The 57,671-nt window shown below is 51.7% G+C and carries 42 protein-coding genes, 2 tRNA genes and 1 pseudogene (1 of these 45 only partly in view); 21 read left to right on the top strand and 24 right to left on the bottom strand.

Annotated features, from left to right (window positions below):
* Nucleotides 1-651: 651 nt before the first annotated feature.
* Both AEAE_RS05805 and AEAE_RS05800 read left to right on the top strand, forming a co-directional pair.
* Complete coding sequence (locus tag AEAE_RS05805) at nucleotides 652-1,791, top strand: ABC transporter ATP-binding protein (protein WP_094690205.1); 1,140 nt, start codon at nucleotides 652-654, stop codon at nucleotides 1,789-1,791.
* Nucleotides 1,792-2,056: 265 nt separating this feature from the next.
* Complete coding sequence (locus tag AEAE_RS05800; RefSeq protein WP_094690204.1) at nucleotides 2,057-3,484, top strand: DUF4032 domain-containing protein; 1,428 nt, start codon at nucleotides 2,057-2,059, stop codon at nucleotides 3,482-3,484.
* 244 nt (nucleotides 3,485-3,728) lie between these two features.
* On the opposite strand, the gene rlmB is transcribed toward AEAE_RS05800, so the two are convergent.
* The 11 genes from rlmB to AEAE_RS05745 all read right to left on the bottom strand — a co-directional run bounded on the left by rlmB (nucleotide 3,729) and on the right by AEAE_RS05745 (nucleotide 13,364).
* On the bottom strand, nucleotides 3,729-4,718 hold the full coding sequence (rlmB, locus tag AEAE_RS05795) for a 23S rRNA (guanosine(2251)-2'-O)-methyltransferase RlmB (RefSeq protein WP_094690224.1): 990 nt from the start codon (nucleotides 4,716-4,718) through the stop codon (nucleotides 3,729-3,731).
* A 54-nt stretch (nucleotides 4,719-4,772) separates the two neighbouring features.
* The gene (locus tag AEAE_RS05790) at nucleotides 4,773-5,498 is read right to left on the bottom strand and encodes a 3'-5' exonuclease (protein ID WP_094690203.1); all 726 of its coding nucleotides are present in this window, start codon (nucleotides 5,496-5,498) and stop codon (nucleotides 4,773-4,775) included.
* A gap of 543 nt (nucleotides 5,499-6,041) precedes the next feature.
* The gene (locus AEAE_RS05785; RefSeq protein ID WP_094690202.1) at nucleotides 6,042-6,995 is read right to left on the bottom strand and encodes a GMP reductase; all 954 of its coding nucleotides are present in this window, start codon (nucleotides 6,993-6,995) and stop codon (nucleotides 6,042-6,044) included.
* 187 nt (nucleotides 6,996-7,182) lie between these two features.
* Nucleotides 7,183-7,728, bottom strand: coding sequence for a D-aminoacyl-tRNA deacylase (gene dtd, locus AEAE_RS05780; RefSeq protein WP_094690201.1), 546 nt, complete (start codon nucleotides 7,726-7,728; stop codon nucleotides 7,183-7,185).
* Between the two features lie 353 nt (nucleotides 7,729-8,081).
* Nucleotides 8,082-8,561, bottom strand: coding sequence for a Dps family protein (locus AEAE_RS05775; RefSeq protein ID WP_094690200.1), 480 nt, complete (start codon nucleotides 8,559-8,561; stop codon nucleotides 8,082-8,084).
* 134 nt (nucleotides 8,562-8,695) lie between these two features.
* On the bottom strand, nucleotides 8,696-9,136 hold the full coding sequence (locus AEAE_RS05770) for an Rrf2 family transcriptional regulator (RefSeq protein ID WP_094690199.1): 441 nt from the start codon (nucleotides 9,134-9,136) through the stop codon (nucleotides 8,696-8,698).
* A gap of 224 nt (nucleotides 9,137-9,360) precedes the next feature.
* Nucleotides 9,361-10,047, bottom strand: a complete 687-nt coding sequence (locus AEAE_RS05765; RefSeq protein WP_094690198.1) for an ABC transporter ATP-binding protein — start codon at nucleotides 10,045-10,047, stop codon at nucleotides 9,361-9,363.
* Between the two features lie 124 nt (nucleotides 10,048-10,171).
* Nucleotides 10,172-11,236: an ABC transporter permease gene (locus AEAE_RS05760; RefSeq protein ID WP_094690197.1), complete on the bottom strand. Its 1,065-nt coding sequence runs from the start codon at nucleotides 11,234-11,236 to the stop codon at nucleotides 10,172-10,174.
* Between the two features lie 120 nt (nucleotides 11,237-11,356).
* Nucleotides 11,357-11,956 (bottom strand): TetR/AcrR family transcriptional regulator, encoded by a 600-nt coding sequence (locus AEAE_RS05755; RefSeq protein ID WP_094690196.1) that lies wholly within the window; start codon nucleotides 11,954-11,956, stop codon nucleotides 11,357-11,359.
* 1,243 nt (nucleotides 11,957-13,199) lie between these two features.
* Nucleotides 13,200-13,272, bottom strand: a tRNA-Ala gene (locus AEAE_RS05750).
* Nucleotides 13,273-13,290: 18 nt separating this feature from the next.
* Nucleotides 13,291-13,364, bottom strand: a tRNA-Ile gene (locus AEAE_RS05745).
* A 191-nt stretch (nucleotides 13,365-13,555) separates the two neighbouring features.
* Between AEAE_RS05745 and AEAE_RS05740 the strand changes: the two genes are divergently transcribed.
* Nucleotides 13,556-14,248, top strand: coding sequence for a M48 family metallopeptidase (locus AEAE_RS05740; protein WP_158520543.1), 693 nt, complete (start codon nucleotides 13,556-13,558; stop codon nucleotides 14,246-14,248).
* A gap of 74 nt (nucleotides 14,249-14,322) precedes the next feature.
* On the opposite strand, the gene AEAE_RS05735 is transcribed toward AEAE_RS05740, so the two are convergent.
* Entirely contained in the window at nucleotides 14,323-15,684 is a 1,362-nt protein-coding gene (locus AEAE_RS05735) for a hemolysin family protein (RefSeq protein WP_094690194.1), read from the bottom strand.
* A gap of 201 nt (nucleotides 15,685-15,885) precedes the next feature.
* Here AEAE_RS05735 and AEAE_RS05730 point away from each other — a divergent pair, with 201 nt between their 5' ends.
* The 3 genes from AEAE_RS05730 to AEAE_RS05720 all read left to right on the top strand — a co-directional run bounded on the left by AEAE_RS05730 (nucleotide 15,886) and on the right by AEAE_RS05720 (nucleotide 19,304).
* Entirely contained in the window at nucleotides 15,886-17,481 is a 1,596-nt protein-coding gene (locus tag AEAE_RS05730) for a threonine/serine exporter family protein (RefSeq protein ID WP_420809206.1), read from the top strand.
* Nucleotides 17,482-17,715: 234 nt separating this feature from the next.
* A complete protein-coding gene (locus AEAE_RS05725; protein WP_094690193.1) occupies nucleotides 17,716-17,907 on the top strand; it encodes a hypothetical protein in 192 nt (63 codons plus the stop codon).
* Nucleotides 17,904-19,304: an RNA-binding domain-containing protein gene (locus AEAE_RS05720; protein WP_094690192.1), complete on the top strand. Its 1,401-nt coding sequence runs from the start codon at nucleotides 17,904-17,906 to the stop codon at nucleotides 19,302-19,304. The genes AEAE_RS05725 and AEAE_RS05720 overlap by 4 nt, the downstream gene beginning before the upstream one ends.
* 51 nt (nucleotides 19,305-19,355) lie before the next feature.
* On the opposite strand, the gene trpS is transcribed toward AEAE_RS05720, so the two are convergent.
* Nucleotides 19,356-20,408: a tryptophan--tRNA ligase gene (gene trpS, locus AEAE_RS05715; RefSeq protein WP_244569660.1), complete on the bottom strand. Its 1,053-nt coding sequence runs from the start codon at nucleotides 20,406-20,408 to the stop codon at nucleotides 19,356-19,358.
* A gap of 455 nt (nucleotides 20,409-20,863) precedes the next feature.
* On the opposite strand from trpS, the gene AEAE_RS05710 reads away from it, so the two are divergent.
* From AEAE_RS05710 to AEAE_RS06965, 4 genes are all read left to right on the top strand, one after another.
* Entirely contained in the window at nucleotides 20,864-21,247 is a 384-nt protein-coding gene (locus AEAE_RS05710) for a DUF3073 domain-containing protein (protein ID WP_094690190.1), read from the top strand.
* Between the two features lie 204 nt (nucleotides 21,248-21,451).
* Nucleotides 21,452-22,975 (top strand): DNA methyltransferase, encoded by a 1,524-nt coding sequence (locus AEAE_RS05705; RefSeq protein WP_148139981.1) that lies wholly within the window; start codon nucleotides 21,452-21,454, stop codon nucleotides 22,973-22,975.
* Between the two features lie 678 nt (nucleotides 22,976-23,653).
* On the top strand, nucleotides 23,654-25,573 hold the full coding sequence (gene tet(W), locus AEAE_RS05695) for a tetracycline resistance ribosomal protection protein Tet(W) (RefSeq protein WP_000691721.1): 1,920 nt from the start codon (nucleotides 23,654-23,656) through the stop codon (nucleotides 25,571-25,573).
* A gap of 4 nt (nucleotides 25,574-25,577) precedes the next feature.
* Complete coding sequence (locus AEAE_RS06965) at nucleotides 25,578-26,870, top strand: type IIL restriction-modification enzyme MmeI (RefSeq protein ID WP_338064395.1); 1,293 nt, start codon at nucleotides 25,578-25,580, stop codon at nucleotides 26,868-26,870.
* A gap of 551 nt (nucleotides 26,871-27,421) precedes the next feature.
* Here AEAE_RS06965 and AEAE_RS05685 read toward each other — a convergent pair.
* The 6 genes from AEAE_RS05685 to AEAE_RS05660 all read right to left on the bottom strand — a co-directional run bounded on the left by AEAE_RS05685 (nucleotide 27,422) and on the right by AEAE_RS05660 (nucleotide 34,300).
* Complete coding sequence (locus AEAE_RS05685) at nucleotides 27,422-28,342, bottom strand: aldo/keto reductase (RefSeq protein WP_094690187.1); 921 nt, start codon at nucleotides 28,340-28,342, stop codon at nucleotides 27,422-27,424.
* Nucleotides 28,343-28,549: 207 nt separating this feature from the next.
* On the bottom strand, nucleotides 28,550-29,035 hold the full coding sequence (locus tag AEAE_RS05680; protein WP_094690186.1) for a cupin domain-containing protein: 486 nt from the start codon (nucleotides 29,033-29,035) through the stop codon (nucleotides 28,550-28,552).
* Nucleotides 29,036-29,097: 62 nt separating this feature from the next.
* A complete protein-coding gene (locus tag AEAE_RS05675; protein WP_094690185.1) occupies nucleotides 29,098-30,624 on the bottom strand; it encodes an amidohydrolase family protein in 1,527 nt (508 codons plus the stop codon).
* Entirely contained in the window at nucleotides 30,624-32,132 is a 1,509-nt protein-coding gene (locus tag AEAE_RS05670; RefSeq protein ID WP_094690222.1) for an adenosylhomocysteinase, read from the bottom strand. The genes AEAE_RS05675 and AEAE_RS05670 overlap by 1 nt, the downstream gene beginning before the upstream one ends.
* Nucleotides 32,133-32,355: 223 nt before the next feature.
* A complete protein-coding gene (locus AEAE_RS05665) occupies nucleotides 32,356-33,216 on the bottom strand; it encodes an ABC transporter substrate-binding protein (protein WP_094690184.1) in 861 nt (286 codons plus the stop codon).
* A 232-nt stretch (nucleotides 33,217-33,448) separates the two neighbouring features.
* Entirely contained in the window at nucleotides 33,449-34,300 is an 852-nt protein-coding gene (locus AEAE_RS05660; RefSeq protein ID WP_094690183.1) for an ABC transporter substrate-binding protein, read from the bottom strand.
* 577 nt (nucleotides 34,301-34,877) lie between these two features.
* Here AEAE_RS05660 and AEAE_RS05655 point away from each other — a divergent pair.
* Complete coding sequence (locus tag AEAE_RS05655; RefSeq protein WP_094690182.1) at nucleotides 34,878-35,792, top strand: 5'-methylthioadenosine/S-adenosylhomocysteine nucleosidase family protein; 915 nt, start codon at nucleotides 34,878-34,880, stop codon at nucleotides 35,790-35,792.
* Nucleotides 35,793-35,975: 183 nt separating this feature from the next.
* On the opposite strand, the gene AEAE_RS05650 is transcribed toward AEAE_RS05655, so the two are convergent.
* From AEAE_RS05650 to tgt, 3 genes are all read right to left on the bottom strand, one after another.
* Nucleotides 35,976-36,791, bottom strand: coding sequence for an amino acid ABC transporter ATP-binding protein (locus AEAE_RS05650; protein ID WP_094690181.1), 816 nt, complete (start codon nucleotides 36,789-36,791; stop codon nucleotides 35,976-35,978).
* A 57-nt stretch (nucleotides 36,792-36,848) separates the two neighbouring features.
* Entirely contained in the window at nucleotides 36,849-37,760 is a 912-nt protein-coding gene (locus AEAE_RS05645) for an amino acid ABC transporter permease (protein ID WP_094690221.1), read from the bottom strand.
* A 670-nt stretch (nucleotides 37,761-38,430) separates the two neighbouring features.
* Entirely contained in the window at nucleotides 38,431-40,041 is a 1,611-nt protein-coding gene (gene tgt, locus AEAE_RS05640) for a tRNA guanosine(34) transglycosylase Tgt (protein ID WP_244569656.1), read from the bottom strand.
* 209 nt (nucleotides 40,042-40,250) lie between these two features.
* On the opposite strand from tgt, the gene AEAE_RS05635 reads away from it, so the two are divergent.
* The 3 genes from AEAE_RS05635 (at nucleotide 40,251) to AEAE_RS05625 (ending at nucleotide 45,932) form a co-directional block, all read left to right on the top strand.
* On the top strand, nucleotides 40,251-41,786 hold the full coding sequence (locus AEAE_RS05635; protein ID WP_094690180.1) for a glycoside hydrolase family 1 protein: 1,536 nt from the start codon (nucleotides 40,251-40,253) through the stop codon (nucleotides 41,784-41,786).
* Nucleotides 41,787-42,049: 263 nt separating this feature from the next.
* The gene (locus AEAE_RS05630; protein ID WP_094690179.1) at nucleotides 42,050-44,728 is read left to right on the top strand and encodes a glycoside hydrolase family 2 protein; all 2,679 of its coding nucleotides are present in this window, start codon (nucleotides 42,050-42,052) and stop codon (nucleotides 44,726-44,728) included.
* Nucleotides 44,729-44,903: 175 nt separating this feature from the next.
* Nucleotides 44,904-45,932: a LacI family DNA-binding transcriptional regulator gene (locus AEAE_RS05625; RefSeq protein WP_158520541.1), complete on the top strand. Its 1,029-nt coding sequence runs from the start codon at nucleotides 44,904-44,906 to the stop codon at nucleotides 45,930-45,932.
* 138 nt (nucleotides 45,933-46,070) lie between these two features.
* Here the strand turns inward: AEAE_RS05625 and AEAE_RS05620 are convergent, their stop codons facing one another.
* On the bottom strand, nucleotides 46,071-47,807 hold the full coding sequence (locus AEAE_RS05620) for a type 2 periplasmic-binding domain-containing protein (RefSeq protein WP_148139980.1): 1,737 nt from the start codon (nucleotides 47,805-47,807) through the stop codon (nucleotides 46,071-46,073).
* Nucleotides 47,808-48,025: 218 nt separating this feature from the next.
* Between AEAE_RS05620 and AEAE_RS05615 the strand changes: the two genes are divergently transcribed.
* From AEAE_RS05615 to AEAE_RS05595, 5 genes are all read left to right on the top strand, one after another.
* A complete protein-coding gene (locus AEAE_RS05615) occupies nucleotides 48,026-48,667 on the top strand; it encodes a YesL family protein (RefSeq protein WP_158520540.1) in 642 nt (213 codons plus the stop codon).
* A gap of 368 nt (nucleotides 48,668-49,035) precedes the next feature.
* Nucleotides 49,036-50,775 carry an extracellular solute-binding protein gene (locus AEAE_RS05610; RefSeq protein WP_094690175.1) on the top strand — a complete coding sequence of 580 codons (1,740 nt, stop codon included), beginning with the start codon at nucleotides 49,036-49,038 and terminating at the stop codon, nucleotides 50,773-50,775.
* Nucleotides 50,776-51,037: 262 nt separating this feature from the next.
* Nucleotides 51,038-52,132: an ABC transporter permease gene (locus AEAE_RS05605; protein ID WP_244569655.1), complete on the top strand. Its 1,095-nt coding sequence runs from the start codon at nucleotides 51,038-51,040 to the stop codon at nucleotides 52,130-52,132.
* Nucleotides 52,133-52,149: 17 nt separating this feature from the next.
* The gene (locus tag AEAE_RS05600) at nucleotides 52,150-53,175 is read left to right on the top strand and encodes a carbohydrate ABC transporter permease (RefSeq protein WP_244569654.1); all 1,026 of its coding nucleotides are present in this window, start codon (nucleotides 52,150-52,152) and stop codon (nucleotides 53,173-53,175) included.
* A 282-nt stretch (nucleotides 53,176-53,457) separates the two neighbouring features.
* Nucleotides 53,458-55,194, top strand: a complete 1,737-nt coding sequence (locus tag AEAE_RS05595; RefSeq protein ID WP_218841002.1) for an ABC transporter substrate-binding protein — start codon at nucleotides 53,458-53,460, stop codon at nucleotides 55,192-55,194.
* A 209-nt stretch (nucleotides 55,195-55,403) separates the two neighbouring features.
* On the opposite strand, the gene AEAE_RS05590 is transcribed toward AEAE_RS05595, so the two are convergent.
* On the bottom strand, nucleotides 55,404-56,213 hold the full coding sequence (locus AEAE_RS05590; protein ID WP_158520538.1) for a TetR/AcrR family transcriptional regulator: 810 nt from the start codon (nucleotides 56,211-56,213) through the stop codon (nucleotides 55,404-55,406).
* A gap of 245 nt (nucleotides 56,214-56,458) precedes the next feature.
* Between AEAE_RS05590 and AEAE_RS05585 the strand changes: the two are divergent.
* Nucleotides 56,459-56,731: pseudogene (locus AEAE_RS05585) on the top strand (carbohydrate ABC transporter permease); the annotation flags it as partial.
* A 191-nt stretch (nucleotides 56,732-56,922) separates the two neighbouring features.
* Nucleotides 56,923-57,671 carry the 5' end (the start) of an alpha-glucuronidase gene (locus tag AEAE_RS05580; protein ID WP_244569653.1) on the top strand. The gene runs 1,084 nt beyond the window's last position, so the window shows 749 of its 1,833 coding nt (coding positions 1-749); its start codon is at nucleotides 56,923-56,925; its stop codon lies off the right edge, out of view.

The following is a 57,671-nucleotide window of genomic DNA, read 5'->3' as shown; positions in this document are numbered from 1 at the left end:
ATATGACAATACAAGCCAATAACGGTAGAAAATGGTCAATATTGTGATACAACTGGGAACTACTTCATGACTTCTCGTAAAGGGTTCGATGCTGAAGGCTTCCCCTTCATTAATGGAGATACAGGGCTTTCTATTATATGAATTCGAAGATTGGGGTTGCAATGAAGCTTCAGAACCCGGACAATGGTGATCGCAACATTGTCCGATCGCTCGTTGCAACATTAACGCGTTATTACGTTTCTTCCATTCCGATCAACAGTAGAGCAGGGAAACATTCAACGGTGTCAATCTACTCTCGGAAAACGCATAAAAAGATTCGTACCTTCACCATTTCGGATGATTTCACACGAATGCAACAGGTCGACCCGATTCAACCAAGCAAAATGGTCGTCAACCCAACAGAACCATTGTTCAACTAACAAATAGCGCTGTTTGGATGTTTTCTCGACACACCCGAGAATCGCCCTTTCCTGAGAAAACCCTTGGAATTTGGCGTTTTGGGTGCGAAAAGTTTGGATAATGGCAATCTCAGTGATAGAGTCAAGAGCGTTGGCTCAAAGAGGAGCTTGATAGGTCTTCTTTTGCCATCGAAGTATCAACCTTTTACTCGGATCGTTCGGCACGTACCTGCCGATGGAAGGAATGACGAATATGGCATCCGTCACTTATGACCACACCACCCGAATTTATCCAGGTAACACCACTCCATCTGTGTCTGACCTGAACCTCGACATCAAGGATGGCGAGTTCATGGTTCTCGTTGGCCCATCTGGCTGCGGTAAGTCCACTACTCTGCGTATGCTCGCAGGCCTCGAAGAGGTGAACAAGGGCCGCATCCTCATTGGTGATAAGGACGTCACCACCATGCAGCCAAAGGACCGCGACATCGCAATGGTCTTCCAGAACTACGCTCTGTACCCACACATGACTGTGGCAGACAACATGGGCTTCGCTCTGAAGATCGCCGGCGAGGATAAGGCCACCATCCGCAAGAAGGTGGAGCAGGCTGCTGAGATCCTCGATTTGACCGAGTTCCTCGATCGTAAGCCACGCGCTCTCTCTGGTGGTCAGCGTCAGCGCGTCGCCATGGGCCGTGCAATCGTGCGTCAGCCAAAGGTCTTCCTCATGGATGAGCCTCTGTCCAACCTCGATGCAAAGCTGCGCGTCCAGACTCGTACCCAGATTGCAACCCTGCAGCGTCAGCTTGGCGTCACCACTCTGTACGTGACCCACGACCAGACTGAGGCTCTGACCATGGGCGACCGCATTGCTGTTCTGAACCTCGGTGTTCTCCAGCAGGTCGGCGCTCCAACCGAGCTCTATGATCGCCCAGCAAACGTCTTCGTTGCAGGCTTCATTGGTTCTCCATCCATGAACCTCTCAGTGCACCCAGTCTCCGAGGGTAAGGCTCAGATCGGTTCCGACTCTGTGTCCCTGCCAACCGATGCAGTGGCAAAGCTCACCCCAGAAGACAACGGCGAGATCATCCTCGGCTTCCGTCCAGAGCACGCTTCTCTGGCATCTGCCGGCGATACCGACGCCTTCAGCCTCCTGGTTCGCAACACCGAGGATCTGGGCTCTGATGGTTACATCTACGGCGACATCATCGCTGACGACTCTGTCGCTGATTCTGCTGCAGCAACCTCTGCAACCATGTCTGATCAGAACAAGATGACAACTGTTCGCGTCAACCCACGCGAGCTCCCAGCTGTCGGCGATACGGTCAAGATCCACATCGATCCATCCCGTATGCACCTGTTCTCTCCAGCAACTGGCGAGCGTCTCAACTGAGACCCAGAGGGACAAGAGATTTCCTGACCAGGTTCTGATTGCCTGAGTCAGCGAAGTAAGAAGAGCACTGGAGTGATTCCCAGCACGCATTCTTACTTTTCTCTCCTCAATCACAAGCGAGTGGTGAACGCGCATCGACGCACGTTCACCACTCGCTTTTTTATCGCCACTGCCGTGCTACCGCTGTCAAGCCACATATCGGGTGCGGCCAACGTTGAGCACAGAACGCTGAGCATGTATTCTATGAGCAGATACAGGAGGACTAATGGAAGATTTCCAGAGCTTACGCGCCGCTCGCGCTACCTCAGTGAATGCTGACTTCTCCGAGGCCAACCCAGCCGCCGCTAGCGACGAGGGACAATTGCACATCACTGCAGCAACGTCGAACCCACGTCTGTTTACCCTGCCGTGGAGCACCCCACTATCCCAATGGCCAGATGACCTTCTCGTGAAACTACCTCGCGGTATTTCTCGACACATCGTGCGCTTCGTGCAGGTGGGCAGTGACATCCTTGCTATGAAGGAAATCTCCCGCAGCGCAGCCGAGCACGAATACGAAGCTTTGCGTCAACTGCGCAAACTCGACATCCCCTGCGTTGAACCAGTCGGCGTAGTAACCGGGCGCAGCAGCGAGAAGGGTGAACCGCTCGAAGCAATCCTCATCACCAAGCATTTGCGCTACTCTTTGCCATACCGCGCTCTCTTCTCGCGCAACTTGCGCTCCGACACCGCTGACCGCCTTGTTGATGCTCTCGCTGTGCTCCTCGTGCGCTTGCACCTGATCGGCTTCTACTGGGGTGATGTGTCGCTGTCGAATGTTCTGTTCATTCGCGATGCCGACCAGTTCGGCGCTTATCTGGTTGACGCAGAAACCGGTAGCTTGTACCCGCGCCTGACCGATGGGCAGAGGAATTACGACCTTGACCTCGCCCGAACGAACATCATCGGCGAATTGATGGATTTGAACTCTGGTAATCTTTTGCCGTCCTCTGTCGACGAGGTGGAGGTAGGCAACAGGCTTGTCGAACGCTACGACATGCTCTGGGATACGCTGACCGGCACCGAAAGCTTTGGTACCAACGAAATGTGGCGCATCGAAAAGCGCGTCGAAAAGCTCAACGAACTGGGCTTCGACGTCGACGAGCTGGATGTGAAGACGGTCGACGGCGGCCGGCGCATCAGCGTGCGCCCAATGGTGGTGGACGCCGGCTACGCTTCGCGCAAGCTGCTCAAACTTACCGGCTTGGACGTGCAGGAAAACCAGGCTCGCCGCCTGCTCAATGACCTCGACGGCTATCGCGCCTCGACATGGAGGCAAGATCAAGACGAAGAGATCGTTGCCACTGACTGGATGCGCGAAGTCTACGAGCCAACAGTTCGCATGATCCCGCCAGAATACCAGACCACCGTCGAGCCGGCACAGTTCTTCCACGACGTGCTCACGCACCGCTGGTACATGGCCGAGCAGATCGGCCACGACGTGCCCATGCCCGTGGCGACGAACGACTACATCAAAACGGTGTTGCCACAAACTCAGCTCGACCAGCAGTCTCTCGCCGAAATCAACGCGGATGCTGATGCAGGCGTGATCGACGATGACTCGGTGGCTGACATTCCTGATGATGAATTTGGTTCGCGCGGACCTCGCGAAGAGGACGACGATCAGGATGCAGCCGTGTGGTCAACGGACTAAATTGTCCGACAGATGAGCAGAATAAAACGCATGATGGCCGATGTTTCACGAAAAACATCGGCCATCAGTGTAGTTCAGTGCATGAGTTGAGCTTGGCGGAAACACCAGCGCTAGGCGTTTCCGCACTGAGCATCCAACGACCGACACCCAGCACTAGGCGCCCAGCTCTCAGCGCCCAGTTTCAGCGCATGGCATCAGCACTCAGCACTATGTGCCTGCGGGCGCTCTTGGCTCTTCATGCTTGTTAATCTTGCTGCTGCGCGACACGACGAGCTTGATCCGTCGCGTAGAGAGCGATACCAGCAGCTACGGAAGCATTCAGCGACTCAACATCCTGCGAAATCGGGATACCAGCAATCACATCGCACTTCGTACGCGTCAGAGCATTCAAGCCAGAGCCTTCTGAACCCAAAACAATAACGAGAGGGTCCATCTCGAAACCGGTGCTACCCACGTCAGCAGAACCGCCGCCATCCAAGCCGACCACATAGTAACCGCGCTCTTGCAACGCTTCAATTGCACGGTTCAAGTTCACCACGCGAGCTACAGGCATGCGAGCAGCCTGACCAGCTGACACCTTCCATGCACCTGCATTCACCGAAGCGGAACGGCGTTCTGGAAGAATAATGCCATCAGCATGGAAAGCAGCAGCGGAGCGGATCACAGCACCGAGGTTCTGCGCATCCGTCACGCCATCCAAAGCAACGAAGAGCTGGCGCTTACCCGTGGCTTCGAAAACAGCATCAGCCTTGTCGGCGAGCTCGGAGAGGTCAGAATACTCGAACGGGCGAGTTTTGAGTACCACGCCTTGATGGTTCTCTGAACGGGCGATGCGGTCAATCTCCAGGCGGTCGGCTTCAAGAATGTTGAGGCCCTTTTCAGCGGCGAGGTGAATGATCTCGCGGGTGCGGTCATCACCTTCAATGTGGGCGGCAACATACAGGTCGCTTGAAGGAACTCCAGCGCGCAACGCTTCGAGAACCGCGTTACGGCCAATGACGAGCTCATCGTTCTTCTTGACATACTTCTGTGCGCGGCGGCGTGCTGCGAGACGAGGATCAGCGAAATCTCGCTTTTCCTTCTCGAGTTTCTCCTTATAAGCCTTGTGGTACACGCGGTCGACAGCCTTAGGCGTAGGGCCCTTGCCGCGCAGGGACTTGCGGTGACGCCCACCTGAGCCGACAACTGCCTTACCCAGGCGTGAGCGCTTCGCATTATGCGATTCTTGCCTCATATTGCCTGCCATATTTCTCCTCACCGAATCCTTTATATGTGACGTTTTATTTTATCAAAGCTCAGGCATTTGCTGAGTGAGGTTACGAGCAGTGGCAATCTTGAGGCATTCCTCACGAAAAGCGAGGTAGCAGAAGGCCGTTGCGCGCGCGTCATTGAGCGAATCGTGAGCCTCGTAGTGGTAGCCGTAAATGTGCGCGACGTCGACAAGCCTGAGCCAGCGGTAACCTGGGCGATGTCTGTTGTATTGGCAGTGCAGGCGTGCGAAGGCCTCCATCAGGTCGAAGGCCTCAATTTCAGGAAGATTAACACCGCTTTGTAGTACCAGCCGCTGGTCAAAACCAATGTTGTAGCCCACGAGCAGGGCCGAGCGCGCCCACAGCGCAGACAGAGAAGGCTCAAGTTCAGTCAAGTGAGGTTGAGCCTTCACGTCGTCCCAACTGATGTGGTTGATTTTCTCGGCTTCTGGCCAAGCTGTGTGGCGAGTAGGGCGGGCGAGCTGGTTGGCGATCTCGTCGCCTTGAGCTGTGCAGATGCCGTAGGAGATCACTTCGTCGCTGGGTTCGAGTCCGGTTGTTTCGGTGTCGAGGACGATGACGTTTGTTGTGGGCAATGTGGCGTAGTAGAGCAGCTCGTCGTCGGGAAGATGGTTGATTTGCAAGCGTTCGATCGGTGCGAAGCCGGAGAAAGGGCGGCCTGAGTTTTCAAAGGGGAGGGGATGGGTGAGCTGAGAGCTTGCTGTGCTGAGAGCGCCATTGCTGTTCTGAAGATTATCATTCATACTTGTAACACCGTATTACATTCGGACTATATGCAGAGTTCTTTATGAGGTATGTTACGTCGCATGAGGAACTCTTTGCGGGAACTCTTCCATTTTACGCCGAGTTTCTGGAGGCTCACTGAAGGTATGGGTTTTCAATAAAAACCGTGAAGTAAGGAGCACCTCAGAAGTAAGGAGCACCTCATGAATACGAGTAATCAAGAAAACCTCACGACGCATAATAGTGAGCAGCTGCACGTGGAACATCACTCAGAGGTTGACTCACGATTTTCCCACGGTTATTCGTGCAGTTCGCCTCAACCGCAAAGGTCGCGGCCTCAGAATTTCACAGCGAAAACTGCGGATGGCGTTACTCTCTATGATCTGACCAAAAAGTAAAGCGCTGATAATCTGAAGAGTTTCTTGAGATTATCAGTACCAAGAAGCCTCCCTAGCGACGAGATAAGCAATGTTTTTCGTGAAACATCACGAGACAGACATTGTTTTTCGTGAAACAGTCGCCGGGAAGGCTTTCCTTCTCCATGAGCCAGTCAGCCTGCAAGCTCAGTGACCCAAAATCACGTAGTCAACGTGACGAAGAGCATCGAGATCGCGCCCACCAGCGTAGGAAATAGAAGACTGCAAATCTTCCTTCATCTCACGCAAAGTGTTCTCAATCGGCCCACGGTAAGGAACGAGCATCTGCGTTCCCTCAACATTGCGGTAGGCACCCTTCTGAATTTCCGAGGCAGAACCCCAATACTGCTTGTAATCCTTACCATCCAGAGAAATAAGGTTACCGGGCGACTCACGATGCCCAGCAAGCATCCAGCCAACCATCACCATCGTCGCACCAAAACGAATAGATTTCGCAATATCGCCATTCTGACGAATTCCACCATCGGCAATCAAAGGTTTCTGAGCAGCCTTCTTGCACAAACGCAAAGCAGAAAGCTGCCAGCCTGCAGTACCAAAACCAGTCTTGAGCTTCGTGATGCACGCCTTACCGGGGCCAACACCCACCTTGGTGGCGTCAGCGCCAGCATTCTCCAACTCGCGCACAGCCTCCGGCGTTGCCACATTGCCTGCAGTGAGGAAAGTGCCAGGAAGCTGCTTCTTGATGTACTCGATCATCTTCACCACATACACCGAATGGCCATGAGCTACGTCAATCGTGATGTACTCAGGCGTAAGCCCAGCAGCCTTCAGCTCATCGATGAAACCGTACTCTTCATCCTTAATGCCCACAGAAATCGAGGCGTACAAGCCCTTCTCCTGCATACGACGCACAAACCCCAAACGCTCCTGAGGCTGGAAACGGTGCATAACGTAGAAATAATCATTCTGAGCCAGCCATACAGCGAGATTCTCATTAATTACGCTTTGCATGTTCGCTGGAACAACGGGGATACGGAATCGACGAGGGCCAAACTCAACGCTGGGGTCAGCTTCAGACCTGCTCTTCACAATGCATTTCGCCGGAACAAGCTGAATATCGTCGTAATCGAAAGCCACCATGGCTACCACCTCCGAAGGCAGTAACCTAGAGAACTCACGTTTACGAAATGTTACAAGCAACTGGCTGCGTTAACACAGCGGTAACTTTCAGCCGGTGATGAGCACCCTCGGCCACTCACTCTGTGCTCGCTGTGCTTACCTCATATTTCTCGAGATTATCAGCACGGACACATCACAACCGCAGAAACTAAGCCTTATGCGGCATATCACGGTCAGTATCCAACAGCAAAGTAGTCGGCCCCTCATTGGTAATACTCACTGCCATGTCAGCGCCGAACCAACCTTCAGTAACGGCGATGGAATACTCAGTCGCCAATAACGTGTTCACAGTATGCCACAATTGCTCTGCATGAACAGGTTCACCAGCACTCATAAAACTCGGCCGATTACCCTTATGAATATCACCAAACAAAGTGAACTGCGAAATAGAGAGAATGGAACCGTGAACGTCGAGCAGCGATAGGTTCATTTTCCCTTCAGCATCGGGGAAGATACGCATGTTGGCAATCTTTTTTGCAGCCCACTGTGCTTCTTTTTCTGTATCACTATCGCTCACACCAACGAGGAGCATAAAGCCAGCCGAGCTCGTATGAGTTGTTCCTTGAGGGATGACGTCGAGAGTAGCCTCCTCAGGGAAAGCAGGATCAGGTGTTTTTCGTGAAACATCGCTGGGGACGTGAGGAGCATTGAGGCTAACAGCTGCTTGGGAAACTCGTTGAATAACAATTCGCATAGCAGAATTCTATGCCATCGTCGTGATGATAAGTCTCCTTGCTAGGCTCAGTGACGATGTTGCCAGCCTTGTCCGTTTTCTCAAGATTGCCAGAAACAGAATAACAACGTAAAGAAAACGGGACGCTGGATGTTCCAGTGTCCCGTTACTCATTGTGAAGTGTCATCAAACTCTACCTCGTTCTCAGCTGCGATAGACTGCCCAGCCGCCGACTGCGTTGATCTTTTTATCAGAACCGATGCTGATGTGCTTGAGTAGTGGAGTAGGTAACAAAAAACCGCAGCTCACAACAAGTGCAAACTGCGGTTTTGAGGGCTGGCGACTTTGCTAGCTAACGTCTCTTCATCTCAAGCTCAGGCGAGATGTGCGCGCATGAACCAGAGGAACTTCTCGAGGTCCTGCACGTGGTCTTGAATGATGTTGGAAGAAATAACATCCAGCTCGTCGAGTTGCTTAATGGCCTCGCGGTCAGCAGCAATGAACTGCTCATAATAAGCAATCAGAGCCTTCAAGTACTCTTCCACGCTCTTGCGGCCAGTCAGTTCGAACTTATCCCAATTGCGGTTTGCAACAACATCGTCAGCGCGGCCCATAGGAGAGCCACCCAACTGAGAAATACGCTCAGCAGTCTCATCAGCCTGGTTCAGCACAGAGTCAACTTCTGGGTCGAGCATTTCATGAACAGCAATGAAGTTTGGTCCCACAAGGTTCCAATGAGCATGCTTGAGCACCAAAGCAGCTTCCTGCTCATTGCTCAAACGGTTCTGCAAAATAGTGATAATCTTCTCGGAGGTTTCCTCATCCAAGCCTGGATTGGTATACAGCAGTGCCATTGCTATACCTCTTTTTCTCTCATATCTCTTTTGTGATCACTCTCATTTTAACGCACGCAAACCCTTACAAGAGCAAAGAGAAGAGAGTTCCCTGAGAGTAAAACCGGGAATAAGCTCAGCATTTCTTGAGATTATCAATGCTCGCTCATCTTCTTTGCATGCTCTTGCTCAATTGCCGAAACAATCGAAGCAAGCGTAATCGTTTTCATTTTCTCTTCAGCAACATTGTTAATCTCAGCGTAGTGACGCTGCAATACGGCCTGAATGTTCGCGCCGACCGTGCACGCCATATTGGTGTTGGGATCGACGTGAAGAAGAGAGTGATCCATCGTGATCGCCATGAAAACGTCATACAACGAAATAGCAGCAGCAGAGCGAGTCAACTGCGGTTCAACAGCTCCGGAACGAGTGCTGATCAAACCAGCCTTACGCATATCAGACATCAAAGTGCGCACCGAACTCGGGTTCGTTTGGATGCTGGAAGCAATACGAGTGCTTGACAGGTCCCCACCCTGGTTAATCACCAGATACGCCAAAATATGTACAGCGTCGCTGAGTCGATGTGATGTTTTCATAGCTAGTAGATTATCGAAGAAGAGGAACAACTCAATAAAAGTGTTCAATTGCGCTGAGGGAAAAGCGCTCAGAGTGCTCGGGCACTCTGAGCTGCGCAACAAAAATATAGCGAGCCTGATGAGCTTCAAACTTTACAGTGAGAGCAACTGCGCAATAGCCTCAGGCATAGGTGTCAATTCATGACCCAACTGAACATTCTCGATAATTCACGAAAGAGAGGGAATTACCGCGCGCGATGAGTGAGAACGCCATCCTCCATGTCGTAAACATCATCAGCAAGCGTGACAAGGCGAGTGTCATGCGTCACCACAACCATTGCCGTGTTCTGTGAATGAGCAACAGATTGCAGCAGCTCACCTACAACTTCCACAGAATGGCTATCCAGCGCACTTGTCGGCTCATCAGCTAAAACCAGGGATGGCTTGGTGTACAAAGCACGAGCAATAGCAACGCGCTGCTGCTGTCCGCCGGACATATCGCGAGGAAGGCTGTTAGCCAGTTGGTCAACACCAAGGTCTTTCAACAGTTGCAACAACTCGTTTTTACTGATGTTTCCCTTGGGCTTCACACGATCAACAAGCTGGAATTGCTCCATGACGGTCAAGTAAGGCACGAGGTCATGACCTTGAAGAATGAAACCAATATTCTCCAAACGAAGGCGATCCTGCGCTCGTTTACTCAATGCCTTCATCGGCTGACCGTCAATGCTAATCTCGCCAGAATCGGGAGTTTGAAGGCCGCCAGCGATCGTTAAAAAGGTTGACTTTCCAGAACCAGAAGGCCCGAGAATCAGCGTTAATGTGCCGCGCTCAATGCTCAGTGACACATCGCGCAAAGCCTGAACTTGAGAGGAACCAGTTCCATACGTTTTTGAAATATGCGTCATGCGCAAAGCGGGAGTAGTAGGCATTTTTACCATTTCTTTCGTATTAGTGAGTTGTGGTGAGGGAATTTGGGGTGCGCTCGCAGTGACATGCGATTTTTCAAGGCAGAATCGCTGAGCTCGCCGTTCGGAAAGCGTTAGTTTGCGACAGTTATTCCATCAAAGCGATCGGATCAACGGTGGCAATCTTGCGCGCTGGTAAGAGCGAGCCAATAACTCCCATCGCAACCAAACCAACGGCCGTCGCGCTCAGCAGAAGAGGGGAGAACTCCATCGGAACGCTTGCTGGCATAGGAAGGGCAGTGGCAACCGTCAGAATAATGCCGATCAAAAGGCCAAAGATTACCACCATGCTTCCCTGTTCCACAGTGCTGCCGATCAGGTAGCGGGTAGGAATGCCCTGAGCCTTCAAAACGGCGATATTGGGCAGCTTTTGCAACACGATAATGTGCAAGAACACGGCGATGATGACCAAAGTGACAATAGCGAGAACGGCGATCATCATAACGAAAGTCTTGTTTTGAGCACTATAACCAGGCAGAAGCTGAATGAACTGTGAGATAGTAAAGCGGTTTAAAGAACTCTCCGGCGTGCTAAAGCTTTTCGTAGAAACAACGGCAGAAGCTTCAATATTCGGGGCAAGAGGGCTGATGCGGTGCCAATCAGAAAGCAGACCATAAGCCACAGGAACAATCTGCAACTTTGCATCATGAGCAATACCAACGACAGTGTAGAGCGTTGTATCGTTGCCCAAAGTAATCTGGTCGTTTACGGCGAGCTGAGCCTTCGCGGCAACAGACTGGTCCAACACAACCTCATGGCTCTTGAGCGGCATACGGCCCGTGTTAAGTTTCACACGATCGGCAATGAAAGAATCCTTCTTCACGCCAAGGAAATTGACACTTTCCTTCTTCTCGGCGCTGGTGATCAAGCGAGTGCTGACAAAACCAACAGCAGCCGTCTCGCCATCAGTATGCTTCTGTGCATTCTCAACTTGCTGCGAGGTGAGGACAGAAGCGCGCATCACACCTTCAGCCTGCTCATTAAGAACGATGGAGTTGGCGTTCCAGTCGTCGAGTGCAGACATATTTTGGTGCGCCAAACCCAAAGCTAGGGCAGAGAGAATAAACATCATGTAACTGATGAGTGCGACGAGAAGAATAATCAGGCTATAACGCAATTTTTCGCGCTTGATTTCCTTCATAGCGAGCAGCATGAAAGCTCCTTCATGTGGGTAAAACGATGAACGATAACGAATACGGACCGAAACGAATTCGGCTGAATAGGAAACGAGTGTGGCCGCCAAGCTCTGCGGACGTCGAGCTGAAGGTACCCGCTATTTCACGTGCTCTAAAGACTCGCGGAAACGGGCCAGGTAGAGGTGCGCATTATCGCGGTCAAGCAAGCATTCGCGAATGGCCGCGTGGGATAGCGTTGCGATAGCCCAAGTTGTGGGGCTCTCTTCAGGCTGGAAGCTGCTGGGGGCAAAGCTCGCATTGTTCTCGTGGTAAAACCAGTACATCAGCTGGTAATAACGGCTTTGCTGGGCTTGCTCGACGAAAGCATGGGCTTTCTGGTATGCGCTGAGCTTGAGTTTCTCAAGATTATCAGCCTGCTGATTCTCCCCCGCCTTATCCTCTCGTGCGGTTGAGCCCTCTTCGCTGCTCGGGGTTTCGCTTTCCTGGGCTTCGCTACGTGGTGCGGAGCTAGGAAGGTCGTGGTGTAAATCACGAAGAGCCTGGCACAGAAGGTAACGGTAAGCGTCGTTCAGGTCGTCGAAATAGCGGTAAAAAGCTCCGCGGGCGATCTGAGCTTGTGCAACGATGTTGCTCACCTGTGCCTGGGAGAGGGGTGCGCGAGAAAACTCATCGAGGAGCGCTTGTTCCACCCTCGCCTTTTTTTGCGCAGGAAGGTTGAGGAATGTGGATGATGGCATATCTCTCCTTTCTCGTCAACGCTTGCAGCACAACAAAAGTGACACTGTGTCACTTTTGAACCTGAATGAATGTACCTCAGGTGTGACACGGTGTCAACATTGTTTCTCGCCTCTGTTCGCGTTCGGAGAAAAGGCCTCTCACTCAAGCCGGACTACTTGATTTACATAAGCTGCGAAAGGTAATGATTTGCGTTCATGACAGTGTGAGTAGAAACCAGATACCATCGGCTAGGACAGTGAAATTACCATAATTATGACATAGACTTCCCCATAATTATGACATAGAGTCGCCCAAGATTATGACATAGCAATGGAAGCGGCTATTCGTTGTGAACGTAGAGAGACGCGAGAAAGTACCAGTTTCAATGCCAACTCCGAGAATTTTAAAAAAATTGAATTTCTCGGAGTCTGTAAGTATGGCTTACAAACGTTGATATTCCAATGTTTTGTAGGATATTAGAAATACCTCACTCCGAATTTCTTAAAAAAAATTGAAAAACTCGGAGTGGACACAGTGGTTATAGGCCTATAAGTGTGTCTGGAATGTTGTGTGAGGTCTTCCTTTTATTTGCGTGTTGCGGGTTTGAAAGGTGGGAGCCTCACATTCACTCTAGGCCAGAAAGTGTGTCTGCAAGTTCCTGGAAACAGATGTGCTTGTTGGGTTTACTCGCTGGTGAATGTTGCCTCACAGTAGAGGTATGAATTTCACTTTTCCATTGTTGTAGCCCAATGAAGTGTAACGGTTTTATGAGTGCTCACCACTCGCAAGTGTATAGGAACTGAAATGGTGCTTATATTCCTTGTGAGGCCTTGTGGCAGTAGGCGTTTCGAGGTGTCTTTTTAGTCTGGGTCGTTAATATGTCGGAAATCTGTGGATGTGCCAGCTTTATATAGCGGTATCAGACTTCAATTCAGTAGGACTCAACAGATAATCTCAAGAAGCAAGAAAAGACATGAATAGGACCCTACAAGCTTGGGAAATCAAGGAAAACTGCAATATTAAGAAACCGAAATAAGAAGAAACTGACAAGCAGATTCCGCGCTAGAAGTCCGCTTCTTTACCCGTAAAGAAAGCACTTCTAACCCCCCAAAACGGATTCTAAAGCACCAAAAAAGTTCCTACACGCCAAAAGTTCCTACATGCCCTAAAACCACCCTCAACTCCGAAGAACCCCTATACCCCTGACCCTGCGGTGCTGGAGTGTTTGAGAAAACAAAAAAGCCACCCGAAGGTGGCTGAGAGTGGAGCTAGCCGGGTTCGAACCGGCGACCCTCTGCTTGCAAAGCAGATGCGCTACCAGCTGCGCTATAGCCCCATTCGATCACTGATCGAGTGGGCTCAGGAGGACTTGAACCTCCGACCTCATCCTTATCAGGGATGCGCTCTAACCAGCTGAGCTATGAGCCCATCGCGTGTAACAGGCGTTACATCACAACAAAAGAAAAGATTAATTCGAAACACCCGATCCGTCAAGAAAATAACCTGAGAAAATCAATAATTTTTCAAAGTGCTGGTGAAACGTTGAAATAATGCGCCTCTTTCAGATTACAATAAAGCCTTATAGGCGTGTCGACAGCAAAGCAGAGTGGGGAGGGCACATGTTTGGTTGGGGCGAAGCGGGAAAACGACATCCTCTCAACTCAGTGCATCAGCCAGGGGAGCGTCCCTCTCGCGAACAAGCAGCACGCCGGAATGCACCTCGCAGTCGTTCAACTCGCCCCGCACAAGTTGTGGAGATTGAAGGCTACTCTGTCACCCTGCTGCGTAAGCCGATTCGCAATGCGTATTTGCGCATCAAAGGCCCTGATGGGCATTTGGAAATTTCCGCTCCTCTGAAAATGCCGTCCGCTGAGATCGCCGCACTCGTTTCTCGCCGCCGCGCATGGATTGAAATGTGGCGAGCCCGCTACAACAGCAACCTTCTCGAAGGCAAGAGCATTGACACTCGCCATTGGAGTGAAGAGCGCAAGAAAGCTGCGCGAGAAGTGCTCGACGAACGCCTGGCCCGCCTTTTGCCACACTGGACGCTGATTATCGGCAAGCGCCCGACGGCAATCCGCTACCGTTTAATGAGCTCGCGCTGGGGTTCGTGCACAGTAAATACAGGAATCATTCGCCTGAACCTCGTGCTGGGCGAGCTTGACGAAGACCTTACCGAACTCATCATCGTCCATGAGATAACTCATCTGTGGGTTTCTGGGCACGGAAAAGAGTTCCGTGAGCGCATGCAAGCATACCTTCCCGATTGGCAGGAACGCAGGCATCGCTTGGACGAGCATCAGCTGTTCTAGCGCTGATAATCTCAGTTCTCCGAGGCGCCGCTAAAGAGGCGCCGCAGAAGAGATACCTCAGCGAAGTGATAATCTCAGTTCTTTTTCTGAGAGGCTTGAGGTGAAGAGGCTTGAGCGTCCTGGGCGATAGCTTGAGCAGTAGCCTCAGCACCAGGAGTGCGCTGACGAACCTGAAGCGTCATGATGCGACGGCCTTCCATCGCCACCACTGACATGTCGTAACCATCATCGCTGTGATACGTGTCGCCAATCGTTGGCATGGCGCCAGTTTGAGCGAGGAAGTACCCAGCCACCGTCTCATACGGGCCATCCGGCAGCTCAATGCCGGTCAGGTCAGCGAAATCTTCAATCGTCATCGCGCCATCAACCTGGGTGATGCCGTTCTTCATCGTGCGAGAATCAGTGCGCGACTCCTGAGGCACGTCGTACTCGTCACGAACATCGCCGATCAGCTCCTCAGTGAGGTCTTCCAAAGTGACGATGCCGTCCGTGCCGCCATATTCGTCGATCACAATGGCCAAATGCTGGCCTTTCTTACGCATCAAACTCAAGCTTGGCAGCAGGCGAGAGGTGCCGGGAATCGACGTGATCGGGCGCATCACATCGCCCACTGTTGACGCTTTATCGTTGCGAACATCGAGAATATCACGCACATGGACGAAGCCGCGCACATGGTCGAAATCTTCGCCGATGACCGGGTAGCGCGAGTACGGCATGTCATGCACTGCGTCGCGAGCTTCACCCAACGCCATATCAGCCTTCAAGAAAGCAACGTCAGCACGCGGGCGCATCACCTCAGAAATCACGGTGTCGGAAGCGTCGAAAACGTCGTCCAAAATATTGCGCTCTTCGGTTGAAATACGCGCATTCGTGCTCACCAGAACGCGCAGCTCGTCGTCAGAAACCTCCGACTCTGTTTCATTAGGGTCAAAGCCCAGCATGCGCACAAGCAGGTTAGTGAGCTTGGAGATCAGCCAAATAAAAGGCGTGCAGATGGTGGCGAATACGTCAACTCCCGGGACTACAGCGCGCGCAATCTTTTCGGTGCGCTGCATGGCGATACGCTTGGGCACTAACTCCGAGAAAACAATGGAAGTATACGAGATTACCAGTGTAAGGAACAGCGTCGCTGTGACATCTGCGGCTGCTGTGCTCATTCCCCAATGGCGAAACACCGGCATCAAAGCAGGGGTGAGGGCCGAAGCTCCGAAGGATGCTGACAGGAAGCCAGTAAACGTAGTGCCAATCTGGACGGCTGAGAGGAAGCGGTTCGGGTTGCGCGCCACTTTGGCGACGCGGGCGCCACGAGCGTCTTCCAACTCCATCTGGTCAATCTGCGAACCGCGCAGGGAGACGAGCGTCATCTCGGTGCAACTGAACACAGCTCCAATCAGCTGGAAGATGATGATCATGACGATGTTGAACCACACAGACATAAACTCACCTTGCTTTATGCAATATCACTATTCTGCTTACTACTTTAGGAGAGATGGACGAAGAGGTGGGCCGCAGAAGGCTCACAGTGTGAGCAAAACGCGAATAGCGTGGCAAGGCAGGCCGTGAGCTATATATGAAGCGTGAGTGACGAACTTCCTGAAACAAGCAATGCCAATCAAGCAAGCTCCTCGGTCAAGAGCATTTTGCCAGCCGGTGACCCAGCAGTATCGAAATATCACACGCATTCTGTGCCGTTGGACATGGACGATGTTGAAAAAGACTGGGATACGCCGATTGCTGAAGCGGGGATCGCGGCAAAAGCGAGCGTGATCATGCGCGTGGGCGCGATGGATTTGGCGTCAGGAACGGGAAGTTTCCGTGTGCGCGAGATGATGCACCGCATTGCCTACCCGCTGGGAGTGCATGTTCGCGCCGATGTGAACCTCACCGATATCGAAGCGAGCTATACCGACGGCAGAGAGCGCATTACCGACGTTATTGACTTGCCGACGACAGGCGTGAACACGGAGAGGATCTGGCTTCTCGAGCATTTTGCTGATTGGTTCAGTGTTAATCTCGGCAAAAAATCGATGTACCACAAGCGAACGGAAGTGTCCCAAGAGTTGATGGAGCACCTTGAGGTGCGTGACGCTTCGCAATTCTCTGCTGATGTGGCCAAGAAGGTCGAGCGCAAGGCCAAGAAAGGCGGTAAGCTCACGCGCGACCAGCAGCTCGACAAAGAGTACGACGACGCTTCTGCAACAGGAGAGGCGGCCAATCGGGCTGACCCAATTGCCGATCCAGAACGGGGCATGACAGTTGGCCAGGCGCATCGGCGTTTGGACATGATCGAGCATCGCAAGCCTTTGTATGGCCCAGCTTTGGCAGGCTTTGCATCGGCGTGCGCGTGCGCATCCTTCGTTTTCCTCTTGGGTGGCGGGCCGTACGATATGCTCGGCGCTTTCGTGGGAGCAGGTTTAGGCCACTGGTTGCGCCGCAGGCTTTTCGCTCACCGTTTGAACCAGTTCTTCGTCACCTTCGTCTGCGTCGCGCTGGCAGCTTTGGCTTGCACCGGCACTTTGCGTTTGCTCGCTCTTGCAGACCCGACGGCCTTGCATCATGACACGGCTTATATCGGCGCTATGCTTTTCGTCATCCCAGGCTTCCCGCTCATCACTGGTGGCCTCGATATGGCGAAAATCGACTTCCCGTCTGGCGTGCAGCGGTTGGCGTATGTGTTCTGCATAATCTTGATGGCAACGCTGGCCGGCTGGATGGTGGCGACCATCGTGCACCTGAACCCGCAAGGTTTCGAGCCGCAGAATCTTGACCCATGGGTGAAGGCTATTTTGCGCATGGTCTTTGCCTTTATTGGCGTGTGGGGCTTCTCGATGATGTTCAATTCTCCGCAGCGCATGTGCTTTGTGGCTGGTTGCATCGGCGCGATTACTGACGCCTTGCGCTTGGAGCTTACTGATTTTGGAGTTTCTGCTGAAATGGCGGCTTTCTTGGGCGCGCTCCTCGCCGGATTGCTCGCTTCTGCATGGCGTACTTCGGTTCGTCGCGGCTGGCTGCCGGTTCACATGGGTTACCCTCGCATTTGCCTGACGGTTCCGAGCATCGTAATTATGGTTCCTGGCATGTATATGTACCGCGCGATGTTCTATTTGGGCCAGTTCTCCACTTTGCAAGCTCTTGATTGGATGTTCCGCGCCTTCATGGTCATTATTTGCTTGCCGATTGGCTTGGCTATGGCTCGCGTTCTTACTGATGGCAACTGGCGTTACGACAATTAGCGCTCAAGATTATCATTGGGCTTTCTCCTGCTTGCAATGGATGTGAGTGAGCTCAGTAGCTTCACCGTGGAGGTAACTGGGGAAGTTACCTATGAACCTGGGAACTTACCTAGGAAGTAACCTTTAACCTAGGAAGTTACTAACTTCCTAGGTTCCGAGGTTCTTTCAATAAAGAATGCGATAATAGTTTCCATATAGGTGAAGGTTGCGTAGTCAAAGAAACTGAGGTGGCCGATGGAAAAGTATTCAGAGGAACTTCAGATTGCGCGCAACGATATTCACATCGTTCCTGAGGCCACTATGGCTGATTTTGAAAAAGGCGCTGTGGAAGGCGTCGGCTCGAAGTATTCGCCCCGTCGAGGCTACAGAATCGCTGGAGTTACAGGCCCTGTTGACATGCGAGTAGGGCTGGGTGAGCAACAATGAGCGGCCGGCCACTCAAAGCTTCAGGTTTGCTACAAGCTCACGCAGGAGCAACAACTGGGCGAAAAACACCTGAGATTACCACTGACGAAGAACTCGAACGTGCAGTCTCTCGCATGCGCGACGCAGGCACAGATATCGCCGAATACGAGATGAAAGAAGCGCGCGGATACCCGAGCAACGTCGTGGACTCACTCTGCGCATTCGCAAACACAACTGGCGGAGTGGTAATCTTAGGCGTTTCGGAAAAAGATTTTCAGCCCGTTGACATTGACGTCAAGAAATTGCAAGCCAGGCTGGCTAGTTCAGCGCGCAACGAGATCGAGCCTGCCATTCATATTGACATCAAAGTGCTGTATTTAGCAGGAAAGCCTGTTGTGGTAGCAAACGTGCCGCCGATCGATGCTGCGCTCAAGCCATGCTACGTGAAAAAATATGGGCTGGAACGTGGCGCTTTTATCCGTACAGGCGATGGCGACTACCGGATGAGTGCTTACGAAATTCACCGATTCCAGGAAAACGAGCAGCTGTGCTCCGGCCATGATTGCGCCATTGTTTCCCGTGCAACAATAGGAGACCTTGATGATCGCCTGGTAAAGCGTTGGGTCGGCGCAGTTGCCGGTGGAGGCACGGCAGATGGCAGTGGCGTCAGAGTTTCTGGCAGTGTTCAAGCCGTTGCTCAACGCTACGGTGTTCTCGTCGCTGATAAGAAAGGCGAGTTGCATCCCAGCCTCGCTGGTCTCCTCGTTTTTGGCAAGCAACCGCAACAATTCATGCCGCACCTCAACCTTGTACTCGTCGACCATGTTCACGCGAATACTGCTGGGTCGGTCACTTCGACGCGGCGGACTAGCCCCACCAGCTCGACTTGTCCCGTTAACCCGATGAGCGCGGCAAATCCAGCGAACCCTCCAACAATCACCTTCAACGGCTCAATCCCCGCGATCATGAAAGCTGTCATGCGAGCAGCGACGGGCGAACTGCGCTCCTCTGCCAGCACGCAGTTGCGAGCAGCAGCGGAAACATTGCATTGTTTCCCGTGGAACGCTGTGCGCGAAGCGCTGATTAATGCGTTCGTCCACCGCGACTATTCGCCAGATTCGCTCGGACTGCCAATCTTGATGGATATGTATGACGACAGGCTGGAGATTACGAGCCCTGGAGGCCTCTTTGCGCCGTTTTCTGCCACAGCTGAAGCCCGCACCAGCAAGCGTAACGCAACCCTTGCGGCGCTGGTGCAACATATTCCTTTCGGCACGCGCGAGGTGCATGGCGGCAAACTCAGCGAAAATGCAGGCTCTGGCTGGCCTATTATCGAGCAGGAAATGCTCGCAATTTCAGGCAAATCTCCTGAGATTATCAGCACGCTTCATGACTTTCGCATCATTTTGCACTTGTAACCACGTTCTTGCACCGAGCAGTGGGTTCAATCCTAAGAGGCAAGCGCGAGCTCAGTAAACCATGCCCATCGCAGAGCGGACCTGGTCGAGAGTTTCCTCAGCAATTTCGTTGGCGCGCTTATTGCCATCGTGCAGGATGTCGCGAATCGAATCCATGTCCTTGGCGAGCTCGGCGCGACGCTCACGGTGAGGAGCTAGGAACTCGTTCACCGACTTGGTGACATAAGCCTTCAAAGCGCCGGCACCAGCATCGCCAATCTCCTCAGCAATCTCCTGAGCCGAGCGGCCAGTGCACAAAGCAGCAGTGGTGAGCAGGGCAGAAACCTGAGGGCGGTTCACCGGGTCGAAAGTAATACGACGTTCGGAATCGGTCGGGGACTTCTTGATCAGCTTGGCCGTCTCCTCAGCAGTAGCGCCGAGCATAATCGAGTTGCCATAGCTCTTGCTCATCTTGCGCCCATCCAAGCCAGGGATTTCCGGAGCGTCAGAGAGCAGGGCCATCGGCTCGCGGAAAACGGCCTTCTTCTTGGCGTAACGCTTGTTGAAACGGCGAGCGATCGTGCGGGTGAGCTCGACGTGCGGCAGATTATCCTTGCCAATCGGCACGACGTTGGCCTTGCAGAAGAGGATGTCGCAGGCCTGGTGAACAGGGTAGGTGAGCAGCAAACCAGTCAGGTCGTGGCCGCTCGCCTCCATTTCGGACTTCACGGTTGGGTTGCGCAGCAGTTCGGCTTCGGTGACCAGCGAGAGGAATGGCAGCATCAGCTGGTTTTCGGCGGGAACTGCAGAATGCGTGTAGATCATAGTCTTGTTCGGGTCGATGCCCGCGGCCAAATAGTCGAGCACGAGGTTGAGAACATTGTCCTGAATGTGCTCGGTGGTGTCGCGGTCGGTGATCACCTGGTAGTCGGCGATGATGATGTTGGTTTGCACGCCCTTATTTTGCAAGCGAACGCGCTCTTTGATGGAGCCGAAGTAGTGGCCCAGGTGCAAGCGGCCGGTGGGGCGGTCGCCGGTGAGCATGCGGAATTTCGAGGGGTCTTTTTCGAGGGCTTCCTTCGTTTCGTCACTGCGCTTCTTTGCGGCGAGGAAGCTGGCGCTCATTTCGTTTCCGGCAGCGGTCAGTTCGACGTGCTGGTCGTCATGTGAAGTGTTTGCTGGCTCGTTGGTGAGCTCGTCTTCGTTGAGCATATATCCTCCGATGTCGTACAGCCTGTGTGCTCCTATTCTATGGCCAGGCCTGCGGAAAGTTGGAATTTCTTGAGATTATCAGTTCGCTTGCTCCTGCGCGCCGAAAATGCCCTGTTCTGAGCTGCACGCTGGATGGCCGCGCGGAGGAGTGGCCGCTGAAAGCGCCAGCGAGATTTATCGACGAACGCAGCCTGTGAGCCGCGAAAACTGAACGGGAAGTGAAATATTTCTGAGAACTCGAGAATTCTGTTCACTTTTTTCACACGTTTTGCGCCTTGTGGTGTATTGTCGAGACGGTGAAAAGTACGATGAATTAGCGCTGCCCGCCGTTTCGGCTGCGTGGCAGCCAACGACATGAAGGGGAACGAATGGGCCGCGGACGTCAGAAGGCGAAGCAGAGGCGCAATGCGCGAAAGCTCAAGTACCTGACGACTGATACTGACTATGATCAGCTGCAGCGTGAGCTGGCAAACCGTGAAGAGCAAGAGGAGGAAACTCCTCAGGCTGATCCTTTCGGTCAGATCGACAAAAAGTTCCAGGAAGATCGCGAGATGAGCGAGTATGCCAAGTGGGCTGAAGAGGCTGCTTTGAAGGCCAAGACTGAGCCGGATGAAGCAAAACCGCAAGCCCCGAAGCATATGCCGCTTCCTTCTGGTCTGGTCGCATCTTTGGCAAAGAAGTCAGAGAAGAGTTCAGAAAAGAAAGAGGAGAACAGCTCAGAAAGCAATTCGGAAAGCTCGCAAGCTGAGTAATGCTCTGTTTGTAGGGTTCATTCCTATTGAAGCGCTTTCCCATGCCGCATTCCCTCGGTTATGCAGTTGCTGCATCTGCCTGAGGAGTGCGGCATTTTGTTGCTGTGGTGTTCTTATTCCTTCAGTGTTCTTATTCTTTTCCTCTATTTCTTTCTGATAGAGGCGTTGTTGTACGGCTTTCGCCTTTGTGGAATGATGAACACCATGAGTATTCTTGAGCAGCAGATGAAGGCACACACATTTATTGAGCGGTGGAAAGGCCACGGAGCTGAAAAACAGGAGACACAGCTCTTTTGGGTTGACTTGTTAGAAAATGTTCTTGGCTTGTCGCACGTAACAGACCTTGCAAAGCCGGAATATCCCACTTCTATCGGTGGTTATATTGACCTGTTGTTTCCTGATTCTCGTTTCTTAGTTGAACAGAAGAGTGCTTCAATTAATCTGGATAAACCTGAGGAACGTCAGGGCACTATGGTGACGCCAGTTCAGCAGGCTTTGAGGTATGCTGATTCGCTTCCGCTGAGCATGAAGCCAGCAGTGATATGCACATGCAACTTCAACACTTTCCGCTTCTATGACTTGGAGAAAGATCCTCGTGCTACAGGGGAGCCTGCAGATGAGTTTGCGCTCGAGGACCTCGCTGAGCATTTAGGCACTTTAACGTCGATCTTTAACGAAGAACACTCTCGTATGAGAGTGGAAGAAAAACTCTCCGAGCGCGCAGGCTTGCTCGTTGCTAACCTTCATAATGCGCTTGCTGCACAATATGATGACCCTGATGAAGCCCAATCGCATCATTCTCTCGCAATTCTCACAGTGAGAATCGTGTTCTGCCTCTATGCGGAAGATGCTGGCCTCTTTGGCAGTAATGCTTTTAGCAATTATGTTGAAAATAATGATGTTCAGCATTTGCGCCGCGCGATGATTGAACTGTTCCAAGTATTGAACACTCCACAAGCGAAACGGGATAAATACCTGGAAGATGAGTTAAAGAATTTTGATTATGTCAATGGTGGTTTGTTCGCTGAAGCTATTGAAATTCCACCCTTTACCGAGGAAATTCGCGATGCCATGCTCAAAGCTGGTGAAGGGTTTAATTGGAGAGAAATTAGCCCGGTCATTTTTGGTTCTTTGATGGAAGAGACGTTGAGCCATAATCAACGCCGTCAAGGTGGAATGCATTACACGACGGTGAAGAACATTCATCGTGTTATTGACCCACTGTTCTTGGATGATTTGAAAGCTGAGCTGAAGGCAATTGAGAAGGATGAGAGCATTGGGGAGCGTGCTCGCATCACTCAATTGCAAAAATATCAAACTAAGCTTGCTTCTTTGAAGTTCCTTGACCCTGCTTGTGGTTCGGGTAATTTCTTAACGGAAACCTTCCTCCAACTGCGTGCTTTGGAGAACCAGGCATTGACTGATATGCTCCACGGGCAAGGTTATTTGGAGCTGGGTGGTAAGGATTCCTTTGTTAAGGTGAGCATTGACCAGTTCCACGGCATTGAGATTAATGATTTTGCTGTTGCTGTAGCGAAAACAGCGTTGTGGATTGCTGAACAACAGGCTTTGGATGATACGGAGATTATTGCGAGCCAAGCCTTGCCTCATCTTCCGTTGCATGATTCTGGCAACATTGTTCAGGCGAATGCGCTGCGTTATGACTGGAATGAGCTTTTGCCTGCTTCTGAATGCAACTATGTGATGGGTAAGCGCATAACGTCCTAATTGATACCATCGCTCAATGCTCATGTACGGTAAAGAAGCAAGCAACCGAAAACAATAGATAGACCGCCAACACTACACTATTCCGAACCAAAGACCAAAAGATAAGCATTTTGAGAAAATCTAAACTTTTGGATTTTCCTACAATGCCGACTACGGCGGAATCCCTCCCACTCCTTATATATTTCTTTCTGTATACATTGAATTTGTATTTAGTAAAATGCAGACAACACCACGGATCGGCTTTTGGCTGGACAATTCCAACCAAACACCGCAGCAGACAGTAGAAACCATTCTGAACGTTAGGAAGCCGGTATGATTGTTACATATAAGGGGAAGAAAAATTTCTTTTAGATACTTGTTTTCCTAAAACTGATGTGATATAATAATTCAAGTCCAGAAAAGGAGTAAAAAATATGCGGCAAGGTATTCTTAAATAAAACTATAATCAAATAGTGGGAACAAAGGATTATGATAGTCCCTTTTGTAGGGGCTTAGTTTTTTGTACCCAATTTAAGAATACTTTTGCCTTATCAATTTTGACATATCCCCAAAAACAGCACTCACAAACAGGTGTATGCTGTATATGTGTATGTCCGCAAATTATCATCCCCAGTGGTAAAAGTATTTTACTGCTGGGGATTTTTATGCCCTTCGGGGCAGTAAAGGGAGGACAATCACATGAAAATAATCAATATTGGAATTCTTGCCCATGTAGACGCTGGAAAGACGACCTTGACGGAGAGCCTGCTATATGCCAGCGGAGCCATTTCAGAACCGGGGAGCGTCGAAAAAGGGACAACGAGGACGGACACCATGTTTTTGGAGCGGCAGCGTGGGATTACCATTCAAGCGGCAGTCACTTCCTTCCAGTGGCACAGATGTAAAGTCAACATTGTGGATACGCCCGGCCACATGGATTTTTTGGCGGAGGTGTACCGCTCTTTGGCTGTTTTAGATGGGGCCATCTTGGTGATCTCCGCTAAAGATGGCGTGCAGGCCCAGACCCGTATTCTGTTCCATGCCCTGCGGAAAATGAACATTCCCACCGTTATCTTTATCAACAAGATCGACCAGGCTGGCGTTGATTTGCAGAGCGTGGTTCAGTCTGTTCGGGATAAGCTCTCCGCCGATATTATCATCAAGCAGACGGTGTCGCTGTCCCCGGAAATAGTCCTGGAGGAAAATACCGACATAGAAGCATGGGATGCGGTCATCGAAAATAACGATAAATTATTGGAAAAGTATATCGCAGGAGAACCAATCAGCCGGGAAAAACTTGTGCGGGAGGAACAGCGGCGGGTTCAAGACGCCTCCCTGTTCCCGGTCTATTATGGCAGCGCCAAAAAGGGCCTTGGCATTCAACCGTTGATGGATGCGGTGACAGGGCTGTTCCAACCGATTGGGGAACAGGGGAGCGCCGCCCTATGCGGCAGCGTTTTCAAGGTGGAGTATACAGATTGCGGCCAGCGGCGTGTCTATCTACGGCTATACAGCGGAACGCTGCGCCTGCGGGATACGGTGGCCCTGGCCGGGAGAGAAAAGCTGAAAATCACAGAGATGCGTATTCCATCCAAAGGGGAAATTGTTCGGACAGACACCGCTTATCCGGGTGAAATTGTTATCCTTCCCAGCGACAGCGTGAGGTTAAACGATGTATTAGGGGACCCAACCCGGCTCCCTCGTAAAAGGTGGCGTGAGGACCCCCTCCCCATGCTGCGGACGTCGATTGCGCCGAAAACGGCAGCGCAAAGAGAACGGCTGCTGGACGCTCTTACGCAACTTGCGGATACTGACCCGCTTTTGCGCTGCGAGGTGGATTCCATCACCCATGAGATCATTCTTTCTTTTTTGGGCCGGGTGCAGTTGGAGGTTGTTTCCGCTTTGCTGTCGGAAAAATACAAGCTTGAAACAGTGGTAAAGGAACCCACCGTCATTTATATGGAGCGGCCGCTCAAAGCAGCCAGCCACACCATCCATATCGAGGTGCCGCCCAACCCGTTTTGGGCATCCATCGGACTGTCTGTTACACCACTCCCGCTTGGCTCCGGTGTACAATACGAGAGCCGGGTTTCGCTGGGATACTTGAACCAGAGTTTTCAAAACGCTGTCAGGGATGGTATCCGTTACGGGCTGGAGCAGGGCTTGTTCGGCTGGAACGTAACGGACTGTAAGATTTGCTTTGAATACGGGCTTTATTACAGTCCGGTCAGCACGCCGGCGGACTTCCGCTCATTGGCCCCGATTGTATTGGAACAGGCATTGAAGGAATCAGGGACGCAACTGCTGGAACCTTATCTCTCCTTCACCCTCTATGCGCCCCGGGAATATCTTTCCAGGGCTTATCATGATGCACCGAAATACTGTGCCACCATCGAAACGGTCCAGGTAAAAAAGGATGAAGTTGTCTTTACTGGCGAGATTCCCGCCCGCTGTATACAGGCATACCGTACTGATCTGGCCTTTTACACCAACGGGCAGAGCGTATGCCTTACAGAACTGAAAGGGTATCAGGCCGCTGTCGGCAAGCCAGTCATCCAGCCCCGCCGTCCAAACAGCCGCCTGGACAAGGTGCGCTATATGTTTCAGAAGATAATGTAACGTCTTGCGCAATCCTCCGTTTGTGGGGAGAAATAAAAAGACAGAAGACCAGATCAGTGATATGCAAATGATTTGGGGGCCAAGATATGATGGAAATCTTGATTATGTGACCTGTTGGTTTTATAAGGCTGCACGTTACCTGAGGGATGTGCGTAATACTGAATTTGCTTTTGTCACAACTAATAGCATTTGTCAAGGTATTCAAGTTTCGTATCTTTTTCAACCATTAAAGGTATGGGGATGGAATATTCGGTTTGCGCATACAACGTTCGCGTGGGATGCACAATCAACGGATATGGCTCATGTGCATGTGGTTGTTGTCGGTTTTGTAAAGAAGAAGCAGGCCAAAAAATCGTTGTACTCTTATAAAGATTTGAGTGGGGATCCACAGATTTCTCACCCCGATAATATAAATGGTTATCTTGCGTCTGCGCAAGATGTCTTTGTAGAGAAGAGATCACAGAAGTTGGGAACACTTTCTCCCATGCTGTCCTTGGCTAACTTTGGTTCGATGCCTAGAGATGGCGGTCATCTGATCATTGATTCTCGTGACGAATATGAGGAAGCGATGGCTGATCCTATTGCAGCGAAGTATGTGCGCCCGTTCCGTGGCTCGCGTGAGCTAATTAATGGTATTGATCGCTGGTGCTTGTGGTTGCAAGATGCAACACCTGCAGATCGGACAAAATCTCCTATATTAAGAAATCGTGTTCAGCAGGTAAAAGAGATGCGAGAGCACAGTTCAGCTGCTTCCACCAGGGAAATGGCATCTACTGCGTGGCTATTTGCTCAAAGAGCTCAGCCCACTACTCGTTATGTTGCGATTCCTGGCGTGTTTAGTGCGGATCGTGAGTATGCAACATGTGATTGGTTTGATCCTGATGTGATCTCAAGTAATGCTAACTTTACTTGTGCTGATCCTGATGGTTTCGCGTTTGCGATAATCGAATCGTCGATGTTCATAACTTGGCAAAAGGCTATCGGCGGAAGGCTCAAGTCAGACTGTCGGTTCTCTAACACGGTGGTGTGGAATAATCTTCCACTTCCAGCCGTCAGTGAGGAATTGCGCGGGAAAGTGATTGCGGCGGGCAAAGTAGTGTTAGATGCTCGTGCGAACTACCCTGAGAGTTCATTAGCAGAGCTGTATAATCTCGCTGGTATGCCTGTAGACCTTCGTAAAGCTCACCAGGAGTTGGACAAGGTGGTTGACCGAGCGTTCGGTGCTGCAAAACCATGTCGAACAAATGATGAGCGTGTGAAGATTCTCTTCAACAACTATGAACAGATGACCAAGTGAATCATTGAGTGGTTACGGTTTCCTGCTTGCTGCGGTTGGAAGAAAGAATGGACGATCCATTCGATTCCAGCTGCAGCAGCTGAAAGCTCACTTTCTTTATGTGAAAAGTGCGAGCGACCGCTCACTTTATTACGAATTTGTTTTATTTTACGGTAGTTTTCTGCAAAGAAATGCACACGATGTCAATGAGTAGAAGAACCCGTAAAAATATGTGATAATCCTACTCTTGTCTCAGTTTTTCCTCCCCAGAATTTGTTGGAGGATAATACGAAAACCATAAATGCTTGTGATGTAAGGCAGAAAAATGCCTTCGATACCATTGGAAGAAGGCTTGTAATTGTTGCAAAAACTGAGAGAATGAGAATATGAGAAAGAAGAAGGAGAGCATTTCGTAGAGAGCGGAATGCTTCGGAGGAATCACCACGGGGAGTACGCAAAGAAACGTACTCCCCGCGCTCTGTATTTGAAGAAAACTCAGGGGGTGAAGTCATATCGACCTCAACCTCTCATTGAACTGTTAATCTAGCTGGTTTCTTCTTCCAATACAGAGATCACGGCAAATCGTTGCCAGCAGCGAAGTACAGATCGTACCATTCCTGCGGCTCCAAAGTGACCTCAGCACCAGCAGCCATCTGCTGAATACGAGTTGGATTCATCGAACCCAAAATCACCTGCATCTGAGCTGGATGACGCAAAATCCAAGCAGTAGCAATACCATTCTTCGTGGAATCGTACTTCTTGGCGAGCTCTTCTAGCTTAGCGTTAAGCTCAGGGAACTTCGGATTATCAACGAACACACCCTCAAAGAAGCCATACTGGAACGGGCTCCACGCCTGAATCGTCATCTTCTTCAAGCGCGAGTAGGCAATAATGCCACCATCATGGTCAACGCTTGACGCATCCGACATGTTCACGTGGAACTCCTGCTCCACCATGCCAGTGTGGCCCAAGCCAAACTGAAGTTGATTGACCTCAAGCTTTTGGTCCACAGCACTTTGCAACAACTCCGTTTGCCGTGGGTTGACGTTACTCACGCCAAAATGACGGACCTTACCCGAATTTTGCAACTCATTGAAAGCTTCAGCAACTTGATCGAGCTCAACCAACGTGTCAGGACGGTGCAACAGAGCAAAATCAACGTAATCAACGCCGAGATTATTCAGCTCAAAATCGAGAGCTTCCAGCAGATGCTTCTTCGAAAAGTCGTAACGCTTGCCAGCAACAATGCCGAACTTCGTCTGCACAATCACCTTGTCGCGAGCAATACCAGCATCCTTCAAAGCGTGGCCCAACACTTGGCTGGACTTGCCAGCCCCATAAACATCAGCAGTATCAAAGAAGTTAATGCCGCAATCCATTGCCGTGGTGATAATCTTAACGGCTTCTTCTGGCGACTTTTCGCTGATGCGCATCACGCCAAGGGCGACGCGAGAGGCTTCCACGCCACTGGTACCTAGTTGTGCATATTTCATCGTGACCTCATTGGCAGGAAACGAATAGAGACGATTACAGAATATCGAGGAGTACCGAGGCAAAGACCCTACTTTGTTCATAGCTTAAGCAAAGTCGAGGTGGGGAGTGAGGAAGATGATCAGCGGGCAGGAGTGTTTTGTTGCGCACACTTTTCTGTTTCACGTGAAACAAGATACTTTTCACGTGAAACGTAGCGATAGAACTTCTCAGTGTTTCTCAGGGTTCTCGTTTGCGAGAGTGAAACCACGGAATTCGAAACCAGGACTCACCACGCAAGAGACAAGCGCATCCGCAGTGGTGGGCAGCGTACGCTGCCATACACCAGCAGGCACAAGGTAATGACCAGTGACGGTGGTGGCGTTCTGAGAATCTGGAGTAATGCCAGAGCCTAGAGTGACCTCAGAAAGTGAGTTCAGGTCAGGCTGATCACCGTTGCCAGCAAGCTGAAGCGTGACGGGAGCAGGGCCGTGCCACAGCCAGATTTCGTCAGCGTCGACTTGATGCCATGCGGAAAAATCGCCCTTCGGCAGCAAAAAGTAGATGAGTGAAGCCAGCGGACGTTCGCTGCCAGCGACAGAAGTAGGGCTCTGCCAATCGCGATGATACCAGCCACCTTCGGGGTGTGCTTCGAGCTGGAGCGTATTGACAAGGTGCTGAGCGTACGGACTCATTGTTTCATATGAAACACTCATGGGATTCCTTTCCTTCAGTGCAATTGCGTGTTCAGTGGCCGGCTTGAGGCCAGCGCTGCGAGTCAGTGAGCAGCGGGAGCAGGTTCTTCAGCAGCGTCAAAAGCATTGCGATTATAAGCCAAACGGCCATTGATCACCGTCGCTCGGTTCGTGCCAGCACCCTGGCGAACCAACACTTCCAACGTATGCTCCACATCAGCAGGCGAGTGAGTTTCCACAGGAATATCAAAGAAAGCAAGGTCAGCAGGAGCGCCCGCGTTAATTTGACCCAAGCGGCCCGGGCCAACATGCAAGCCCATCACAGCGGCACCACCCAACGTCATCATACGAATCAGGCGATGAGCAAGATCAGGGCGATCATAACCCTGCTCGCGAGCCAAATCCCATAGCATGGACACATCATCCAACACATCAAGGCTAGGCGAGCTCGACAGAGAATCAGTTCCCACCGACAGCAGGTTTCCCTCCTCCAAGTACTCGCGCAAAGGAGCATCCTTCTGCGTCACAGTGATGCGGTTAGAACGTGGGCACAAAGCAACACCCACACCGCGCTGACGAAGAATACGCCGATCTTCCGCATTCGCCCACACGCCATGAGCAATATGAACATCAGGGCCCAAAGAGCCCAGCTGGTCGAGGAACTGAATGGCAGAAGCGTCCATTCCCGCATTCTTTAATGCCTTATAGCTCTCCCAATCACGATTGTTCCACGTGGCAGCAGAATATGTTGTCAACGTCGTACCATCGCCACCAGCTTCCAGAGGAGTTTCAGCCAAATGAATGTGCAAGCGCATATTCAACTGGCGAGCAATATCGGGCAATTCAACGAAAGGCTCAGAAGCAAGCGTATACGGAGCATGAGGAGAAATTCCAATGCTCGGAATTCTTTGCTGACGCATGGCACCAATCTGCTCCATCAGAGCAGGCACTCCAGCAGTCTGCCAATCTTGATTATCCCAATTCATCACTTCCCAGTAAGCAATGCCATGCAAGCCTTGCGAAGCGAGAGCTCCCACAGCCTCCGGGTCAGTGACGATATCAGCAGCGGCAGTCACACCGTTTTCCACCAACTGGCGAGCGCCATCGAAAGCAGAATCACGCCAAATAGAGCCAGGCTGGTGTTGCAACTGCTCATAAACGACGTTGAAACCGTCCGCCCAGCCGCGGAAATTTGCGTAATGGCCTTCGCCCACCTCACGCATATTCGTGTACTGCAAATGAGTATGCGCATTCACTAAACCAGGGGTTATCACGCCCTTCCAGCGCCGCTCCTCAACCTGAGCAGAGCTACTCAACTGCTCGCGCAACACTTTGAGCACCCACTCACGCGTACCCACATGGATCACCCGCGAGCCGCTCACCGCAATAGCGCCATCAATGAGCAGCGGGCCCGTCACCGGAATGACCAAAGGTGCAGAATAGAGCGTCACGTGCGTCAGCTTCTCCGCATTCGTCGCCTGCTCGAGAGGGTTGAGCGCGCCGGAGGAATCGTGGTTCAGCGCATTTGTCGAAGAGTCCAAGTCATCGTCGAGGCCAGATTGCGTCGCGCTGGAGGAAGAGTTGAGCGCAATGTTACGAGTGTTTTCCATTAACTTTGAGCCTCCGCAAAACGAGTCATCGTCCAGTTATAGCCGTTATCCGCCACGGCCGAGCTCACCGAAAAACCGCGAGCGGCCAGCGCCAAACGCGCGATTCGCTGGTCAGCATCAGCTCCCAAACGGTGCAAGCCGGGGGTAAAGCTGCTGGTGAGCAAAGCATGAACTGCACTGATCTGAACGGCAAAGCTCAAGTCCATAATCTCAATCGGATTGCCGCCGCCGGCGGTGTAATTCACGCCATCCCCACCCGAGATCAAACGAAGAGTATGCGTAGTGGAAATCTTGAGCTGCTCGACAGGCCGATGCGTGAGGGTAAAGCCGAGGTCATCCAACGCAATTTCGTTAGCGATGCCGCCAATAACCGTCACAATAGCGTTATTTTTCATCGATTGGAGGTGCTCAACCGTCACGGTATGACGCACGCCGGTAGCTGAAACCAGCATGTCAGTAGTAGGCAAAACGCTTGAGATTTCCACCGCGGCAAACCCATCGAACGCAGCTTTCAACGCCGCCACAGGGTCAACATCGCATACGCTCACGTGAGCGCCCAAAGCTCGAGCGCGCATAGCAAAACCGCGGCCAACCGGGCCGTAACCGACAACCGTGACGTTCTGGCCAGCAAAACAATCCGAGCCGAGCAGCGTTTGCAAAGTAGTGACGCATGTTTCGCCAGTGCCGTGGGAATTGTCAAAACCTGTTTTCAGCTGAGAATCGTTGACAGCGATAACAGGGAAGGTGAGAGCGTGAGCATCCTGCATAGCCTGGAATGCGCGCACACCACTTGTCGTTTCCTCTGCCACCCCGCGCAAGTTGGCGATGAGCTCCGGGCGTTCGAGGGCAGCGAGACGGGCAAAACTAGCGCCATCGTCAATGATCACATCAGGGTGGAGTTCGTCGAGAAGGCGAAGGGCTGCTTCATGAGCTTCTTCATTCGTCCACTGAGAATCAGCTTCCACAATGATGCCTTCTGCTTTCAACTGGTCAGCTACGCGCTGGTCAGTTGAGGAAGGCCCGCAGTACACGCCGACTTGAGCGCCAGCCTTTTTCAGCAAGCGCAGAAGAACAGCAGTTTTCGGTTCCAAAATAAGGCATGCGGCAATACGGACACCGTGTAAGTTAAGCCCTTGTGCTTGCAACTGCTCGAGTAAGCCTGCACTGACGGGCATGTGCGCTTGCGCGTAATCCATGGCGTCTTTGCCGGAAAGCGCGCGCACGTCGTAGTCAGGGTGCACCAGATCAGAAGTGAGGTTGTGTGCTTGCGAAACCTGGTGCGAAGCGTGGTCGGAAAGAATGATGCCCCAATTGTGTGCAGCAAGGCGAGACTCTTCGGTAGTGAAAATCTGGGAAGGAAGAACGTTACCAGCCAAAGAGCGATTAGTATGCGAGCTCACGTATTGCGCCCAGGAAGCAAAAGAAGGGAAATCGGCAACGGAAGTGTTGCCAGTGGCGGAAGTGTTGCCAGCGGCGTTATCGAAAGCGGAAGAAACAGGAGAAACCATAGGAATCAAGCCAGGAGAAAAGGTTGGTATGACAAAAGGGATAGTTGGTTGAGTATGCTTCAGGCTCTTGAGCGTTCCGAGTAATCGTCGCGCATCAAGAGCCTTCAGCTCATTCAGTTTTTCAGCTGCGCTAACTCTCACCGAACAGCGCTCGTCTGCATGGCAGCAGTTGAGCGGCCAGCAGCATTACGGCACAGTTCACCGAGCAGCATCACGCCACAGTTCACTTCAAGGTTGGAACATCGGTGGTGTAAGCGGCGAGCCACTTGTCCTGCAGCTTCTTGATGGTGCCATCCTTGATGAGCTCGTTCATAGCCTTGGTGACGGCTGGGGTGAGAGAAGAGCCCTTAGGAAGCACGATGCCGGTGCCGTTTGGATCGTCACTGCCTGGGATCTGGCCGAGAACCTTGCCGTTCTTCACCTGGCCGCTCTCCACGATGTAGGAAGCAGCGGGAACGTCAATGACGAGAGCGTCGATCTGGTTGGAGTCAACAGCCTGAGCGAGCACTGCGTTGTCGTTGAAGGTCTTGATGTCGCTCTTGATGAGCTTCTTGGCGAAGTCATAGGAAGTGGAGCCAACCATAGCGCCGATCGTTGCCTTCCTGAGCTCAGCAAGAGTGGTGGCGTTAGCGAACTTGGAGTCCTTACGAACGACAACAGCTTGTGCAGAGTTGTAATAGCTTGGGGAGAAGTCCACAGCCTTCTTGCGCTCTGGGGTGATGGAGAACTGCTGGATGTTCATATCCCAGTCCTTAGCGCCAGGAGCAATAGCGGAGTCGAAGGTGGTGCGAACCCACTTGACGTCGCTCTTCTTAAAGCCCATCTTTTCTGCAACCTTGTAGGCGATGGCAGCCTCGAAGCCCTTGCCCGATTCTGGCTTGTCATCAATAACCCATGGGGTGTAGGCAGGGTTGCCGGTGGCGATGGTGAGCTTGCCGGCAGTCACGGTCTGTAACTTGCTACTTGACTCGGTGGAGCTCGCCTTCTTTTCAGCTGGTGCGGAAGAGCCGCAGGCTGCAGTGAAAGCAAGTGCTGCAACGGAAAGGGTTGCGCCGAGGGTGCGAAGGATGCGAGAGCTATTCATGGTGTCTCCTTTGAAGGAATACCTCACGAATGAGGAATACCTTGGTTGTGCGAGATTGGCAGAAATGTTCTGCTCGTCTCAAAAAATAAATAGTGTGCGATAAAAAGATTGATTTTTGTGCGACAGTTGCTGAGAGCTACTTCGCGCGCTCCTGGGCCGGTGACTGACTCGGTGAGCTACTCTCAGTAAGTCATTCTCAGTAAAAGCGGCCCTCAGTAAGCAGCTCAGCGCGTCACTTCTTGAGCATGGGAACGCCGGTCGTGTACTTTGAAAGCCACTTATCTTGCAGCTTCTTGACCGTTCCATCCTTCAGCAGCTCGTTCATAGCTTTGGTCAAAGGTGCGGTGACAGCAGAGCCCTTTGGCAGCACGATTGCCATGCCTTCAGGGTCTTCAGTGCCAGGAATAGCACCTAAAACCTTGCCGTTCTTCACTTGGCCAGAGTTGACGATGTTGGAAGCGATCGGAACAGCGACGACCATGGCATCAACTTGATTGGAGTCGACAGCCTGCGCGAGAGCAGCGTTGTCGTTGTACGTTTTAATGTCCTTTTTCAAGGTCTTAACGGCCAGAGTATAGGAAATAGTTCCCACCATGGCGCTGATCTGAGCATCCTTCAAGTCAGAGATGCTGGTGGCGTTGGCGTACTTGGAATCCTTGCGAACGACGATTGCCTGGTATGGGCGGTAGTAGACGGGGGAGAAGTCAACGGCCTTCTTGCGTTCTGGGGTGATGGAAAACTGTTGGATGTTCATATCCCAGTCTTTTGCGCCTGGAGCGATGGCGGAGTCGAAGGTGGTGCGAACCCACTTGACGTCGCTCTTCTTATATCCCATCTTTGCGGCGAGCTTGTAAGAAAGCTCTGCTTCAAAGCCTTCCCCAGATTCTGGCTTGTCGTTCATCACCCATGGTGTATAGGCAGGAAGGCCAGTGGCGATGGTGAGCTTGCCAGGGGTTACAGTCGCGACGTTTTCTGCTGCTGCAGCTTTCTTTTCAGCTGGGGCTGAACCGCAGGCTGCAGTGAGGCTCAGAGTTGCAATAGCAACGCTTGCAGCTACTGCGCGGAATACCCGAGAACGGATCATGAAATTTTCTCCTTAAAAGATCCGCGGATGTTGTTGCTGATAGCCCGCCTTCTTAAGGATTTCACGGACTTCAGGCTTCTGAGTTTACGGGGCAGTTTGCCCGAATTTGCGCTGTTTTTCAGCTTCAAGCCGTTGTTAATCTTGCTGTAAAAAACTTGTTTTTACAATGGTCTTTATCTATGCAGCGTCGCCCAATTTTCCACTTTTATCGCTCATGATTGTCACCGCGCATTCTCTTTTGCGCATATTTGTGTGGATCTGCGCACAATCTGGAAAATATAGGCGCATTTTCTCACGATTTCGATGTTTTATCTGTGAATTTGTCGTGGGTAGCACGTCAGTTTTTCGCTGGATGGCAGGTGAGTGCTGGCGTGGTTTGCTTTGCTGATGGCTGAAGGAGGTGTGTAACAAAGCGTTAACTAAATTAGCTTGCAAACACAGGTTGTGAAGGTTGAAAAAAACCTTCTGTAACATTGCATTAACGTAATTTCGAGACCATAAAAAAGCACACGTGCCAGTGTTTCTCGCTGTCATTCACGCTGTGCACGACACCATTACTACGCGGCAAAGGACCGACATGGTACAAACATCGTCAACACCATCCCTCAACCTTCCTCTTCCTTCTTCGGTGACGCGCGTTGTCATTCTCTGCGCTTTACCGCGCGAGGCTGCTCTTATTCGCGAGCACCTGGAAGATCGTCACGATGATGAGCGTTACGCCGTCTCCTACAGCACCGGCTTCTTTGCTGGCAAGGCTGTGACTGTTGGCGTTGCGGGCATGGGAACCGTTGCAGCTGCTGCAGCTGCACAGTTCTTGATCACGCAATTTCAGCCCGATGTTTTCTTCTTCTCTGGCATCGCTGGTGGCTTGAATGCTCTGCTCGACGTGGGTGACATCGTCGTTGGCAAGGAGCTCAAGTACTTGGAAACGAACACTGCCATCATTGCTGAGTGCGACCCCTTCCTTGAGGTTTTCCCGTCTCACCCTGTTTTGGTCGCCTTGGCACAGAAGGCTTTGCGCGGCTTGGGCTATGCTGAAGTTCCTGCAAACTCCGAGATTTACAGCGTTGCTCCAGCCGAGCGTGAAGAATACCTTGCTTCTCAGAAGGCTCGTGTTGACCATGAGGTTGCAGCTGCTGGTTCGCATACGCTTCCAGATTCTCAGGCTGTGCGCATCTGGAAAGCAGAAAACAGCAGTTACCGTGGCCATCATTTCACCACGGGCGTGATCAACACCAGCGACGAATTCAACACTGACCCTGCTGTTCTCGAGGCATCCCGAGCAAACGAGCATGGTGATTGCGAGGAGATGGAAGGTGTTGCAGCCGCTCATGTTGCTCACCGTTGCCGTGTTCCGTTCTTGGCTTTGCGCTCTCTTTCCAACCAGTGCGGTGAAGCATATGACGAATTAGGAAGTGCAGAAGAACGCATGAGTGCAACCGCTCGCGATGTTGCAGCGGTTGCTCTGCGCGTGGTTGAAACTCTCGACTAAATAGTGGCTGCGCGCAGCGCTGGACATACACATGTGGGGAAGCACGCTTTCGTGCTTCCCCACATGTGTATCACGGCAGTGGCAATCTCAAGCGATGAGAGGCGAACTCACCACGAAGCCACCACCTCGCAAACGGCAAGCTGCTCACCAGCCAAGCTGAAAACCTCAGCAACGGCAGAAAAATCAGCCGCGGAAGTGAGAGAAGAACTCGCGAGTTTGCGGATCCTGAGAGTTATCCATCACCTCTTCAGGAGTACCATTCTCAGCAATGACGCCCTTGCGCAACAAAACCACGCGATCGGCAGCATCGTGAGCAAAACTCATCTCATGCGTAGCCATCAAAATGGTCGTACCCTGCTCCTTGAGCTCACGAACCATGTCGAGAACCTCACCGACGAGCATCGGGTCCAAAGCAGACGTAATCTCATCGAGAAGCAAAAGCTCAGGGTTCGTCATCAAAGCACGGCAAATAGCAACGCGCTGCTGCTGACCACCAGAAAGCTGATCAGGGAAAGCCTTCGCACGAGCACCCATACCAATGCGCTCCAACAATTCCATCGCGCGCTCATTCGCACGGTTCTTATCCCAATGGTGAACCTTACGAGCAGCGAGAGTGACATTGTTGAGCACGTTCATGTGTGGGAACAGGTTGAACTGCTGGAACACCACGCCAATGCGAGCGCGGATGTCATCCTGCTTGATGGCTGGATCAGTGATGTCCGTGTCACCCAACCAAATCTGGCCATCGTTAACCTGTTCAAGCAAGTTAACGCAGCGCATCAAAGTGGACTTACCAGAGCCAGACGGGCCGAGGAGGGCGACCACTTCATGCTGGTGGATGTCGAAAGAAATGCCCTTCAACACTTCCAGGTCGCCGTACGACTTGCGAATATTGTCAATGCGCAGCACCACCGGGTTCTTTTCGGCTGGAATGCTGGTTGGGTTTTCCTCGACGTGAGCCACGCTGGCCTGCTTGCTAGTGAGGAGAGCTGAAGCCATTGATAATCCTTTGCGAATAAGTATTTCTTCAGATTGCCAGGAATGCTGAACCGTCGCTCAGACAGTACCGCCAGAGAGCTCGCGCTTGCGCAGACGCTCGGAGTACCAATCGGAGAAGATGATGAACGGAACACTCATCAAAATGAACATCAAGCTCGCCACGACGTATGGGGTGAAGTTGTAGGAGCTTGCCACAGAGATTTGTGCAGCACGAACAGCGTCAACAGCGCCGAGAACAGAGATCAGGCCGACGTCCTTTTGCATGGAGATGAAATCATTCATCAAAGCAGGAGTCACCTTGCGAATTGCCTGTGGAATGACGACAAGCCATGTGGTCTGGGAAGCAGACAAGCCAATAGAGCGAGCAGAAGCGCGCTGAGAAGGATGAACATCGTTCACACCGGCACGCAAAACCTCAGAAACATAGGCTGCATAGTCGATCACGACGGCGATTGTACCGAGAAGAGCAGGGTCGATGCGGTGAGTTGGGTCGAGGCCTGGAATGCCGAAACCAATGAGGTAGAGCAGAACGATCATAGGAATACCGCGCATCAGCGTGGTGTACGCAGAAGCCAGCACGCGCAGCGGGAAGAGCACGGGGGACTTGCTGGTGCGCAGAAGTGCCAGGCCGGTGGCGAGCACTGCGACGCCGACAACAGCAAAACCGAGAATGCGCAAGTTGAGCAGCAAGCCCTGGCCGATTGCTGGCAGCGACTTCATGAAGTACTCAGGGGAGAAGAAAGTTTCCTTGACTCGTGGCCAACCGGGGGAGTTGTGCAGAGCAACGACGACGACAGCAACGAGGATAACCGTGCTGATCAAGCTTGTTGCAATGGACTTATTGCGCTGCTTTCTGCGGTATGCCTGACGTTCGAGCTCAACCTGGCTGACCGCGTGCTTGTTCACAGTATGCTCTTTTAGCCTCTGAGCGTCGGTTGGAGTTGATGCTGCGTGAGCAGTGGCTTCCATCTTTTCAGTCTCGGGGGAGAGCGCATGGTGATGCTTGTTCAACTCAGCCAGCTCTTCGTGCAACTCGTTGTGCAGCTCATTGAGAGTGTTGACATGCTCAGAATGTCGCAATTGGTTGACCTGACGGGATTGCTGCGGCAATTCAATCGTTCGAGTCATTATTTTTACCCTTGTCACTTCGCCTTAGTGGGCAGAATAGACGTCTGCCTCGTGGATTGTCCGTGAGAGGGATGGATAAGCGGACCTCGTGCAGAGTGGAACGCTTCCTCTCGTCCGATGCCCTGTGTGCAGGTGCATCGTCGTTCAGACTCAACCATTGTGTGGGGGCAAGGAGACGCAAAAGAGGGGTATTGTGTGATGATATTGTGATGGAAAGTGTGAGAAGCCTATCGTTGCAATGCTTTAAAGAGTTACATGCGAGTAATGAGCCGTTAACATAACCGTTAACTTGCGCCTGAGGATGAGTGCAGGCTCGTTACTTGAAGGCCTTTCTTGAGATTGTCACGCTGCGATTATTCTCCTCCGAGTAATCTTTCACGTGAAACAATTTTCTGATAAACGAAAAAATGTTTCACGTGATGGGCGTAGACGGGCAACAAAAAACCCTCATCCCAGGGCTGGAAGAATGCAGAGGGATGAGGGTCAGCTGCGATGACAATCTGGAGAAATTCTAGCCCTTCGAGCCATTGCGGTAGAAACGAGCCAGCGTCTCGTCGCGCAACTCATAGAACCAGCCGCCATCAATAGAATCGCGAATTTCATCGAGCAAACGCACGAAGAAGCGCTCATTGTGAATGGTGGCCAGAGTCGAGCCCGTCATTTCCTTGCACTTGAGCACGTGGTGAACATAAGCGCGAGAGTAATGCTGGCAGGTATAGCAATCGCATCCCACCTCCAGCGGGCGGAAATCGTCAGTGAAGCGAGCTCGCAACACGTTATAGCGGCCATCATGCGTGTAAATAGCGCCGTTACGGCCCACGCGAGCAGGAGCGACACAGTCGAAAGTGTCACCGCCATTCTCCACTGCAGCAAAAATGTCGTCGACAGCGGCGATGCCCAACACATGACGAGGTTTATTTTCCGGAAGCTCATCGCAGATCCACGCGCAGATCTCACCCATAATGCGCTTTTCGAAAGCGCCACCCAAGCCGAAACCATCAAAGTCGAGGCTGGCAATCTGAGAAGCTGCACGGCGGCGAAGGTCCTCATAGTTTGCACCTTGCACAACACCAAACAAGGCCTGATACGGCTTATCGCTGCGCTCCTGCGTGAGCTTGTGGTGCTCGGCAACGCAGCGTTTTGCCCACCGGAAAGTGCGCTCGACAGAAGCTTCCTGGTAACGGCGAGTGTTCATCAGCGTGGTGAGCTCATCGAAAGCAAACATGATGTCCGCACCGAGCTGATGTTGGATTTGCATCGAGATTTCAGCAGAGAAACGCTCTTTCTTGCCCGAAAGAGGAGAGTGGAAAGTGACGCCATCTTCATCGACAAAAGCATGACGAGTTTTGCCTTCAGCAATGACATCATCATTTTTCAGTCCAGTGACATCCATGGCGAGAGTCTTCTTGAAGCCTGCACCTAAGGAGAGCACTTGGAAACCGCCAGAATCGGTGAAAGTAGGGCCATCCCAATTTTCAAAAGCAGCGAGACCACCAGCTTTGTCAATCAGTTCTGGGCCTGGACGCTCGTTGAGGTGGAATGCATTAGAAAGCATGCATTGCGCGCCCAACCCGCGAATCTGCTCCGGAAGAACACCCTTCATCGTGGCTTGCGTTGCCACTGGCACGAAAGCAGGAGTGTGAATATCGCCGTGAGGAGTGTGGATAACACCAGTTCTGCCGTGGCGACGCCCACCCTGGCCTAAACCTTGCTTGCCATTGTTATCCATGCCGTTGGGAAGCTCAGTTTTCAGCTCAAAACCAAAGGCGTCACGTCCTTGGGCGATGGCGTGAGCGAGGGATTCAGCTTGCTCTTCGCGAGTTCTGATGGCGTGCCAACCGCTGTGAGCGAGAGCTGCTGAGCGAGCGTCTGATTCGCTGATCTTTTCTGCGAGGGCTGGTGGCGTGACCCAAGCGCCTTCATCGTCAGGATCAACGTGCTGAATCTCCTTCTTTCTCTTGCCATAATGCGGCTGGAAAGCGGGGTCAGCAGGGTTGGAAGTAGAGGCTGCTGGATAGGTGGCAGCTGGGGCGCTCGTGGCCTGATCGCTGGCCGCCGCCGAAGCGGCAGCTGGATCGCTGGCCGAGGCATCAGCAGTGAAAATCTCATCGTGTTCGCTCATAAAGCCCAACTGTAGCGAAATTGCAATACCTACACGCTCACGGGGGAGAAAGTGTCCTCAATGGCTGAGTGACAAAGCCTCTTGATATCCCAAGCCCCTATTTATAAACTAATAAATAAGAAGGCTGACTGAATGATGTGCGGATTCATTTTCGTATATCCGCAGGCAGCTAAGGCTGTTAACTCGCACAACGGTGTGAAGGAGTTCTTATGACGTTTACTTTTCCTCAAGGCTTCACATGGGGAGTAGCTACTGCTTCCTATCAGGTAGAAGGTGCTGCACAGGAAGGCGGCCGCACGCCTTCCATTTGGGATACGTATTGCGCAGTGCCTGGCAACATTTCTGACGGTTCTTCTGGTGAGGTTGCCTGCGATCAGTACCACCTTTACAAGCAAGATGTGGCTTTGATGAAGAAGTTGGGTGTGCAGGCCTATCGCTTCTCCGTTTCCTGGTCGCGCGTTTTCCCTAGCCTTGATGGGCCTGTCAATGAGGAAGGCATTAACTACTATCGTTCGCTCATCTCTGAGCTGAGGAAAGCAGGAATTAAGCCTGTTGTCACGCTCTACCATTGGGATCTGCCACAGTACTTGCAAGATATCGGCGGCTGGGCAAACCGCGAGGTGGCTTACCGTTTCGCCGATTATGCGCGTGAACTCGCCCGTCAATTCGGTTCGAGTGTGGATACATGGACCACTTTGAACGAACCGTGGTGTGCTGCATATTTGGGCTATGGTTCTGGCATTCATGCGCCGGGCATTGCTAACTATGCTCAGGCTTTGGCAGCAGTTCACCATTTGAACCTGGCTCACGGCCTGGCAATCAAGGCTATTCGAGAAGAGTTGGGTGAGCAGGCGAAGTGCTCGGTTACCTTAAACCTTCAGATTCGCAATGCTGCTTCTCATAGCGCTGACGATAGGCTTGCTGAGCATATGCAAAACTTGTTGGATAACGAAGTGTTCCTCGGGCCGATGCTCGAAGGCGCCTATGATCCCGAAATTTTCGAGTTGACTCGCGACTGGACGGATTGGAGCTTTGTTAAGCCTGGCGATGTGGAGATTATCCATCAGCCAATCAACTCTTTGGGCGTCAATTACTACTCTGCTTCCACGGTGTACCTCAAGCGTGTACCGATTGCTGAGAAGATGGCTTACCGTCGTCATTTGGCTGAACTTGCCGCCAAGGCAACGAAGCCTGCTGAGGGTGAAGATGCTGCTGGCCTGGCAGCTTTGTCCGCTTCTGGTTCGCTGGCTAACGCTGGTGGCGTTCCTGTTCCTCAAGGTGCAGCTGATCGCGTTCAGCAGCCGCCTGTCCCTGGCTTGGAAGATGTCGCTTACCTCCCTGGCGAAGGCGAGTTGACGGATACTGGCTGGAGCCAGAACCCTGAGGAACTGACGAAGCTGCTCTTTGATTTGCATCGTCGTTTCCCCTCTCTTCCTCTCATGATTACCGAGAACGGTTCTGCTTGGAAGGATGAGGTGAGCGTTGAGCCTGATGGCACCAAGATTGTTCATGATCCAAAGCGTGTGGTGTACTTAAACGATCACGTTAAGGCGATGGCTGATGCCATTGAAGCCGGCGTTCCGGTGATTGGCTACTATGCGTGGAGCTTGCTCGATAATTTCGAATGGGGTTCTGGTTATTCCAAGCGTTTTGGCATTATTCGCGTCGATTATGACACGCAGGAGCGCATCTGGAAGGATTCTGCCACTCGTTACAGCGAGATCGCGCACTCCAACCAGATTTAACCGCCAGAATGTGGCGTTGGGCACCTTGCGCTGGTTGCCTCACGCCAGCCTCTGTTGCTGGGCAGTTAATTTCAGTGCGAGAGTGTCAGGATGCGTGAAAATGCCAGTATTGGTGAGCTTACCTTGGTGTAGGCTTGCTGGTACTGGCTTTTTGCTCACGATTATCAGTGCTGATAATCTCAAACCACTACTATTTCTGAAGCGGTTAAGGTATTCTCTTATTTAGAAAACGAATTCTCAACGATGAGATAGGAGATAAGCTGATGCTTCCAACAACTTTTTCATCTCTGCCCTCAACATGGCACGTACGCGCCCTCAACCCTGAAGTCATCCCCGACTCACACCTTCAAGACGTGCTGAGCACAGGAATCGAAGCTCACGTTCCCGGCGAAGCAGTCGTCGCTCTGCTCGACGCAGGCTTGATCGACGACCCTTACGATGGCAGCAACGAAGCGACTTTGCAATGGGTCGGTGACGTCGACTGGGAGTACTCCACCACCTTCACCCCCACTGCCGAACAGCTGTCCCGCACTCGCCAAGACCTCGTCTGCTACGGAATCGACACCGTCGCTGACATTCGCATCAACTCTCGCGTCGTCGGCCACACGGACAACTACTACCTCACCTATCGCTTTGACGTGAGGCCTTACCTTCACGCAGGAGAAAACGAGATTACCATTTCTCTGACATCACCTGTGCGCTATTCCAACGCCCGTGAGCAAAAAATCGGCTTCCTGCCCCACACCGAACATCATGCTTTCAACCAGATTCGCAAGCCAAGCTCCCAATTTGGCTGGGACTGGGGAATTGACATTGCCAACAGCGGAATCTGGCAGCCAATCGGCCTCGACTGCTGGGATGGCGAGCGCATCGACTCCGTCCGCCCACTGGTGAGCTTGGAAGAAAACGGAGACGCTCGCGTCGAAGTGATCACTCGCATCGAACGTGAAGGCGTCAACCATGCCATCACCACGAATAACTACTTGGAAGGCAGAAGCGACGTCCCTGTTCACGTCAGCCTGACCGGCCCAGACGGAAGTCTGGTGTGCGAAGAAGAAGGAGTTGTTGAAACTCGACGCAACGAAGCTCACATCGTGTTGCACGTGAAAAACCCACAACTGTGGTGGCCATTGGGCTACGGCGAGCAGCCACTTTATCATTTAAGCGTTCACGCACAGCATGCTTACGCCGAACACAACATCGGCTTGCGCTCCGTGGCAATCAACACCTCTGTTGACGATGCAGGCCGCGCCTTCCAAATCATCATCAACAACATGCCAATCCACGCTCACGGCTACAACTGGATTCCTGGCGACGCCTTGCTGACCCGCTTTAGCAAGGAACGCTACGAAGCAGCCTTCCGCGACCTCGTGGAAAGCAACTCCAACATGATCCGCGTCTGGGGTGGCGGCATCTATGAAACAGACACCTTCTACGAGCTTGCAGACCGCTACGGCATCATGGTCTGGCAAGATTTCATGCTCGCCTGCGGCGCCTACCCCGAAGACCCAGAAACCGTGGCCAGCATCACCCAAGAAGCCGAGCAGCAGATTATCCGCTTAAGCTCTCACCCCAGCCTCGTGGTGTGGAATGGATCCAACGAAAACTATGTGGCTCATGCTGACTGGGGTTACCAGCCCATGCTGCGTGACGACGATTTGCTGCGCAATTCTCGCGGTTACAGCGAGAAGGGCTGGGGAGATCTCTACTATTCGCAGATCTTCCCCAAGCTTTTGCGCGAGCTTGACCCCACTCACGTGTACCTGCCGAGCTCTCCGATGAGCTTTACCGATCAAGTCGCTGCCAACAGTGACCGCGATGGCACAGTCCACATTTGGGATGTGTGGAATCACCGTGATTACAAGGATTATCGAGATTATCACCCTCGTTTTGCTGACGAATTCGGCTACCAGGCACCTCCTGCATGGTCTACCTTGGTGGGAAGCGTTCACGACGAACCTCTGAGCTTGGAGGGCAAGCAAATGCTCACCCATCAGAAAGCCAATATGGGTCAGATCAAGCTCGCCCGTGGCATGCGCTCTCACTTAACTCCCGGCCATATTGGTGATATGACGATCAACTCTGATGGCTCACGCTCCTGGCTACTTCCTACCGATGAATGGGCTGACCCTCAAGATTGGCACTGGGCAACTCAACTTCAGCAAGCCCACGCCATTGAGTTCGGTGTAGCCTACATGCGCTCTTTGGAACCGATCAACGCTGGTGCTTTGATCTGGCAGCTCAATGACGACTGGCCAGTCGTCTCCTGGGCAGCTGTTGACTTTGACGGCCACCGCAAGCCTTTGTGGTATGCCTCCCAGCGTGTATTTGCCCCACGCTTTGCCACCATTCAGGAAGAAGTATCAGACAAGCAACGCGAGAAACTCTCCTTTGAAGGTGAAGGTACATTCACCTCTGACCAGCTCTCACTCATCGCTGTGAATGACACACGGGAAACATGGTCAGGAGAATGGACTGTTTCACGGCAAACACTCGCGGGCGAGGTACGAGCCAGCGAGCATATCACAGCAACGATTGAAGCCGGCAAGCAAATGCGCATCATTCTGCCTGATAATCTTGCGCAATTCGATGAGCCTACCAACGAGATTATCGTGGCCACGGCAGAGGGCTTCGAACAAGTGATTTACAACCCCAGCGAAGTGATCGACCAGCAGCTGCAAGCACCACAGGAGGCTTTCAACGCCAGTGTGACCAAGCTCAGTGACACGTCCTACGAGCTCACTGCGACGGCGAAGAGCTTCACGCGCGACCTGTTCTGCATGGTCGACAAGGTAGACCCGCAAGCGCGCATCACCGGCGGGCTTGTCAGCCTCCCCGCAGGCCAAAGTGTCACGTGGAACATCACTACCTCCCACGAGGTAGACCCACAAGCATTCCTTCAGCCTGCCGTGCTGAGAAGTGCAAACGACCTGAAGCGCTAAAGCAAAAGCGAGTTCCCCAGAACGTAAAGCGTTCAGGGTACTCAAGCTCGTGAGTCAGGGCGTGCAGAAGAAGAATCTGCACGCCCTTATGCATACGAGCACACACAAGCGCAGCTATTGTGCTAATTTTTTAGTACAACAGGCGGCGCACAGAGGCGCCGAGAAACGAGGAAACATGGAAGACCGCAGAAAAATCACGATTGCTGACGTGGCACGAGCTGCAGGCGTATCGAACTCTGCGGTCTCCTATGCCCTCAACGGAAGGCCAGGGGTCTCCCCAGAAACACGAGACAAGATCCTGCAAACAGCACACAACCTCGGCTGGCAACCCAACCGAGCAGCGCAGAGCCTCTCCGCAGCAAAATCACGCAGCATCGGCCTCATTCTCGACGGCGACCCCTCATTAGCAGCAGTCGAACCCTACTTCATGCGCCTGATCGCTGGCGTCACCCAAGAATGCGAGAAAAACAACTACTCTCTCGTACTGCGCAGAGCATCAACCGCTCAAGCAGAAGTACCCGTCATCGAACAATGGATTGCCTCAGGAGCAGTCGACGGTATGATCCTGACCAACGTCGAAGCTCACGACGCACGCTTCAGCGTTCTTGTCGACCATCCTGACTTTCCTGTTGTCGCCCTTGCTGACCCCTCCATGGTGCCACACCTACCAACGCTATTTAGCGACGACGTTCAAGCCTGCTCAATGGTGCTCGAACACCTAACACAACTGGGGCATAAGAGCATCGCTCACATCAGTGGCCCCGAAAACCTCTCTCACACGCAAATCCGCGAGAAAGCCCTCAAGAACATGTGCGAGCAGCAGGGCATTCAGTACACCTCAATCGCTACTGATTACACATCGGAAGGCGGTACGGCCGCCACACTTGAATTGTTGACTCGCTATGAGCGGCCAACTGCAATAATCTACGACAATGATGTGATGGCTTTGGCAGGCCTGGTGGCCTTGCGCAAAAATGGCTTTTCCATTCCTCGCGATATGTCGCTGGTCAGCTGGGATGACTCTGTTCTATGCTCGACGGTTTCTCCAGCCTTGACATCGATGTATCGCGATGTTGTCAACGCGGGTGAGCGCGTCACACAGATGCTGTTGGCTCTGATCGATGGGCACGAAGCTCCTTCTCAAAAAGAAAAGCCTTATACCTTGATGGTGCGCTCGTCGACAGTTACCCCTCATCATGCTTGATGGTGTGATATTTGCTGGTGTTTCTTCAACATACGAAAAGTGCCTCACGGGAAAACCGTGAGGCACTTGTGTTTCAGCGCGGTGGCAATCTTGAGCCTTAGCAAGCTCTAGTAAGCCCTACCGAGCTCAGGATCGTTCCTACTTGGCATACTTATCAGCGACTTGCTTCATCGCCTTCTGCCAATTGGCTGCTTGCTCTTGGTCAAACTTCTCAACCTTGTCGTAGCCCAAACCTTGAGCTTCCGAGATCATGGCATCAATTTCCTTGTCGTATTCAGCCTGGTTCTTCGCCATCACAGCCTTCCACGAGTGAGAAATAATCTTGGAATCAATCTGGCCCATCAGCACTTGCAAAGCTGACGGCGCTTCAACAGGAGAGAAGCTTGAACCAGGAGCAACAGTGCTGCGGTTCGTCTTCGTCAGGTACTGCATTGTAGTTTTCGCGCCATCCATATGCTCAGACCAATCAGCCGTTACCTTGTCCATTGGCTTGGCAAGCTGCGTCTTCCACACACGCGGGTTGTACGATTCCTTCGTATCGGGGTCGATGGAGTTGGAATTGATTGCTGGGAAGTTGATGGCAGATCCGCCGTCAACGAAGCTGCCGCCACCCCAGCTAGCAGGCATGTTGAGCCCTGTTGCAGAGAAAACAGCCTTCTCGCCAAAGTCGGTGAGGTATGGCTCGCCTTTATCATTCTTCTTCCAAGCGAGGTCAGTTGGGCCTGCGGTGTTCGACGTGGTGATGTACGTGTATTCAGAGGAGTACAGCCAATCAATAAACTTTACCAAGCGCTGCTTGTGCTTGGCTTTGGAGCCCAAGGCGATTACTGCACCAGGGTCGCCAGTTGGGCGGAAGCCAGTGGAGAACGGGCTCATGTTCTGCAGTGGGGCGAGGAACATGCCGATGCCTTTTTCTGCGTTAGCTGGTGTGTTCTGCGTCCAATTGACGTAGGAGTTGAACGAGGAGAGAGCTTTGCCGTCGGTAATTTTCTGGGTGAACTTGTCCCAGTTTTGCGAAGGCGATTCTGGGTCAATGATTCCTGCTTGATTGGCTTTGAACAGGAAGTTCAGCATCTTTTGGTAGATGCCGTTCTTGTCAATCGGGGTTTCTGCCTTGCCACCTTCTGGCTTGAAGAATACATTGTGGTGGCGAGCATAGCCAAACATTTGCGCGAAATCAGAGGCTTGACGAAGAAGGGTGTCATCCCAATCTTTGAACAAGGTAATGGCGTAGATGTCGTTCTGACCAGTATCCTGGCGAGCTTTATCCTGCATCTTCTTGAGCACATCGATGTAATCGTCGAGGTTCTTAATTTCTGGGTAGCCGATCTCACGGTAGTAATCCCACCGGATGTAAGGCGCGTTGTCAGGGTCGACTGCTGCGGAAGATTGCGTTGGATCGCCGTCTGCTACTGACTGTGGGTAAGCCCAAATGCCACTCTTTTGGCCGATTACGTCGTTGACAGCCTTAGCCGCGTCCTCGAATTTGGTGAGGTGGGGCGCATCCTTGAGGTAAGGAGTCATATCGGAGACGAGCTTTGCCTTGATGAGTTTAGTCATCTTTTGGCTGCTGGTTACGATGACGTCACCGAGATTGCCAGCTGCAGCGCGGGTGTCGAACAAGGTATCGCCACCACCGGCGACGATAGGGGAAATGATGTTGAGTTTGATGTTGAATTTGTCCTTGACGACTTTGGCAAACCACCCTTTTTGAGTTCCTGCCTTGTTGGCCAAGCTGTCGAAGAAGTCGATGGTGATGAGTTCGCCGTTATCTTTGGTGGTGACTGTTTCCTGGGCTGACGATCCGCAACCGGTTAAGCCCAAGCTTAGAGCGAGAACTGCACCGATCGCCGCACTTGTGCGAATGTGCTTCATATTGATCCTTTCACCGCTGATTCCCAGCATGATGCCGATTTTCATCACTGAAAACGGCAGAGGCGTCGTTGCCCCTTTACTGAGTGATATTAACCGGTTAAGTAACTGCTGTCAATGGGTTCCTTCTCAGTTCCCTAGCGATGCCTTTTCTCATTTCACATGTGCCCGTCTCAGTGTTCTCTCAGCTCACAGGCAGCAGACTGTTGTACTATCGCAATATGCATTTCAACCCGAATAGCCCCATTCTTCGCTTCCTTGACACCTTGTGGCGCTTCATTGCTCTCAATGTCGTTTTTGTGCTCACGTGCATTCCTCTGGTCACGTTGGGCCCGAGCGTTGCCGCGTTGTTTAGCACTATTTTTGCTTACAACGACCATGAGGATATCCCGCTGGTACGCGAGTATTTCCGCCGGTGGGTGCGTGAATGGAAGTATGCGTTTTTCGGCGGCTTGATTTTCCTTGCCGTTGGCGCACTCATCGCTTTTGGCTTGGCTTTTTGGGTTCAGATGCCTGTTCCTGGCTCCTATATCGCTTTGGTCATCATTCTCTTCTTCGCAGCCTTTGAGATTATCACCATGGAATGGTTCTTCCCCCTCCAAGTTCGTTACGACAACAAGTGGGGTCAGTTGTGGAAGTTGGCATTGGGGATTGGCTGGCAACAGCAAAAAACATCTTTGGCATTGCTCGCTATTGATATTGCTGTTATTACGCTGGCTTATTTCTCCAAGATTTTCCTCGTGTTGTTCTTGGTGTTTGGCTTCTCGTGGGTTGTGTATGCGAAAACGTTGATTTTGCTTGCTGCTTTTAGAAGGGTTGAACATCCGGAAGAAAAGCCTACCTATATCAACGCAGTTCAGTAATACAAATGAGCGATGCGGACGAGAGTGATTCCAACGAGGGGTGATGCCAACGAGGAGCGATTCCGGCGAGGAGTGTCGAGCCAAGATATCTGGCTCATGGCAAACGTCGACATCGCTCAGCGGTAGAAAATGGGTAGTGATAATCTCAAGAGAAGCAGTTCATTAATATGAGAGCGATTGAAGGGTGTTGCTCAACAGGCCAAAACCAATTAGTTAAAGCCTTTAACAATATCATAAAAGTTCAATAATTGCAACGATTTTGAAATTTTCGAGTTCTTGAAAAACTGTTCACTTCACCCCGGCGAAATGTTACGTTTCAATGTGAGAGAGGTCAGTGTAGACCTCTCGAGAAATGTAAGGGGTTTGGAATGAACAATGTGAAAAAGGCTCTTGTAGCTGCCCTTGCCTCAAGTGCTCTTATTCTCGCTGGCTGTGGTTCAGCGGGCGCTCCCGTTGATAAGTCGGATGATGGCAAGCTGATGAAGGTTGATGTTTTCGACCAGCGGGCAAACTACCAAGGTATGCAAAAGGGTTGGTTTGCCAAGATTATCAAGGATAAATTCAACATCGAACTGAACATTATTGCTCCGAACATTGCAGGTGGCGGCGATACCCTCTTTGATACTCGCTCAGCAGCAGGCAACTTGGGTGATATCGTCATCACCTCGACGGGCAATGGTCGCCTGTCTAAACTGGTGAAATCTGGCCTTATTGCTGATATGACACCGTATATGGACGGAATGAAGTGGCTCAAGCACAACAAAGCCTCTTCTGACGCTCTGGCTGAAATTGCTGGAAAGAAGGGCATTTGGGGCTTTGCTCACCAGACTGCCGCTGGAATGGATCCTCGTAAGCCAGAAGCTGTTGAGCCAGATTACTCTCCTTACATCCGTTGGGATTATTACAAGGAAATCGGCTATCCGAAAATTCCGAATTTGGATGCCTTTATTGACGTGTTAAAGAAGATGCAGGATCGCGCTCGCCAGGATACTGGTAAGAACAATATCTATGCCATCTCCCTGTTCAAGGATTGGGATGGTGCCTTCATGAGCAATGTTCAAGGCTTGACTGGCTGGTATGGGTACAATCCTCAAGGCTCTGCCTTTGCTTTGGCTGATGGTACAGATAAGTCCACAGTTCTGGACAAGGATGGCATCTATCAAAAGATGCTCAACTTCGTCCACAAGGCTCAAATGGCGGGAATTGTTGACCCGGAGTCGTCGACACAGTCGTGGGATAACTTGGGTACCAAGGTTCAAGATGGCCTTGTGTTGATGTCTATTTGGAATTACTTGGGTAAGCCGCGCCAAAACACCAAGGCAAACATGGCCAAGGGTGTTGGCTTTATGATTGCTCCTTTGGAGGGTATGAAGGCTTATGCTACTGGTTTCCGCCCTGCTGGTGATGTCAATTTTGCTATTGCGCTGGGTGCTAAGGCAAAGAATAAGCAGCGCTTGGTGAAGTTCATCAACTGGCTGTACTCCCCAGAAGGTGTGAATGATATTTCTCAGTACACTGCTGGCCCGAAGGGCTTGACGTGGGAAATGAAGGATGGCGAGCCAGTCCTCACTAAGCTTGGCCGCGCTGTTGCTGATGATTCATCCAAAGTGAAGATTCCAGCCGAATGGGGTGGTGGCACCTGGCAGGAAGGCAGTCAGCAGTTGAACTTTGTTCCTGTTGCTCCTGCCGCTATTAACCCGGAGACTAAGCAGGCCTATAACCCAGGTTTGTGGCCTTCGGAGTTGAAGCGTACAAATGCGCTTTTGGAAGATTGGCGTTCTCATATGGAAAACGCCAAGACCGATATGGATTACTTGGTGAAGACGGACAAGGTTATTCTTCAGCCTGGTGCTCCATTCACTGCTCCTGTTGAGGACTCGAAGCTCACTGCTCAGCGCAGCCAGATTAACACTGCTGTTGTTGCGAACTCGTGGAAGGCTGCTCTTTCTAACTCTGATTCTGAGTTTGATAAGCACATCAAGGATATGATCGAGAAGGCGCAAGGTATGGGCTTTGATGAGATCAAGAAGGCGGATTATGACGCTATTGATGCTCATACCAAGGTGTGCGACGAGGTTGTCAAAGAGTATGAGAAAACCCATAAGTGAGTGAATGGCTCCATAGGAGCTGTTTGACATCAATAGCTTAAACGGTTAAGCTCACAAGTATCACATAAGGGGATCGAGGCGGGCAGCACTGCACTGATCCCCTTATTTATAACTCTATTGACAAGAGATTATCTCGAGTTTATTGTGGAACTAAGGGGGAGAGACCTGCAGCGTTGCAGGACGCTCTGAATCACGATGTGGTGATATACGTTACGACGAGCGTGACGTAGATTGTCACATTTCCTCAACGGAGGGAATAGAAATGGCATTAAAGCACGGCTCCAGGAAGGGCTCCGGAGAAACCGGCTCGAGCACGGTGGCAGTTGCCGCTCCGCGCACTCAAATGAGTGTGTTGCAAGCAGCTATGGCCGCTACAGCACAACCGGACGAATCTGCACTCAACGCGAACGACCCGAAACAGGGCAGCAATCTCGGTAAGAAGAAAGGATGGACTCCTGACAAACGCCATGGCTTCATGATGTGGCTCATGACGGTTCCATTTCTGATTCTCGTTGTTCTGTTCGCTTACTACCCACTGTTTGGCTGGGTTTACGCATTCTATGATTATCAGCCACCTGTTCCACTCTCTGAATCGGAATTCGTCGGTTTCCAGTGGTTCCACATGCTGTGGTCGAACCCGACTCAGCTCAAGACCATTGGTCAAGTGCTTCTCAACACCTTCGGCATTTCTGGTTTGGGCATTTTGACCTCGTTCTTCCCAGTTGCCTTCGCAATTGCTTTGAATGAGATTCGTTCCAAGTGGTTCCGCAACATCATTCAGACGTTGACCACCCTGCCAAACTTCATTTCCTGGGTTCTGGTTTACGCAATTGCATTCGCACTCTTCTCCAGCTCCGGCATGGTGAACACCGTCCTTCAGGACCTGCACTTCATCTCTAAGCCAGTTCGCTTCCTCGATTCCGGTGAACATATTTGGATCAAGATGCTTCTGTGGAGCACATGGAAGGGCCTGGGTTGGGGCGCAATCCTCTACTTGGCAGCACTTTCTGGCATTGATCCAGAGCTGTATGAAGCAGCACAGGTGGATGGTGCAAACCGCTGGCAGCAGACCATTCACATCACTATCCCGCAGCTGATGCCTACCTACATCGTTCTGTTGATGTTGAGCGTTTCCAACTTCCTCAACAACGGTATGGATCAGTACTTCGTGTTCCAGAACGCATTCAACCAGGAACACATTCAGGTGTTGGATCTGTACGTGTACAACATTGGTATGGGCAACAACAGCCTCTCGCTGGCAACTGCAATCTCCATGTTGAAGTCTCTCGTCTCGGTCGTCTTGCTGTGGCTGGTTAATACGCTGGCTAAGCGCGTCCGTGGCACATCAATCTTCTGATAGAAGGGGTGAGGAAAATGACGACAGCAACAGCAACGAATAAGGTCACCATGAAATCTTCTATCAAGAACAACAATGTGCATAAGAAGCTGAAGAAGCTCAAGGAAGGTGCCCCACAGCATCCTTCGGACCCGAATCAGCGCATTCGCCAGCATAGTAAGGGTGAGAATGTTTATAACATTTTCAACATTCTCTTCTTCGCCATCTTTACCTTCCTGTGCTTCTACCCGTTCTACTACCTGATTATCAACTCCGTTTCCAATAATCAGCTGTCTGCATCGGGCAAGATCAACTGGTGGATTGAGGGCCTGCACTTTGACAACTACTCCAAGGTGTTTGCTCTCGACGGCTTGGGCACTTCCGCAATGGTGTCTCTCGGCCGTACCGTTATCGGCACTGCTCTGACGGTTATCGCCTCTGCATTCCTGGGCTTCATGTTCACTCAGCAGCAGATGTGGCATCGTAAGTTCTGGTACCGTTTCGTCATCGTCACGATGTACTTCAACGCAGGTTTGATTCCAGCATTCATCACCATGCGTAACTTGGGCTTGACCAACACCTTCTGGGTGTACGTCATCCCAGCAATTGTCCAGCCATTCAACATCATTTTGGTCAAGACGTACATCGAGTCGATTCCAGCCTCCTTGCAAGAAGCAGCAGAGGTGGATGGTGCAGGAACGTTCATGATCTTTAGAAAGATCATTCTTCCTATGTGCCAGCCGATTCTGGCAACCGTGGCAATCTTCTCGGCTGTGGGCCAGTGGAATTCCTTCCAGGATACCTTGATCTACATCACTGATTCGAAGCTGTACTCCCTTCAGTACTTGCTGTACCAGTATCTAAACCAGGCCAGCGCCCTTGCTGCTCAGGTTCGTGCCTCCGCTGGTTCAGCTGTTAACGTGGCAGCGTTGGCAACGCAGCAGACTCCAACGTCTATTCGTATGACGATTGCAGTGATCGTTGTTCTGCCAATTCTGTTCGTCTATCCATTCTTCCAGCGCTACTTCGTCAAGGGCATGACCCTCGGCGCTGTGAAGGGCTGATAGGTATTCCCCGTTTCCCCTTAACGGAATAATTGAAAAAGCTATCGCGAAGGCGCACTGGTTTTCAGTGCGCCTTTTTCGTGCTGACAATCTGGAGAAACGGCGGAATGACAAGGATAATAGTGCGAAAACAAAAAGCGGGAGAAAAACTTTTGAAATCTTATTTATAACTCTATAAATTAATGCTATTCTGTTATCAGGCACGCAAGCGTGACAGTGTGGTTACTCCAATCGTGGCCACGCAAACAAGGATCAGAGTTGATCTTTGGAAGGGGATAAGAGATGAAGTTCAAGAAGTTCTCAGGTGTTGTCGGCCTGATGACTGTCGTGTCGCTGGCACTCGCAGGCTGTGGCGCATCAAGTAGTGAAGCAGTGAACACCAAGGATGATGGCAAGCTCATCACTGTTGACGTTTTTGATAGCCGAGCCAACTACCAAGGTATCCAAAAGGGCTGGGCTGCAAAGATCTTTAAGGATAAGTTCAACGTCAAGCTCAACATCATTGCTCCTAACGTCGCAGGTGGCGGTGAAACGCTCTTCGATACGCGCTCTGCTGCTGGCAATCTTGGTGACATCGTGATTACCACGACGGGTGGCGGACGCATGAAGAAGCTCGTCAAAGCAGGCCTGATTTCCGACATGACCCCTTACCTCAAGGGAATGGATAACATCAAGAAGTTCAAGAAGTCGTCTGACGCGCTCGCCAAGATCGCAGGCAAGAACGGCGTATGGGGCCTGGGAATGGGTGTGTCCACCTCCTCGCCAACCAAGCCGTCGGAAGGCGTTGAGCCGCAGGATGAGCCTTACATTCGTTGGGATTACTACCGTGAGGCTGGCTACCCTGAGATCAAGGATATGGACCAGTTCCTTGACGTTCTCAAGCAGATGCAGGACATCGCCCGCAAGGATCAAAAGGACGACAAGGTTTACGCCATCTCCATGTTCAAGGATTGGGATGGCTCAGGTATGGCCTTCGTTCAGCACATGGCCGCATGGTTTGGCTATGCTAATCAGGGTTCGGCCTTCCTCAAGGCTGACGGAACCGACGAGCAGACTGTTCTGACCAAGGACGGCATTTACCAAAAGATTCTCGCCTGGCTGCACAAGGCTCAAACGATGGGCTTGGTTGACCCCGATTCTTCCTCTCAAAACTGGGACAAGCTTCACGACAAGGTGACCAACGGTAAGGTTCTGCTCTCTCCGTTCTCCTTCTTGGGTAAGCCGAGCTTCAATTCTGGCGAGCGTAAGGCAAAGGGTGTTGGTTTCGCTCTCGCTCCTTTGCAGACCATGCGTCCGTACTCCCAGGGCTTCATTAACGAAGGCGATTTGAGCTACTTCATTGGAATTGGCTCGAAGGCAAAGAATAAGCAGCGTTTGGTCAAGATTATCAACTGGCTTTACTCTCCAGAAGGCGTTTATGCCTCCAGCAACGGTACTACTGCTGGCCCGAAGGGCTTGACGTGGGAAATGAAGGATGGTCAGCCTGTTCTCTCTGAATTTGGCGAGAAGGTCCAGTTCGCCTCGGAAGGTGTGGAAGTTCCAGCCCAGTGGGGTGGCGGCATCTATGCTGATGGCATTTGCGCTTTGAACTTCCCAACAATCGCACCAAACGATATTGACCCAGAAACGAAGCAAACTTATAACTCCTTCTTGTGGCCAAGTGAGCTGAAGAAGACGAACCCGCTGCTCAGCGACTGGTCGAAGCATATGGACGGTGCTAAGACGGAGTTCGAGTACTTGAACAAGCACAAGATGGTGATGGTTCAGGCTGGTGTCCCATACTCTGCTCCAGAAGAGAATTCTGCACAGTCGGCAAGGCGCACTCAGATCAACTCTGCCGTCATCGCTGCTTCCTGGAAGGCAGCTCTTGCCAACTCGCAGTCCGAGTTTGATAAAGAGATCAAAGAGATGACGACGAAGGCTGATGGCTTCGGCTTCAAGGATATCCAGAAGTTCGACTATGCCGCTATCAACGAGCATATGGCGATGTCGAAGAAGGTTGCTGAAGCTGCGAAGTGAGAGTCTGAAGTCTGAGCGCTCAGAACTGTAATTGCTGAGAATAGAGTGTTACTTACTCGGCTTTGAGTGCACAGCTGAAGATTATCAGCGTGAAGAGGGGCGATAGGTTTTCCTATCGCCCCTCTTTTGTTGCCTGTTGCCAAGTAAAACCTTGCGGTGACAATGGTGCGGTGAAAATCTTGCAGGGTAGGTGAGTGGTGGCCAACGAATTAATGGTGAGACTGCTGAGCTTGCGTGTAGGGGAGCAAGCAGCCCTTCTCATCGTGGTAGAGTGACGGGTCGAGAAGCTCACCCCACAGAGATTCGGGGAAAAGCTCCTCGGAGAAGGCAAGCCACTCTTCCAGCAAGTCGGAATTGCTATCCATCAACCAGCGATATTGCAAGCCATCCATTGCAGACATGCACAGCATCCACAGATGCTTGAAACGGCGAGTGTCATAGAAATCAGGAGTGACCCACGGCAGGGTGGAGATGTACGACCAATGCTTTGCCGAACGCTCGTGGAAGAATTCATGAGCCGGGTGCTCAATGTTCAAAGCTTCAGCGTTGAGCAGGGAGAAGAGCTTTACCAGTTGCGGACGGTGAAGGTTGTAGACGATGTTGTTGACGCAGAAGCGAGGGAAATAGTAGACGATGTGACCATCGCAATCTACGCCAGCACTCTGGCCGTAGATGAACTCGTCTGCCTCGGGAGAATCATAGGAAGAGCGGAGAACGAGGTCAAGAAGGTCGGACTTCGTGTGGATGTAATGGTAGAGAGCAGATTCGGTGAGGCCCACGCGGTCAGCAACATTTTGCATGCTCATTGCCTGGAAGCCTTTTTCGCTGATCACATCAGTGGCCGCACGGACGATCTCAGCTCTGCGATCGTCTGGATTCATGCGCTTCTTACCAGAAAAAATCTTTTCTGCAGCAGGCAAGGTTTTTCGTGCCGGGGATGCTTGTGAAGAGAAGGTGGACTGAACAGGGCTATTGCGGTTCTCGCTGGTGCGGAACGCTTCCCATGCTGCAACTTTCATTGTTGTTCTCCTACATCTTTGTCTACTTCCAGTATAAAGCAGATCTGGGGCTTTATTGACAAGGGAATCGATAAGAAAACGAAATTTTCGATACATACGCAGTTTTGCGGGCAGAAGATTGGGAAAACAGGAAAAAGAGATTTTCTGCGATCGTTACAGAAAAGTTGTTGCCAAAATATGCAAGCAATGTGTGTGGCAACAAGAAGCAACGTTGAAAACGGTGATTTTTCACGGGCTTACAGTGAATCGGCCACTGGAATGACTACTTCACAGGCCTGATCTACGTCAACGAACAAGATAAGCTGCCATTGCAGAATGTGCTACAACAGATTCTGTTGGCAAACCAGACCAATCAAATGGGTCAGGATTCTGCTCTCAGCGGTGTGGAAGCACAGCAGTTTGCTGATCAGATTAAGTATGGAGTGATTATTGTGGCAACGCTGCCACTGCTTGTCATTTATCCATTCCTTCAGAAGTACTTTGAAAAGGGCGTCATGGTCGGCGCAGTGAAAGGCTGATAATAATGGGATATTCGATGTGGCTGAACCAAGCTTGGCTTTCTCAGACATTATCCAACCGAGTGTTTCACATAGAACTGATCGGGGTTAGCGAAGATGCTGTATCTGTGCGTTTGCGCAGTGAAATAGCGCAGTGGCTCCATCTGCCACTGGTAACTTCCGCTCCCCAGAGCACTCAACCGACAGTCACTTTGGTATGCGATGTTCGCAGCTGCCTGGACGAAGAAGGCTTCTCCATTGACGTAGCACAGGATGGAAATGTTTGTATCGAAAGTTCCTCGACGAGGGGGTTACTATACGGTTTCTATGCTTGGCTGCGCGATGTTGGCCTCAAAGCCGAGCACAGCCACACCGAAATCCCTGACCAAAAACTGAGAATGATCAACCAGTGGGATCAAGCAGATGGCTCGGTTGAACGAGGGTATGCAGGAGAATCCATCTTCTACGGACGATGGGGAAGCAACGTTCATGCAGAGTTCTTCGACTTTCCTGAGCGCAGCGCAGCAGATGTTTTTCGCGGTGACATATCTCGAATTCGCGACTATGCGCGCTTCCTTGCATCTGTGGGAATCAACGCCATCAGCTTGAACAACGTCAATGTTCGCTCATATGCTACACGGTTCATTGTGGAACCGTACCTTCAGAGAATTGCTGAGATAACACGCATCTTCAGCTCGTTTGGAATCAAGAGCTTCTTATCTGTGAACTTTGCAGCACCCAAAGTAATCGGCAACCTCACAACCTCTGATCCGTGCGACAAAAAAGTAATCGCATGGTGGAAAAAGGTGGTCGACCACATCTATGAAGTCATCCCTGATTTCGGTGGGTTCGTTGTCAAAGCAGATTCTGAAGGAGAACCAGGGCCTTATCAATATGGCAGAGACCATGCCGACGGTGCTAATCTCTTTGCTCGAGTACTCGCACCTCACCACGGCATCGT

This window comes from Aeriscardovia aeriphila (genome assembly GCF_002259595.1).
Classification (GTDB): domain Bacteria; phylum Actinomycetota; class Actinomycetes; order Actinomycetales; family Bifidobacteriaceae; genus Aeriscardovia; species Aeriscardovia aeriphila.
Note: the sequence above shows the minus strand (reverse complement) of the source record. Positions and strands in the feature narration are given on the sequence as shown.

Bases quoted from the DNA above. Each gene is read 5' to 3' on its own strand.
- AEAE_RS05805 (WP_094690205.1), top strand. From the start codon at position 652: ATGGCATCCGTCACTTATGACCACACCACCCGAATTTATCCAGGTAAC.
- AEAE_RS05800 (WP_094690204.1), top strand. From the start codon at position 2,057: ATGGAAGATTTCCAGAGCTTACGCGCCGCTCGCGCTACCTCAGTGAAT.
- rlmB (WP_094690224.1), bottom strand. From the start codon at position 4,718: ATGAGGCAAGAATCGCATAATGCGAAGCGCTCACGCCTGGGTAAGGCA.
- AEAE_RS05790 (WP_094690203.1), bottom strand. From the start codon at position 5,498: ATGAATGATAATCTTCAGAACAGCAATGGCGCTCTCAGCACAGCAAGC.
- AEAE_RS05785 (WP_094690202.1), bottom strand. From the start codon at position 6,995: ATGGTGGCTTTCGATTACGACGATATTCAGCTTGTTCCGGCGAAATGC.
- dtd (WP_094690201.1), bottom strand. From the start codon at position 7,728: ATGCGAATTGTTATTCAACGAGTTTCCCAAGCAGCTGTTAGCCTCAAT.
- AEAE_RS05775 (WP_094690200.1), bottom strand. From the start codon at position 8,561: ATGGCACTGCTGTATACCAATCCAGGCTTGGATGAGGAAACCTCCGAG.
- AEAE_RS05770 (WP_094690199.1), bottom strand. From the start codon at position 9,136: ATGAAAACATCACATCGACTCAGCGACGCTGTACATATTTTGGCGTAT.
- AEAE_RS05765 (WP_094690198.1), bottom strand. From the start codon at position 10,047: ATGCCTACTACTCCCGCTTTGCGCATGACGCATATTTCAAAAACGTAT.
- AEAE_RS05760 (WP_094690197.1), bottom strand. From the start codon at position 11,236: ATGCTGCTCGCTATGAAGGAAATCAAGCGCGAAAAATTGCGTTATAGC.
- AEAE_RS05755 (WP_094690196.1), bottom strand. From the start codon at position 11,956: ATGCCATCATCCACATTCCTCAACCTTCCTGCGCAAAAAAAGGCGAGG.
- AEAE_RS05740 (WP_158520543.1), top strand. From the start codon at position 13,556: ATGTTTGGTTGGGGCGAAGCGGGAAAACGACATCCTCTCAACTCAGTG.
- AEAE_RS05735 (WP_094690194.1), bottom strand. From the start codon at position 15,684: ATGTCTGTGTGGTTCAACATCGTCATGATCATCATCTTCCAGCTGATT.
- AEAE_RS05725 (WP_094690193.1), top strand. From the start codon at position 17,716: ATGGAAAAGTATTCAGAGGAACTTCAGATTGCGCGCAACGATATTCAC.
- AEAE_RS05720 (WP_094690192.1), top strand. From the start codon at position 17,904: ATGAGCGGCCGGCCACTCAAAGCTTCAGGTTTGCTACAAGCTCACGCA.
- trpS (WP_244569660.1), bottom strand. From the start codon at position 20,408: ATGAGCGCCAGCTTCCTCGCCGCAAAGAAGCGCAGTGACGAAACGAAG.
- AEAE_RS05710 (WP_094690190.1), top strand. From the start codon at position 20,864: ATGGGCCGCGGACGTCAGAAGGCGAAGCAGAGGCGCAATGCGCGAAAG.
- AEAE_RS05705 (WP_148139981.1), top strand. From the start codon at position 21,452: ATGAGTATTCTTGAGCAGCAGATGAAGGCACACACATTTATTGAGCGG.
- AEAE_RS05685 (WP_094690187.1), bottom strand. From the start codon at position 28,342: ATGAAATATGCACAACTAGGTACCAGTGGCGTGGAAGCCTCTCGCGTC.
- AEAE_RS05680 (WP_094690186.1), bottom strand. From the start codon at position 29,035: ATGAGTGTTTCATATGAAACAATGAGTCCGTACGCTCAGCACCTTGTC.
- AEAE_RS05675 (WP_094690185.1), bottom strand. From the start codon at position 30,624: ATGGAAAACACTCGTAACATTGCGCTCAACTCTTCCTCCAGCGCGACG.
- AEAE_RS05670 (WP_094690222.1), bottom strand. From the start codon at position 32,132: ATGGTTTCTCCTGTTTCTTCCGCTTTCGATAACGCCGCTGGCAACACT.
- AEAE_RS05665 (WP_094690184.1), bottom strand. From the start codon at position 33,216: ATGAATAGCTCTCGCATCCTTCGCACCCTCGGCGCAACCCTTTCCGTT.
- AEAE_RS05660 (WP_094690183.1), bottom strand. From the start codon at position 34,300: ATGATCCGTTCTCGGGTATTCCGCGCAGTAGCTGCAAGCGTTGCTATT.
- AEAE_RS05655 (WP_094690182.1), top strand. From the start codon at position 34,878: ATGGTACAAACATCGTCAACACCATCCCTCAACCTTCCTCTTCCTTCT.
- AEAE_RS05650 (WP_094690181.1), bottom strand. From the start codon at position 36,791: ATGGCTTCAGCTCTCCTCACTAGCAAGCAGGCCAGCGTGGCTCACGTC.
- AEAE_RS05645 (WP_094690221.1), bottom strand. From the start codon at position 37,760: ATGGAAGCCACTGCTCACGCAGCATCAACTCCAACCGACGCTCAGAGG.
- tgt (WP_244569656.1), bottom strand. From the start codon at position 40,041: ATGAGCGAACACGATGAGATTTTCACTGCTGATGCCTCGGCCAGCGAT.
- AEAE_RS05635 (WP_094690180.1), top strand. From the start codon at position 40,251: ATGACGTTTACTTTTCCTCAAGGCTTCACATGGGGAGTAGCTACTGCT.
- AEAE_RS05630 (WP_094690179.1), top strand. From the start codon at position 42,050: ATGCTTCCAACAACTTTTTCATCTCTGCCCTCAACATGGCACGTACGC.
- AEAE_RS05625 (WP_158520541.1), top strand. From the start codon at position 44,904: ATGGAAGACCGCAGAAAAATCACGATTGCTGACGTGGCACGAGCTGCA.
- AEAE_RS05620 (WP_148139980.1), bottom strand. From the start codon at position 47,807: ATGAAGCACATTCGCACAAGTGCGGCGATCGGTGCAGTTCTCGCTCTA.
- AEAE_RS05615 (WP_158520540.1), top strand. From the start codon at position 48,026: ATGCATTTCAACCCGAATAGCCCCATTCTTCGCTTCCTTGACACCTTG.
- AEAE_RS05610 (WP_094690175.1), top strand. From the start codon at position 49,036: ATGAACAATGTGAAAAAGGCTCTTGTAGCTGCCCTTGCCTCAAGTGCT.
- AEAE_RS05605 (WP_244569655.1), top strand. From the start codon at position 51,038: ATGGCATTAAAGCACGGCTCCAGGAAGGGCTCCGGAGAAACCGGCTCG.
- AEAE_RS05600 (WP_244569654.1), top strand. From the start codon at position 52,150: ATGACGACAGCAACAGCAACGAATAAGGTCACCATGAAATCTTCTATC.
- AEAE_RS05595 (WP_218841002.1), top strand. From the start codon at position 53,458: ATGAAGTTCAAGAAGTTCTCAGGTGTTGTCGGCCTGATGACTGTCGTG.
- AEAE_RS05590 (WP_158520538.1), bottom strand. From the start codon at position 56,213: ATGAAAGTTGCAGCATGGGAAGCGTTCCGCACCAGCGAGAACCGCAAT.